This is a genomic window from Citrobacter sp. Cc139, assembly GCF_030334645.1.
GTDB classification, from domain to species: domain Bacteria; phylum Pseudomonadota; class Gammaproteobacteria; order Enterobacterales; family Enterobacteriaceae; genus Citrobacter; species Citrobacter werkmanii.
Genome location: NZ_JAOWDM010000059.1, coordinates 57,672 through 114,711, shown reverse-complemented (window position 1 = coordinate 114,711; position 57,040 = coordinate 57,672). Strand labels below are relative to the sequence as shown.

Here is a 57,040-nt window from a genome sequence, read left to right as displayed (position 1 = left end):
ACGTCTTCGATGAAGCCCATACGCAGCATTTCATCAGCTTCGTCCAGTACCAGACCGCTCAGTTTGGAGAGGTCCAGAGTACCGCGCTTCAGGTGATCCAGCAGACGACCCGGCGTACCGACGACGATCTGTGTTCCCTGACGCAGGGCACGTAATTGCACGTCATAACGCTGGCCGCCGTACAGGGCAACCACGTTCACGCCGCGCATGTGTTTAGAGAAATCCGTCATGGCTTCTGCAACCTGAACCGCCAGTTCGCGGGTCGGTGCCAGCACCAGAATCTGAGGTGCCTTCAGCTCAGGATCAAGATTGTTGAGCAGCGGTAAAGAGAACGCTGCCGTTTTGCCGCTACCGGTCTGGGCCATACCCAGAACATCGCGACCGCCCAGCAGATGCGGAATGCACTCTGCCTGGATTGGAGATGGTTTTTCGTAACCCAGATCGTTAAGGGCTTCAAGGATAGGAGCCTTCAGGCCCAGATCTGCAAAAGTGGTTTCGAATTCAGCCATGTAGTACGTGTGCCTCAAAATTAATGGCGGCCAGTCTACATAACTCATCATGAAATTGATCTGCAATTTTCATTGAAAAGTGTGAACCGGCTCAAAGTAGGTGTATTAACGAACAACAACGCCCTCACCCGTGAAGGTGATGGCAATCAAAAAAGATTACGGGCTGATGTGTACGTCAGCTATTGCTGGTCCGATTCTGCCAGGTCATCTTGGTCCTGGCCCAGGAGCGATAATTCCAACAATGCGTATCGGTGCTCAACAAAGTTATGAACGTTGTTAGCCACCGCCAGTTTGAACAATGCCGTAGCGTTGTCCAAATCCCCCAGACTTAGGTAGTACTTACCTAAATAGAAGTTGGTTTCACTGAGATGCTCAGCGAGCGAGGTGTTATCCGTTGCGTCCGCCTTCAGGCGTTCCATCAGCGTTGCTTCGCTAATGTTGCCCAGGTAGAACTCGACAATGTTCCATCCCCATTGCTCTTTATCCGATTTCTCGAAGCGTTGGTTTAACGCTTCTTTAGCCTGCTTCTCATCGAGCTTCTGCTCGGCAAGATAAAGCCACAGACTGCGGAAAGGATCATTGGGATCGTCTTGATAAAACGCCAGCAGATCATCTTGCGCTAACTTGTCGCGACCGCCGTAATACAATGCGATACCGCGATTTAAGTACGCGTAGTTGTAAGTTGGATCAAGCTCAAGTACAGAATCAAACGCTTCATAGGCAGCATCAAAATTGCCTGCCTGCGTTAAATATATACCTAAGTAATTGAATACTTCAGGCATATCTGGTCGGATTGCCAGCGCTTGTGAAAAATCATTTCGCGCCAGTGCCCTCAGACCGAGACTATCATACAACACTCCGCGCTCATATAAAAGCTGTGCGCGTTCGTCATCGGTTAAAGCCCGACTGGCAAGAATTTGTTCCATACGTGCCAGAATCACTTCCTGCTGCAAAGTCGGTTGCAATGGTACTGCGAGGACTTCACTCTTACGCCAGGCGGAATTACTACATCCAGCCAGCGTGAGTGCTGTCGCAACGAAACACCAGCGCAAAAAAGGCTTCATTTCCCACTCCCGAAGACAACGATTGAATGAACGTCCAGGTTCCCCGGTTGCTAACAAGGCGTCCTGCCGGGTTAAAGGCCCTCCGTTCTCACGGAGGGCAATGGCAACCTTACTCGCCCTGTTGGCTTACCGGAGCTTCCGGTTCGCCTGCAGGCTGAGACTGCTCAGTTGCTTCTTTAATGCTCAGACGTACACGGCCCTGGCGATCAACTTCCAGAACTTTAACCGGTACTTCCTGGCCCATCTGCAGGTAATCGGTCACTTTCTCAACGCGCTTGTCAGCGATCTGAGAAATGTGTACCAGACCTTCTTTACCGCCACCGATGGCAACAAATGCGCCAAAGTCAACGATACGGGTCACTTTACCCGTGTAGATACGACCTACTTCGATCTCTGCGGTGATCTCTTCGATACGACGGATAGCATATTTCGCTTTCTCGCCGTCGGTCGCTGCGATCTTCACAGTACCGTCATCTTCGATTTCGATAGTAGTGCCAGTTTCTTCGGTCAGGGCGCGGATAACAGAACCGCCTTTACCGATAACGTCTTTAATCTTGTCCGGGCTGATCTTGATGGTGTGGATACGTGGCGCGAATTCAGAGATATCGCCACGCGGCGCGTTAATCGCCTGTTCCATCACACCCAGGATGTGCAGACGCGCACCTTTAGCCTGGTTCAGAGCAACCTGCATGATCTCTTTGGTGATACCTTCAATTTTGATATCCATCTGCAGTGCAGAGATACCGTCGCGGGAACCCGCTACTTTGAAGTCCATATCGCCCAGGTGATCTTCGTCACCCAGGATGTCAGACAGAACAACATAGTTGTCGCCTTCTTTCACCAGACCCATCGCGATACCCGCAACGGCCGCTTTGATCGGCACGCCTGCGTCCATCAGCGCCAGGGAAGCGCCACATACGGAAGCCATGGAAGAAGAACCGTTAGATTCGGTGATTTCAGAAACCACACGCACGGTGTACGGGAATTTATCCAGTTCCGGCATCACTGCCAGCACGCCACGCTTCGCCAGGCGACCGTGACCAATTTCACGACGCTTCGGAGAACCGACCATACCGGTTTCACCTACGCAGTACGGAGGGAAGTTGTAGTGGAACAGGAAGTTGTCAGTACGCTCGCCCATCAGTTCGTCGAGGTTCTGCGCATCACGGGTGGTGCCCAGGGTCGCAGTGACCAGCGCCTGAGTTTCGCCACGGGTGAACAGCGCGGAGCCGTGGGTACGAGGCAGAACGCCAGTACGCACGTCCAGACCACGGATCATGTCTTTTTCACGGCCATCGATACGCGGCTCGCCTGCCAGTACGCGGCTACGAACAACGTTTTTCTCAATGGCGTGCAGGATTTCGCCCAGTTCGTTGGCGTCCAGGGTTTCATCTTCTGCCGTAAGCTGAGCGATGGTTTCAGATTTGATCACGTCAACCTGAGCGTAACGCTCTTGTTTGTCGGTGATACGGTAAGCATCGCTCAGGCGAGCTTCTGCCAGTGCGGCAACGCGCGCGTTCAGTGCTTCGTTGACGGCTTCTGGCTGCCAGTCCCAGCGCGGTTTGCCGGCTTCTTTCGCCAGCTCGTTGATCGCCTTAATAACAACCTGCTGCTGTTCGTGACCGAATACTACAGCGCCCAGCATCTGGTCTTCGCTCAGCAGTTCAGCTTCGGATTCAACCATCAGTACGGCACCTTCGGTACCGGCAACGACCAGATCCAGCTTGCTTTCTTTCAGTTCGTCCTGAGTCGGGTTCAGTACGTACTGGTCATTGATATAACCAACACGCGCAGCACCGATCGGGCCGTTGAATGGGATGCCAGACAGCGTCAGCGCAGCGGATGCGCCAATCATTGCCACGATATCCGGGTTAACCTGCGGGTTAACGGAAACAACGGTCGCGATAACCTGAACTTCGTTAACGAACCCTTCCGGGAACAGCGGGCGAACCGGGCGGTCAATCAGACGCGCGATCAGGGTTTCACCTTCGCTCGGACGGCCTTCACGACGGAAGAAGCTACCCGGGATACGGCCAGCAGCGTAGGTACGCTCCTGATAGTTAACGGTCAGTGGGAAAAAGTCCTGGCCTGGTTTCGCTTTTTTCTGGCCGACAACGGTAACGAATACCGCAGTGTCATCCATGCTAACCATAACAGCGGCAGTCGCCTGACGCGCCATCATGCCGGTTTCCAGCGTAACGGTATGCTGACCGTACTGGAATTTACGAACGATCGGATTAAGCAAAATAATATCCTTTCTCTATTTTTTGACGGCACATTTTTGCGCCATCGTTAATACCCGATCTTCTGCGCATCCTCGCGACTAATGACAACCCTAACCCATACGCATGAGTAAAGCCTCTCATTAGCCGCGCGAACCTCTGCAACGGAAGATCATTCATAGCAACAATACATTAGTTTCCAGCGAATTGCTGCCATCTGCTGGAAAAAAGGGGCCATGAAGGCCCCCTCTTTCTGAAACTCGAAAGAATTAGCGACGCAGACCCAGACGCTCGATCAGCGCGGTGTAGCGTGCAACATCTTTACGTTTCAGGTAGTCGAGCAGTTTACGACGCTGAGAAACCATGCGCAGCAGACCACGACGGCTGTGGTGATCTTTTTTGTGCTCTGCAAAGTGGCCCTGCAGGTGGTTAATCTGTGCAGTCAACAGAGCAACCTGAACATCGGTAGAACCGGTGTCGTTTGCATCACGACCAAACTCAGAAACGATTTTAGCGGTAGCTTCAGTACTTAGAGACATTTTAAAACTCCAAAGTGTTAAGAATGAAAGGATGCCGATCTCTAATTCAGCTATCCCAGTGTATACACTTTATCCTTCAAACTGACTCTGCGTTGGCTGCGTCCGCTCACCTCAGTCACTTATCTAAGTAAGCTCCTGAGGATTCTCAGACTTGCCGCCTTGATGCAGCTCGAATGATTTTGTGTATACGCCACGCAGATTGTTAAACAATTCACGCGACGTTAAGCGGCAGTATTCTACTCGCAGCGCCCTTTTATCGCAAGACAGAGAGCGCTATGCAGGATACTCAACCACCAGGCGACGGGGGGCGACACGACCTTCATCGTCGATCTCCCCCATGCCGATAAATTTGCCGTCATCGCCTTCCGTCACACGCACCAGGCCTTCCAGCGGGACACCTGTCGTACGTACCGGGTTACCATTTTTAAAGTAAACCGACGATGTTAAAGGCAAATTAACAACAGGATAGTCCGATGCTGGACTGTCCATTGGCATCAGCAAGGGATCAAGCAACTGAGCGGCCGGAATGTTCTGCTGCTCAGCCTGTTCAACCAGCTCGCGCAAGTGTTCCAGCGTCACCATACGATCCACCGGATACTTGCTGACCGTCAGACGACGCAGGTACGTTACGTGCGCACCACAGCCGAGCTTCTCGCCCAGATCGTCGATAATAGTGCGAATATAGGTGCCTTTGGAGCAGTGAACCTCCAGCTCCAGCTCGTTACCTTCATGGCGAATAAACAGCAGCTCATAGACGGTAATCGGGCGCGCTTCACGCGGCACTTCAATGCCCTGACGCGCATATTCGTACAGCTTTTTACCCTGATACTTCAGCGCCGAATACATTGACGGAATCTGCTCGATATCGCCGCGGAAAGTCTCCAGTGCGCTCGCAAGTTGCTCTGCGCTGAAGGTTACCGGACGTTCCTGCACGATTTGCCCGTCAGCATCGGAGGTGTCAGTACGTTGCCCCAGGCGGGCTACTACGCGATAGCGTTTGTCAGAATCCAGCAAATACTGTGAAAACTTCGTCGCTTCGCCGAGGCAGATAGGCAGCATGCCCGTCGCCAGCGGATCCAGCGCGCCGGTATGACCCGCACGGTTGGCATTGTAGATGCGCTTTACTTTTTGCAGTACGTCATTGCTGGACATGCCCTGCGGCTTATCCAGCAGCAGGACACCGTGAATGTCGCGACCACGACGACGAGGACGACTCATCAGTCCTCCTTGCTGTCGTCCGCTGGGTTCACACGACGTTCATCGTCATGTTTCACCACGCTGGTCACCAGGTTAGACATACGCATCCCTTCAACCAACGAGTTGTCGTAGAAGAAGGTCAGTTCAGGCACGATACGCAGACGCATCGCTTTCCCCAGCAGGGAGCGGATAAAACCAGAGGCTTCCTGCAGGGCCTTAATGCCGTTTTTCACAGCCGCTTCGTCCTGGTCGTTAAGGAAAGTCACGAATACTTTGGCATACGCCAGGTCACGGGACATCTCAACACCAGAAACGGTAGTCATCATGCCTACGCGCGGATCTTTGATTTCGCGTTGCAGGATGAGTGCGATTTCTTTCTGCATCTCCTGCGCCACACGCTGCGGGCGACCAAATTCTTTCGCCATAATAAATTCTCCAGAATAATGACAAAAAAGGGGCCATAAGCCCCTTTTAAATTTCTTGCCGGGTGGCGCTTCGCTTACCCGGCCTACGCCTAATCATCTTCTAAGGATTTTGGATTGCAACAAGGCGGCAAGCTCGTAAACCCCCGGGAGCATAGATAACTATGTGACCGGGGTGAGCGAGCGCAGCCAACGCCGTTGCGGTCCAAAAGACGACGAAGATTATGCGATGGTACGTTTGATCTCGATAATCTCGAACACTTCGATCATATCGCCAACGCGAACGTCGTTGTAGTTCTTAACGCCGATACCACATTCCATACCGTTACGGACTTCGTTAACGTCATCTTTGAAGCGGCGCAGGGATTCCAGCTCGCCTTCATAGATAACCACGTTGTCGCGCAGGACGCGGATTGGGTTGTGACGCTTGATAGTACCTTCGGTAACCATACAGCCCGCGATCGCACCAAATTTCGGTGATTTAAACACATCGCGCACTTCAGCCAGACCGATGATCTGCTGTTTCAGTTCCGGAGACAGCATACCGCTCATCGCCGCTTTCACTTCGTCGATCAGATGATAGATGACGGAGTAGTAACGCAGATCCAGACTTTCAGATTCGATCACTTTACGCGCAGAAGCATCAGCACGGACGTTGAAGCCAACCAGAATCGCGTTGGACGCCGCAGCCAGGGTCGCGTCGGTTTCAGTGATACCACCTACGCCGGAACCGATGATCTTCACTTTCACTTCGTCGGTAGACAGTTTCAGTAAGGAGTCGGAGATCGCTTCTACAGAACCCTGTACGTCAGCTTTCAGTACGACGTTCACTTCGTGAACTTCGCCATCGGTCATGTTGGCGAACATGTTCTCAAGTTTAGATTTCTGCTGACGAGCCAGTTTAACTTCACGGAATTTGCCCTGACGATACAGTGCAACTTCACGGGCTTTCTTCTCGTCACGCACCACGGTCACTTCGTCACCGGCAGCCGGAACACCGGACAGACCGAGGATTTCCACCGGAATGGACGGACCTGCTTCCAGAACTTCCTGACCCAGTTCGTTACGCATCGCACGCACGCGGCCGTATTCGAAGCCACACAGTACGATGTCGCCTTTATGCAGCGTACCTTCACGCACCAGGACGGTAGCAACCGGACCACGACCTTTATCCAGGAAGGATTCGATTACCGCGCCGCTCGCCATACCTTTACGAACAGCTTTCAGCTCCAGAACTTCGGCCTGCAGCAGGATCGCATCCAGCAGTTCGTCGATACCGGTACCGGCTTTCGCAGAAACGTGGACGAACTGGCTCTCGCCGCCCCACTCTTCCGGCATGATGCCGTACTGGGACAGTTCGTTTTTAACGCGATCCGGATCCGCTTCTGGTTTATCGATTTTGTTGACTGCAACCACCACCGGCACACCTGCCGCTTTCGCGTGCTGGATAGCTTCGATGGTCTGCGGCATCACGCCGTCGTCTGCTGCAACAACCAGAACCACGATATCCGTTGCCTGAGCACCACGAGCACGCATGGAGGTAAACGCGGCGTGACCCGGGGTATCCAGGAAGGTGATCATACCGTTGTCTGTTTCAACGTGGTACGCACCGATGTGCTGAGTAATGCCGCCCGCTTCGCCAGAAGCCACTTTCGTAGAACGAATGTAGTCCAGCAGGGAGGTTTTACCGTGGTCAACGTGACCCATGATGGTTACAACCGGTGCGCGCGGTTCAGCCGCAGCGCCGGTGTCACGGTCGCTCATTACTGCTTCTTCCAGCTCGTTTTCACGACGCAGGATAACTTTGTGGCCCATCTCTTCGGCAACCAGTTGTGCGGTTTCCTGGTCGATGACCTGGTTGATGGTCGCCATTGCGCCCAGTTTCATCATCGCTTTGATGACCTGAGAGCCTTTAACCGCCATCTTGTTAGCCAGTTCGCCAACGGTGATGGTTTCGCCGATCACAACGTCACGGTTAACGGCCTGAGCTGGCTTCTGGAAGCCCTGCTGCAGAGCGGAACCTTTACGCTGTTTACCGCCTTTACCACCACGAACTGCGGCGCGCGCTTCTTCACGGTCGGCTTTCGATTCAGCGTGTTTGTTGCCTTTCTTCGCCGGACGCGCGGCTTTCGCGCTGCGAGTACGACCACGGCCGCCTTCAACTTCACGATCGTTTTCGTCTTCTGCCTGGCGAGCGTGCTGAGAAGTCGTGACGTGATAATCGCTGGTATCTTCAACAGGTTCAGCGTTATCCACACCATTTTTCTCGTTTTCTTCCGCCATACGGCGAGCTTCTTCCGCTACGCGGCGAGCTTCTTCTTCAAGCTTGCGACGTGCTTCTTCTTCCGCTTTACGTTTCAGTTCTGCGGCTTCATTTTCACGGCGGGCTTTTTCGGCCTGGGCGGTTTTAGTCATATCGTCGGTCTGTTGATTGCTCACTTTGTCTTTTTCCGCAGCTTCACGTTTCGCTTTATCAGCGGCTTCACGCTTAGCTTGTTCTGCGGCCTCACGTTCGGCTTTTTGTTGCGCCTCGCGTTTGGCAGCTTCTTCTGCCTCACGACGGGCTTGCTCTTCCGCTTCACGCTGCGCCTGCTCTTCCGCGGCCAGGCGTTCAGCCTCTTGCGGATCGCGTTTCACAAAGGTGCGTGTCTTGCGGACTTCGATTTGTACCGATTTGCTTTTCCCACCGGTACCTGGAATATTGAGAGTACTGCGCGTTTTACGCTGCAATGTCAACTTATCCGGCGCTGAGCCGTTCTCACGGTTCAGATGCGCCAGTAAGGTTTGTTTCTCTTGTGCGGACACAGAGTCATCAGCAGACTTCCGGATACCTGCATCAGCAAATTGCTGTACCAGGCGATCCACGGAGGTCTGTATCTCTGCAGCCAGCGTTTTTACGGTTACATCTGTCATACTGTTCCTTCCTGCTACAGTTTATTACGCTTCGTCACCGAACCAGCAAATATTACGGGCAGCCATAATCAGCTCACCGGCTTTTTCGTCGGTCAACCCTTCGATATCAGCCAGATCATCAATGCCCTGTTCGGCGAGATCTTCCAGCGTACAAACACCACGGGCAGCCAGTTTGAAGGCCATATCGCGATCCAATCCTTCCAGATTCAGCAGATCGTCAGCCGGTTTGTTATCACCGAGGCTTTCTTCCTGGGCCAGTGCCAGAGTGGTCAGTGCGTTTTTAGCACGCTCGCGCAGCGCTTCAACGGTCGGTTCATCAAGGCCGTCAATTTCCAGCAGTTCTTTCATTGGCACGTAGGCCAGTTCTTCCAGCGTCGCAAAACCTTCTTCCACCAGAACCGTCGCGAAATCTTCATCGATGTCGAGATATTTGGTGAAGGTATCGATGGCGGCATGCGCTTCAGCCTGATGCTTCGCCTGCAGGTCATCAACGGTCATCACGTTGAGTTCCCAACCGCTCAGTTGTGAAGCCAGGCGGACGTTCTGACCGTTACGTCCAATCGCCTGAGCCAGGTTACCGGCTTCAACCGCGATATCCATGGTGTGTTTGTCTTCATCCACCACGATAGAAGCGACATCTGCTGGCGCCATTGCGTTAATCACGAACTGCGCCGGGTTATCATCCCACAGGACGATATCGATACGCTCGCCGCCCAGTTCGGTAGAGACCGCCTGAACGCGCGCACCGCGCATACCCACACACGCGCCGACCGGATCAATACGCTTATCGTTGGTCTTAACGGCGATTTTCGCACGAGAGCCCGGATCGCGGGCAGCCGCTTTAATTTCAATCACTTCTTCGCCAATTTCTGGCACTTCAATGCGGAACAGTTCCACCAGCATTTCCGGTTTGGAACGGGTGACGAACAGTTGCGCACCGCGCGCTTCCGGGCGCACAGAGTACAGAACGCCACGGATGCGGTCGCCTGGACGGAAGTTTTCACGCGGCAGCATGTCTTCGCGCAGGATCACGGCTTCAGCATTGCTGCCCAGATCCAGGGAAATGTTGTCACGGTTAACTTTTTTCACCACACCCGTAACGATTTCGCCTTCGTGTTCGCGGAATTGATCAACAACCATTGCGCGTTCAGCTTCACGTACTTTCTGTACGATAACCTGTTTCGCAGTCTGGGTGGTGATACGGTCAAAGGTGACAGATTCAATCTGATCTTCAACATAGTCGCCCACGTTCAGGCTTTCGTCTTCGAAGCGTGCCGCTTCCAGCGTAATTTCTTTGGTTGGCTGGGTAACTTCTTCTACGATTACCCAACGACGGAAGGTATCGAAATCACCGCTTTTACGATCAATTTCTACGCGGACGTCGATCTCTTGCTCATATTTTTTCTTTGTTGCTGTAGCCAGCGCACTTTCCAGCGCTTCAAAAATTTTCTCGCGTGGCAGCGCTTTTTCGTTGGATACGGCTTCAACAACAGCCAAAATTTCTTTGTTCATCGCGGGCTTTTCACCTCAATCCAGACTGTTAAAAGTGGGGAACCAGGTTCGCCTTCTGGATATTACTCAGCGCGAACACTTCATCTTTACCTTCGACTGTGACCGTGATCATCTCACCGTCCACCGCTTTGATAACGCCCTGCCATTTACGACGGTTTTGAACCGCCATACGAAGAACCAGCGTGACTTCTTCCCCCAGGAAACGCACGTAGTGTTCAGCAGTGAACAGAGGACGGTCGAGACCCGGCGAGGAAACTTCCAGGTTATAGGCAACGGTGATTGGGTCTTCGACATCCATCACGGCGCTTACCTGATGGCTCACATCAGCACAATCATCAACATTGATGCCATCTTCACTATCAATATAGATGCGCAGTGTGGATGTGCGACCGCGAATAAATTCGATGCCGACCAGTTCGTAGCCCAGGGCTTCAACCGGGGCTGTAATCATCTCTGTTAATTTTTGCTCTAATGTGGACAAGCCCACCCCCAAGACATAAAAAAAGGGCCTAAAGCCCAGTTATTCTGTAGTCAGATAACAAAAAACCCCGATAAATCGGGGCTTTAGATAACTGAACCCTATAACCGCACCTGCGGTTCGGAGAACCTTCCGAAAGAATTTTTTTCAAATCCAGCTACGAAGGCCTAAGTCTTCACAGTATATTTGAAAAAGAACTCTAAGGAAAAGTGGTTGCGGGGGCCGGATTTGAACCGACGACCTTCGGGTTATGAGCCCGACGAGCTACCAGGCTGCTCCACCCCGCGCCTGAAACGTGGCAAATTTTACTCGTTTTGGGTAAAAAATGCAAATACTGCTGGGATTTGGTACCGAGGACGGGACGTAAAATCTGCGCACAGTATATTGATACTCTATGTGTTATGTCAACCTTGTTACCACTATGCAAATCAATGAATGCTGACCAGCGGGTGGTAATCAAGATAAATGTACCGGCCGCGCCGTTATTTAACGAAATTATCACTAAACTCTTCCTGTCATCCAGAAAAGATGATTAAATGAAAACTCATTTATTTTGCATAAAAATGCATTTAGTATAATAAGCCGACCTCTTCACCAGTCTATCAAGCAGGGTTTTATTTTATGACGACGATTCTCAAGCATCTCCCGGTAGGTCAACGTATTGGTATCGCTTTTTCCGGCGGCCTGGACACCAGTGCAGCACTGCTGTGGATGCGACAAAAAGGGGCTGTCCCATATGCATATACTGCGAATTTGGGCCAGCCGGATGAGGATGACTATGACGCCATTCCTCGCCGCGCAATGGAATATGGTGCTGAGAATGCTCGCCTGGTAGATTGCCGCAAGCAGCTGGTTGCCGAAGGGATCGCAGCCATTCAGTGCGGCGCGTTCCACAACACTACCGGTGGCCTGACCTATTTTAATACCACCCCACTGGGCCGTGCAGTCACCGGCACCATGCTGGTTGCCGCCATGAAAGAAGATGGCGTGAATATCTGGGGTGACGGCAGCACCTATAAAGGCAACGATATTGAACGTTTCTATCGTTACGGCCTGCTGACCAACGCGGAACTGCAGATTTACAAACCATGGCTGGATACCGATTTTATCGACGAACTGGGTGGTCGCCATGAGATGTCCGAATTTATGATCGCCTGCGGTTTCGACTACAAAATGTCTGTCGAGAAAGCGTACTCCACTGACTCCAATATGCTCGGCGCAACCCACGAAGCAAAAGACCTGGAATTTCTTAACTCCAGCGTAAAAATCGTCAACCCGATTATGGGCGTAAAGTTCTGGGATGAGAGCGTGAAGATCCCGGCAGAAGAAGTGACCGTACGCTTTGAACAGGGTCATCCGGTAGCGCTAAACGGTAAAACCTTCAGCGACGACGTTGAGATGATGCTGGAAGCCAACCGCATCGGCGGCCGTCACGGTCTCGGCATGAGCGATCAGATTGAAAACCGTATTATTGAAGCGAAAAGCCGTGGTATCTATGAAGCCCCGGGGATGGCGCTGCTGCACATCGCTTACGAGCGCCTGCTGACCGGTATCCATAACGAAGACACCATTGAGCAGTATCACTCTCATGGCCGTCAGTTGGGCAAACTACTGTACCAGGGCCGCTGGTTTGACTCGCAGGCGTTGATGCTGCGTGACGGTCTGCAGCGTTGGGTCGCCAGCCAGATTACCGGCGAAGTGACGCTGGAGCTGCGCCGCGGCAACGACTACTCCATCCTCAATACCGTGTCTGATAATCTGACTTACAAGCCAGAACGTCTGACCATGGAGAAAGGCGAGTCAGTATTCTCACCTGACGATCGTATCGGCCAGCTGACCATGCGTAATCTGGATATCACCGATACCCGCGAGAAGCTGTTCGGCTACGCGAAAGCCGGTCTGTTGACCGCCTCTTCAACGACCGGCCTGCCGCAGGTTGAAAATCTGGAAAACAAAGCGAAGTAAGCATTCATCATTTTAAGGCCGCGAAAGCGGCCTTTTTTATGCGCGGAATATGAGGTGTCTGTAGGCCTGATAAACGTAGCGCCATCAGGCGTTGCAATAATGTCGGATGGCGGCGTAAACGCCTTATCCGACCTACAGACAGCCACGAGTAACAGACAAAAAAAAGACGCTTTGCAGCGTCTTTTTTCTGGAATTTGGTACCGAGGATGGGACTCGAACCCACAAGCCCGTTAGGGCACTACCACCTCAAGGTAGCGTGTCTACCAATTCCACCACCTCGGTACAGAATGCTTAGTGTGGGATATCGCTGGTCGGCTGAGCCGGAGCAGCTGGCTGAGTTTGCTCGGTTTTCGCCGGTGCGCTCAGATTTTCCCACTCACTTCCTTTATTGGTCTTATTGCTGTTCATGTTACCCAGCACCAGACTGATGATGAAGAACAAGGTTCCCAATACAGCTGTCATACGGGTCATGAAGTTACCAGAACCACTTGAACCAAACAGAGTACCAGAAGCGCCTGCGCCAAAAGAGGCTCCCATATCAGCGCCTTTACCTTGTTGCAGCATGATCAAGCCTACCAGGCCAATTGCCACAATAAGGAAAACTACTAAAAGAGCTTCGTGCATAATCAACCTGTTCCTTGCGGAGTTGCCGCGTACAATGCTTCGACCATTAAAGCGGGAATATTTACTGTTTCCCACTGAAGCGGGTGTGAATACTAACCAAAGCGAATCACCTTCGCAAGGGCATTTTTAGTGCATTGTATCAACTGCGGAAAAAAACAGCAAAAGCGCCGCATTCTGCCGGTTACGGCAGAAAAACGGCTATAAAACAGCCGGCTATTCGGGTTTCGCTTCCGGCGACACTTTCACGAGCCTGTATTTTCCATACCGTTTAACAATGCGCCATACGCCATCCGGCGTCTCTACGGGTTCTCTCTGCGCGTAGAAGGTGGTTTTTTTACCGACGCGCACGCCTATCTGCAAATTCTCCCCTTCCCCACTAATCAAAGCGATGGTCGGCGTCATATCCACCGGCTCGATAACCGCCTGTGTATCTGCCGCGTGCGACGCCCGCCTGGCATTGGGGTTTAATGTCGACGCAAAAAGCACCTCCATTGGGTTTACCAACTGGTGATGATGGCTGAGTTCCAGGTGGAGATGAGGACCATTGATGCGCCCGGTCGCCCCTGATAAGGCGATAACATTGCCTCTGAATACCTTATCGCCTTTATGAACCTGCAGCGTATTTAAATGCAAATAGCGGCTGCTCCAGCCATCGGCATGACTGACGGTAATATAGAACCCCGTCACCGGACCATAGCCGGTCGCCGTCACTTCGCCATCGGCAACCGACATTACCGGGCTATTTACCGGTGCGCGCAGATCCACGCCTTCATGCCGCATAAACTGACGGGTGACCGGGTGGTAACGCATGCCATAAGGAGACGTCACAACAATTTCGTGCGTCAGGGGGAAGATAAACGCCCCGGCAGGCAGGGTATCGACCTCAGAAACGGCATGACGATTCGATAAAGACTGCCAGTTTGGCGCTGGGGCGCTGTTCGTGGGGATCGTCAGATTCAGCACCGAAAAAAAGCTGCTCGCCGTATCATTATCAGGAGCCGGATTGGTTACAAAGCGATCGGTAGTTACAACGCCAGCAGGAAAGAAGCTTGCCAGCGCCATAACCTGCACGCAGGAAAGATCATCATTGGCATCGGCGTTCACCGTAACGTCAGAGGGCCACGTCATAAAAGCGCGACGTGACAAGGTAGCAGCGCTGATGCGACAGGAGAGAGGGTCGGTTTCCCGTGGGGTCTCAATAAGGTTCGCATGGTGTTTACCGGCCTGAAGATCATCGAAACAGGGCTGATAGCGCTGCCGTATTAAAGGCGATGTTCTTACTGGCGACTGATTCATCAGCACCGCTGTTGCACAGGTTTTCTGCTGATCCACTGACCGCCATACTGGCAGCGACAGTAAATAAAGCGTACGTGGTATTCGCCCCGTCATGGCTGGCACGGTAGTGTATTGTCGTGGAGCGGGCGGAATGAGCGATACCGTCACGCTGAATTCATCACGCGCAACCTCGTCCCGATACATATCTGGCGCAGCGCGCAGCAAAAGTAACGAAAGCAGAAGAGTGATCACAGGTTAAGCACCGCCGTATACATTAGATAGATCGACATCACAACGATCGCTGGGCCAAATGGAATGTATCCCTGTTTCGCCAGCTCCCCCTGCGGCGCGAATCTGCGGATATAGAAGTAGCGAAACAGAAACAGGCAAAGACCCAACAGGGCTGAGCCCAGCATCAGCACCGCAATATTTTCCACCCCTAACCATGTCGCACACGCGGCGAACAGCTTAACGTCCCCTTTACCGAAACCTTCCCGACCGGTTATCCAGCGGTACCCTTCGGCCATTAGCCAGGTAAAGCCCCATATAAAAACGGCGCCCATTACGCTATCCCGCGGTGAAATTGGAATAAGGTGGCGTACAGAGGCAATAAGTCCTGCCCACAGCAATAAAAACACCAGGCAGTCAGGAAGCAAAAAGGTGCGGATGTCGATAACCGCCAGGGTGTACAACAGGCAGAGAAATAACGCCATGAACGCGAGCTGGAGTAAGCTATATTGCGGATAAAGCCAGTAAACCAGAGTGCAAAACACAACGCCAATGACCGCCTCACTTAACGGATAAATACCCGAAATTGTGCAATGGCAATGGCGACATCTGCCGCGTAACAGCAACCAGCTCACCACGGGAATGTTATCCCAGGGCATAACATTGTGCTGGCAGCATGGGCAGTGAGACGGCGGCCACCATAAATTTACCGCGGGAAGCGCACTTCTTTCTTCATCGTCTGCGGTTTCACGCATCAGCATTATCGGTAATCGATAAATAACGACGTTGAGAAAGCTGCCAATGAATAATCCCAGAAGTAGCGCGAGCCAGGGATACGTGGGAGATAAAAAAGCATCCATGCAGAATTTAACTCTTATTAATAGTCGGTGTTGCATTAGTAACGATCGTCTTTTAATAACCGGCGATCGTTACGCGAGATTATTTGCAGTTATCAGGGATAAGCGCCTTCTGGCTGTCTGACATATCCACCGTGTGCGCATAAGGTAATAACGTCTTCCATGGGTCACCAGTGCTTGATGACAACCAAACCTGTATAGCGGCATATGACGTTAGCCTTATTTTCTCAGGTAGATTAACGCCATTAAAATTAGCCCCGGCGGCAGTGCCACCTACAGCAGTCAGTTGCATTTCGTCTTTATTGCCTGTCGCTCTGTACTCAAAATATAATGGCTCGACATACTGGTTATAAGATTGTGTAAAAACACCCACTGGCCCGGAATAAGGCGTAAAGAATTCGACTCTCAGTAGTTTCAGGTACCGTATAGGCAAAGAATACCACGTAAGATCGCCTTCATAGCTAGGGGCATTGGCTAATACCTTAACGTCATCATCAGGAAATTCGGCGACAAGATCTTTATATGCCGAAATACCCTGCCCTACGCTTCCCTTGCCTTTTGTCACACAATTACCGCTGTTCTGACAAAAGGCTGTGTCAAGTCCACTCATTAAATGCGAAGGCCAGACAAATTGGTTCTTAATATTGTAAAGATCAGTGTAATCATCCACATGCTTACGTTTACCAGCTGAGATATATATGACGTTAAACTTAGGTCTGGCATAAGTAGACACCCAATCAGCTGACGGAACCTGAAACGAAAGCGGAAAAAAGGTATCCCAAAGCTCGCAGTACTGGAGACTGTCGCTAAGACCATATTTTTGCGCTCCTTGCGCCGTTACGCTCGCCAGGAATAAGGCACTCAGTAAGAGTGCACGCTGGCAAATGCTTTGTGGTTTTATATTCATTTCATCAATCATCCTACTGCACTTTTCGACAACGTATCCATTAATGAGAACAGCGCCAGAAATACCCAGATAACGCTCCCGCCCAGGATAACGGTGGCTAAGTTTTTTAACAGTCCGGCAAGTTTTTTAATATACTCCTGTATATGTTCGCGGGAGCGCTCCGATACCGAGAGCAAAACCTCATTAAACGAGGGGAGATCGGCATACAGGCTGATGTTGAGTAACTCTTCCGCGCCCATCAGTCCGGTATCGAGCGCTTTACCATAATTCACGCCGTGCGCCATTTTCTCCAACATGGTGAAAAGATGCCATTTTAGCCAACGGTTAGCATTGAGCTGAATAATTGAAAGCGCATCCGTCAGAGGAATATTGTTACTCAACATTAGCGACAAATTATTCAAAAAAATGGAGGAAGTTAGCTGCCGATAAGTTGAGAACGGCATAATTCTGTCGAGAATCTTATTCCTTATTGTGCCGCTAAAATTGGCCATTGTCAGCCGTGAAAAGATAACCAGAAAGATAAATCCCAGCAGAATTTTTAGCCACAACCCCTCGTAAAGCGCCACGCCAAAATTATAGAGATTCTGTGTCACGGCTGGCCATTTATCAATCGGCACAACGGAGGCAAAGGCGGGGAATACCTTTTGCGAATAGCCGGCAATAACAATTAACGACAAGGTAATCATTATCAGGGGAAATATAAGCGCACCGATGATCTTTTTACGCAGTTCATCGTTGTATTTAATAATCGAAACCAGGGTAAAAAATCCATCAGAAAGGCTGCCGCTCTTCTCCGCCGCGGTGATCACGCTCAGTTCAGAATTCGGCACCATACCTTCGAAAACAGCCGCAACGGATGTTTCCTGCTTCATTTGCGTGATAAGACCCATCAACCGTTTACTAAAGGCTTTCCCCAGTAAAGATTGACCTTCTTTTTGCAGTTTTTGCATCGAATCATACAAAGGCAGACCGGCCTTAATCATGTCTGCGCAAAACTGGTAGATATAGATGCGCTGTTTCTTACTGAATTTTTTCAACGATCATCTCCAGATCTTCTGTTGGCAATACGCCAAATTCCATTGCGTACCAGCGCGCATCCACACGACCAAGCAGCACATGCGCCATGACTTTTTCACGGATCTCAAACCCTTCAGCAAGACCTACCGCTGTCTTTCTTTTTTCCCGCCACAGGGTGTAAACATTAAGCCACTCCTGACGGGAGATAGCCGCCAGTTCGTCATAGGTTGGCAAAAAATACTCCATCGCCAGCTGCCGTCCTTTGATACCGCTCTTCTTACACTTTACACACCCCTTCTCGCTTGCCCGGAACAGAGTAAAAGCGCGGCCGGAAAGGGTAATCTCTTCATGGACTTGCTTACAGGTATCGCAAAGCACCGGCACCAGTTTCTGACACTGCAACCCAGCAACGAAGCCTGGCGTGGAGAGCTTGTCACTGCTGATACCTAATGCGGACATACGCTGCAGGAGTGAAACGATATTGCCCGCATGCACGGTGGTAAAACAGTAATGTCCACTCTCAACGGCGCCCGCCAGGGCGTTAGCTGAAACATTGTCACGAATCTCCCCCACCATCAGTACATCCGGGTCGCGGCGTAACGCAGATTTAATTGCAGCGTGGAAGCCTCCCCCCTCGACGCTGACAACGGAGCTTTGCTTGGCGCCGTATATCTGATATTCCACGGGATCTTCGACCGTCAAAAAGCAGCCGCGATCGTCATAGCGGTTGATTTGTAGCCATTCCATCAGATTTTTCAGCGTGGTGGATTTGCCCGAACCTGTCGTTCCCGCAATGACATACGCGCCATAAGGGTTGCTAAGGATCTTTTTCAAATCGGCAATTTCGGCGGACGAAACGCCTATTTTATCCAGCGAGCCCAGGTTATCTTTTTGCAAACCGGAAGGAATAATACGCAGCACAGCATGGTAACAATCCGCCGTTTCGCCAAAAATGGGAAAATGGGCATAACGGAAACGGTACGGTTTACCGTTAAGACTATAGAGAATATTCGCATTCTGCGGAATTGCCCGGTTCCATGTTGTATCTCTGGTTGTAGCCTCTACGTTGTACAAGACAAATACCAGTTCATCACACTGCTGTGATTTAATCTGCATAAACGGCATCAATACGCCATTTACGCGCGCCTCGAGTAACGCCAACACATCATTCCGCGTAATATGAAGGTCGCTGGCCCCCATATTTACAACGCGCTGTAAGATATTGACCAACTGTTTTTGCGTGTCTGTGATATCAATATCATTATGCGCAGCGTTAAGGGCTTTAAGAGAGATAAATTCCAGTATATGAAAATAATCTTCTTCCGTTACTATCGCCAGGCCAATGACTGGCCGTTTATGCATTGATTTCAGCCGGCTTATCTGGAGCTTGTATTCAAATAACTTATCGATATTGATAGTGTGTACTAATAAATACTCATAACCATCATGAATAGCATTAATGCCTATTCCTTCAAATTCATGATACTCCCAAAGACCGGAAAATATATCTTCAGTCGTTATTCGTTTAAAATCTATATTCACGGGTTAGCTTCCTTAATTTGCAACCCGTTTTTACGATCTTTGGTTAAAATGTATTGTGCGCCGTCCATGGAAAATACATTTCCTGGAGTGACGTATAACAATGTATCACCGCGTTGATTGGCAATAGCAACCCGGGAAAGACCGCCAATGACTGATTCCAGTACTACGTGCGGCTTCGCAATATTATTACCTGTATTTACCACAGGCGCGCTCTTTTCAGTCTTGATCTTCGCTTCGATTACGGGAGTTGGAGTTGCCCTCGCTTTTATTTTATCTTCACCGCGCAGCTTACGAATTTCGCTCAACATTTTTTCTAATTCAACCTGTTGCTGTAGCTTGCGATATTCTGATTGATATAGATAATCCTGCTCAACGAGTGCCTGAATATGATCCTGCATCGTCAGTTCCGCTGACTGCTCATTCAGGGCTTTCTCATCGACATTTTTTACCTCAGGAGACGCAGCTTTCTCGCCATTGCCTACCAGCGCTGGTTTACCGGTCTGGTTTTTGGGTGCAGGCGGCAAGTCAGTAGTCGGAGCGGCCTGTACCAGTCCGGATCCCACCATTAATACTGCAAATATGATGATATTTTTTACGCTTTGCATACTAATCCTCCGGATACTTTTATTCCATCGTTAATTGTTTCAATCTTCCTGATAAGAAAGGCATCCCGATACGCCTGTTTATACAAGGCAACCTGTAATAATATCCCTTCGTTCACTGATGTGGAGTGTGGTTTTGTCAGCGTCATGTTCCACTCTGCTGAAAGCATACCGTAAGCCTTAACGTCCCCCGCTAATGTTTTTTCCAGCGCTGCGACTGTCGATTTAGGCAGGGTCTTAAATACAATCTCGCCATTTTTCTTTTTACCCTTTCCGCCCGTCAACGTTGAGTTATAGCTTTTGATATAAGAGATAACCTCATTACAGGAATATAACGACAAAGGTTTGTTCTTCTTATACGCGCTTAATAAGTCGTTATCTTTGCGGGCAATTTTCATGTCATTGTATTCAAGTGAAACCCCATTCGACCTGTTCTTTCCTTTTTTTACAGGAAATGATGCTGCGTAGGTTTTACCAAAGAAAGTTAACTCTGGTTGCGTCAAAATAGCAGCGGGGTCGATTTCAAAAGTCATGTGGCACGCCTTTAGCGAACAGCCATAGCTTCGTCCTTCAACAGGAAGTTTAATCAATGCGAACGGAATAACGCTGCGATGAATTTCATCAAGCAGGTGAATACCGAAATCAATACTCATTCCCTCTAATGATTTCTCATACCAGTCGTGTACAGAAGCCTTATCGTTAAGCAGTTTCTGCGCAGCCTGCTGTTGCTGAGCAAGCATTTCGTCTTGCGGCATCTTTATAAAATAATACCAATAGCCTGCACCAGCACCACACAACAGTAAAGCAATAACCAGAATAATAATTATAATTCGACTTGTAGTAAATGTTCCGCTCTTACCTTTCCAGAAATAAAGACCTTCCAGCATAAATTACCCCGCCACCAGAAAATGAAGTGCTAAAGCAAGCAGCGCCAAAAATATCAGACCACCAGCCAGAATGGAGCTAATAATGAATCTGCGACGTCGCTTCAGAGAGAGCTGATGCGCCGCGCATTTCTCTATCACCACAGAAAGCTGGACTTCAGTCAGCGACGTCACTTCCAGGTGTTCATATTGTTCCGGGTGCCGCATGAGCTCATCAAACAGGCTGCGCTCTATAAAGCAATCGGTTCCACTGACAATCCGGCCGCCATTAATAATGAGCAGATAAGTGAAATTATCATCACCATGTGAGAAATAGATGCCATCCCCAAATAACTCTTTAATATAAATCGCAAAAGGCTCATAAAGGGTAGAAATTTTCTCACAATAACCCACTGCTAAACGCCCGTCAGAATCTTTATAGATTACCCGACGATTAGCCTTTACCATTCCGCGAAAAGCTGCCTGCGCGCCAGGGTCAAGATGAGACATACTGTCCGGTTCCCAGAGCAGACCGGTAAGGATATTATTATCCTGTAACAGTTTATCCATAACCATTTATTCCTATCGGGAAGTAATAGGCTGACGATAATAATCGACGCCAATTACCATGACGATCGTCGCAGATTCATCTTCATTTTTGTCACCGATACCCAAGACCTGATATTCCAGACCACCATTTTCACCTTTCACATCATACTTGCCTACCATTAGCAGATCGCCCGGCATAATAATTGATGAGTTAAATGATTCCGTGGTGCTTACGTTCGGTAACTGCACATCATCATAAGTTTCAATGCCTTCCAGATAACGTTTTGTGAAACCACTCACTACCTCAATTCGACCATCTGAAAGCACGCGGGGGGTAATGATAAAACTGGTCCCTGTAATAATGGATGATGTTTCGACCGCGACGTTAACCTCACCATTGTCATCGACGGTACGGGTTTTACTGGAGACGTAATTTTGCGACTTCGTCATATTCAGCGGTATCGCCATATTGTTGCGCGTGATAAAGGAACCGCTTTGTAACGTCCGGTCACCCGTTAACTTGTATAACGCATCCAGCCCGCTACTGATATCAACATTGCTGTTTTTCCAGCCTGCCGATATGCCACCCGTCAATGAGTCCAGCAGACTTGAACTGATCTTCATGGTATTCTGCCCGTCATCCAGGGAGAAGTTCATGCCGGCAGAAAGTTCTTTCACTTTCGCTTTATCAAGCGTGAAAATTTTATAGGTAACAATAAACTGACGGCTGTTATCAGCTTTATATTTCTCTAACGCGCGATTAAGCGCCTCATACTCTGAGGGTCTTGAGTTAACCATTAAGACAGAAGAATCTTTAAAAAGATTATAGTTTCCTGAGGAAATATAATTCTTCGCCATATCCTCCACATCATCCCAGAAGGATGATTCGAATTTGGTTTCCGCCTTTCCGGTCAACCCGCCGCTGGAAGTCGCCTCGTTACCCGAAAGATCCAGGTTCGTTTCTGTCTTATTGTTTTCACCATAAAAGTCCAGCTTAATGACATACGTTTCATAAACGTTTATTTTAAGAACGTTATGATTATCAAGTTTTGGGCTGACGTCATAAAGAGAAGCGATATACTGTATAAACTCCTCAAAGGTGCCATCAAATTTTACGCTACGCGCCGTATTCCAGCTACCGCTGTTATTTGACGCACCGGCTTTTGCGCCTATCGCACTCTCGTTGATCCGGTAACTGATTCCCGTTTGTGCAGAGACAGCGTCCATAATGACTGCCAACGTGGCGGGTTCATAGGATGAAATTTTGACATGTTTTCCCATGATTCGCTGCTGCTCAACGCTGTAATCCACCTTTTTCCCTATGTATGCGCGGTCGTACTTGATATACGGCTTCGCTTTTGATTCATCCTGGGTGGTCGCATCTTTAAAATGCTTCTGAATCTGGCTTTCTGAATCATATTTTTCTTCAAAATCGCTAACACAACCCTGCAGAAAAATGGCTAATATTAACAACCCTGTCTTAATCTTCATCCCTGCACCCGTTTTACATTTCATCAATAACAATAACGCGATTTTTCTGATATTTCTTGACTACCAGGCCATAATTCTCAGAAAAAAACAGCTCGCCAAGTTCTTGTAGGATCTCGTCATCCGATTTCCCTGCCAGCGTAATATTGTTATAAACCAGGTAATCTTTCGCACTGTTCCAGAAAAGCTTATAGCCATTAGCCTCCACCCATTTTCTGATTTCCTGGCTTAATAATTTATCTTCCTGAATCACCAGTGGCGGCGCTGAAGGTGCCGCTGCTTGATAAGTATCGCCGGTAAACGGATTTCTGCCAGTATGTTGAACAACCGCATCAGAAGATACTGGAGATGCCACCATATGGATTTCTGATGAACTATTATTACTTGCCATAGCCTGCGGCAAAAGCATTACCGACAATAAAAGCAGGCAGTATTTCCTGATAATCATATTCTCTTCCCTCTGTTTATCAGATTGCTATTATTTATATTCTGTCGTCGTCAATAAATCATATGGCGTACCTGATTGCGGTATCGTACTGCACCATTTGGTAATGACATAAGATATTGTCTGTGGGTTTACTATGCTAAATCCTGCTCCCGTTTCTGAATCATACATGCCCATCGTTGCAGTCACTGCCCATACATATTTGCTGCCCGGGAATTTATATTTTTGCGCTGAGTTATGATCGGGACGAACCCCATTTGAAACGTCCATCTCAGCCAAGTCTACCTGTACGGTAACGCCGCCAAGCAAATCCACGTTCTTGCTATCATCTAATTTTGCGCGAGTCTCATTTTGCTTAGTATAGCTACCATTTATGCCGCCATCATCATAAGCCGAGACAGAAGATATACTGGCAGACAACCGTGGATATAACTTCCTGGTAACCTTTGTTTTTTCCTTATTGCCATCTTCATCCAGGATTGCGTCGCCGTTGGCGTCACGTAAAATAATTTCCTGTTCGATGACAGGGCAAGTCTGCACTGCAAATCGATGTAAGCCAGAGTTTATTGAACTGTCATCATATGCTGCCACATAATCTTTCTTATCTGTAATATCCACAGATAAAAGTTCATAGCCAGAATATTCACTCACTGACGGAGTCACAAGTTCAAATGCATCATATGTACTGGAAGGATAATAATTCGAAATAATATCTCCCCCAGCCATGCTGCTGCCATTCCAGGGACGATAAGAGGTATTATCATCCAGATAAAAATCACCCTCAATTTCTTCGTTATTGTTATTTTTGTATGTAAAGCGCTCAGGGCTACCGTCGGCGGAAAGCATCAAATCACCGCCATAATTACGCTTGAATAAAAAAACTGGCCGTGACGTATTTTCCATCACCAGATTGGCTTTTAGCGTACCCATTTTGGTCTCATCACCATAATTCTCCGGATCGGTCATATCCAGCGAAAGGATCTGATCTTCGCCATGGGCACCTGTGCCTGCCTCCTGGTTGTAACACAGTTCAACTTTACTTGCCTGGGTGTTCCAGCATGCCGTGCCTGAGCCGCCGCCATTACCCCCCTGATCGTTATCATTCATGTCAAAGGTAAAGCGAATACCCAGTTGCTGCCCCTTTCCCAGCGTTTCCAGCCGCTCCAGGTTAGACGCCATATCCGAAAACTCGACTGGTGTACTGCCGTCAGCTTCCGTTATCAGTTGCCAGGCGTCCGCCGTCCTGGCCCGGCGAACAAGCATGATATGCGAAGCAATCAGGCCTGAGTTATTTAACGCATTGTTAAACGCGGAGGCATAATTGGCAAAACTATACTTGTCGTTACTCTCCGTGTAGTTGAACGCAACAATAGCATCCATACGCGCAATCGTGCTCGAGGGGGTTTTAAGATCGTCAGAAGCAAACCCAATCCGTTCAATTTTCGCCGCCGGATTTTTAGCCGCCGTCACAAGTGAGCAGGGTAAATATTCTTGTGTCAGTTCAAATGTCGATTTAAGTGAGACGTTACAGCTTTTGCTGATAAACAAATAACGTTGTTGCTTTTGCTGATTCGCCCCCTCTCCCCACAAAAAATAGTTCGTCCCGGTCCCGGTATCAATGTCCGTAACGTTATTAGTTATCCGGTAACGATATTGGGAATCGGTACTGCTGCCTTGCGTGGCTTCATACAGTGGATTATCTTTTTCACCGTCTGTTGTTTGCAGGGTATCATCACGCAAATAATTCATCACGCCCTTCATCTCCTGGACAAGCGCGTTCGCGATGGTCTGGCGCATTTCTTTCGCTGCTTGTTTACGGGCATAATTGGTATACATAGCTAGCGCGCCACCAATGATTGCCAGTACAACAATAACTTCCAGTAGTGAAAATCCAGCCTGATGGTTTCGGGACCGCATACTAATTCCTGAAGAACATGAATCATTTTTATATAAATAATAAGTGGCTATTCACAGTAAATAGCCACTTGTTTTTATTCTAAAAAAGAACAGATTCTAATTTAGAGCACAGAGTATTATTTACTACCGAAGATAACAGCGTTAATGGAACCCTGGCCGTCACAGACGCCATCAGCAACAATATCAGCAGGCGCAATGTCACCAGAGGTCAGCGTCTTAAGAATCGCGCCACTTTTACTTACACTGAAGTCCCGGCCAGAAATAGACGGTTCAGACCCGGCAGCGGCACCGGAGTTGAGCGCTTCAACATAGTCCCACTGATTACCCATCTGGGAAATCAGGTTACGACACTCTTCTGACGCCAGACCATTGACTACCACAACAAAGCCTTTTTTCTGAGAACTTGAGCTATCCGTTAACGCGTTATCCATCTGGAACGCATCGTTAGAGAAGCCGTTAAACGCTTCATCAGCAGAGATTTTACCCATACGCACCAGCGTGGCGATTGGTGAGTCATTGGATACAGAAGTATCGTTGATATCGGATTTAGACAAACCTTTAATAGAATCGCTTTGCGCCGGATATTGAGCCTGATCTTTATAAGCTTCATTCATTGCAGTACGTACACTGGTCAAATCATCCTGTACAGCAGACAAGTCCTGAGCCGTAAAAGCCCGCTGGGCTAAAATAACCACACCAGCGGCAATAACACCGATAATCCCTAAGACAATAATTATTTCCAACAGCGTAACACCACGCTGTTTCTTCATCTCTTTTAATTTAGAGACCTTTTTGGTCACATTCCCTTTTATGTTTAAAACCATTGTACTCATGTTATACACCCTTATTAATTCCGTTAAATTCAGGCTTAGCCACCTGTTCGAATATTATTAATATGGAAAAATAAGAATGCAACAGAACGAAAAAAAACTAAGAATACATTTATATTCAGCAAACACATTCCATACATTATTTTTATAATATTTATAGGAAAGTATAATTATTATGAATTAGTTAAATCAATAAAACAAAACGTACTTTATAGTTGTACTTTTACATGAAATGCGGAATATTTTCAATAATTAAATGTCAATCTTGATAAATTTCTCTTCTTCCTTATTTATTAAGCCCTTATCGATAAAACAATACCGATAATACTGTCATTCCTGTTACTCTGGCATGAGAATGAAAAAAAATGCCCGGTTAAATTAACCGGGCGTCTGATAACAAATTATAACGTTCTTTAATAGAGGTTAAACTAACCCCTATAGCTATGTATTAAACCGCTTTCACTGCATCTGCAATACGATGGGCGAACTCAGATACCTGCGCCTCGTCTTCACCTTCAACCATCACACGAATTAATGGTTCAGTGCCAGACTTACGCAGCAGGACGCGTCCACGATTACCCAGCGCTGCTTCAACGTCTGCCATCACCGCTTTCACATTGTCATTTTCCAGCGGATCGCCGCTACCTGCGGTGTAACGTACGTTAACCAGCAGCTGCGGGAACATTTTCATGCCGCTGCACAGGTCGTGCAAACTCATATGATTGCGCACCATCGCAGTCAACACTTGCAGACCCGCCACGATACCGTCACCGGTGGTGGTTTTATCCAGCAGGATCACATGGCCTGAGTTTTCCGCGCCGATACTCCAGCCTTTTTCCTGCATTTTTTCCAGGACATAGCGGTCACCGACTTTCGCACGGGCAAACGGAATACCCAGCTGTTTCAACGCCAGCTCAAGGCCCATGTTGCTCATCAGCGTGCCTACCGCGCCACCGCGCAGTTGTCCCTGACGCAGCGCTTCACGGGCGATGATATACATGATTTGGTCACCGTCGACCTTATTGCCTTCGTGGTCGACCATGATCACGCGGTCGCCGTCGCCGTCCAACGCGATACCCAGATCGGCTTTTTCCGCGATCACGCGCGCCTGCAGGGCGCGGACGTCGGTAGCGCCGACTTCTTCATTGATGTTAACGCCGTTTGGCTCACAACCAATGGCAATAACATTTGCGCCGAGCTCACGCAGTACGTTTGGCGCAATGTGATACGTCGCACCGTTAGCGCAATCCACCACAATTTTAAGCTCGCTCAGGCTCAGTTCATTCGGGAAGGTACCTTTGCAAAACTCGATATAGCGACCGGCGGCATCGACAATGCGGGTGGCTTTACCCAGCTCAGCCGAGTCCACACAGGTGATCGCTTTTTCCATCTCGGCTTCTATGGCTTCTTCAACCGCATCCGGCAGTTTGGTGCCGTCGATAGAGAAAAATTTGATCCCGTTGTCATAGTACGGGTTGTGTGAAGCGGAGATAACAATCCCTGCTTCAGCACGGAAAGCACGCGTCAGATAAGCAACGGCAGGTGTTGGCATTGGGCCAGTGAAAGAGGCAGAAAGACCTGCGGCAGCCAGGCCCGCTTCCAGCGCAGACTCCAGCATATAGCCAGAAATACGCGTATCTTTACCGATGATAATTTTTCGTGAACCATGACGTGCCAGCACTTTTCCTGCCGCCCACCCCAGTTTCAGCACAAAGTCAGGGGTAATTGGGGAGTCGCCTACGCGGCCACGGATCCCATCAGTGCCAAAATATTTACGATTACTCATAGCGTTTGTTTTCCTTTGCAGACAATGTGGCTTCCACCACACGCATCGCTTCTACGGTTTCTTTGACGTCATGGACACGAACGATCTGCGCCCCCTGCATTGCGGCAATCACCGCGCACGCAAGACTACCGTTCAGGCGTTCGGATGGCCCCACATTCAGCAGTTGACCAACCATTGATTTTCGTGACATTCCAACCAGCAGCGGCAGCTCAAAATGATGAAACTCAGCCAGGCGTGCCAGTAATGTGTAGTTGTGGGTGAGATTTTTACCGAATCCGAATCCCGGGTCGAGCAACAATTTATCTTTTGTGATTCCGGCTCGTTCACAACGTGCTATTTGCTCAACAAAGTAACGATTTACCTCAGCGAACACATCCTCGTACTTTGGCGCTTCCTGCATAGTTTTCGGTTGCCCCTGCATATGCATCAAACAAATCGGCAGTCCGGTTTCCGCGGCGGCTTCCAGCGCCCCGGGCTCCGAGAGTGAACGAATGTCATTGATGATATGTGCGCCGACCCGCGCGCATTCGCGAATCACTTCGGGTTTCGAGGTATCGACGGAAATCCATACTTCAAAACGTTGAGCAATCGCCTCCACCACAGGGATCACTCGCTGCAGCTCTTCTTCCACGCTCACATCAGCAGCGCCAGGACGCGTGGACTCCCCCCCCACATCAATGATAGTCGCCCCAGCGTTAATCATCAGATTTGCGTGTTTTACCGCCTCAACCAGAGAGTTGTGCGCCCCGCCATCGGAAAAAGAATCTGGCGTAACGTTTAAAATCCCCATGACGTGAGGATGGCTGAGATCCAGTGAAGAACCCTGAGCAAAGAGTTTCATAGTTTTATCCCTGGTAAAAATCTTGAGTATGCAGATAAGAAAAACCCCGGAGCAAGCCCCAGGGTTTTCAATTAAAACACGGTCATCATCAACGATAACTTATTTGTCGCCCAGTTGCTCTGACATGGTGCCAGAGTCCGGCGCACGCGGTTCATCAACCGGACGCGGCGCGCTCGGCTTGCCGGTGCTGCCAGAGTTGTTGTTAGAAGAACCCGGTTCTTCCCAACCCGCTGGCGGGCGCACGTCGCGGCGAGCCATCAGATCATCAATCTGCGGCGCATCGATGGTCTCATATTTCATGAGCGCATCTTTCATCGAGTGCAGAATGTCCATGTTTTCGTTCAACAGACGACGCGCACGGTCATAGTTACGCTCAATCAGCAGCTTAACTTCCTGATCGATAATGCGAGCCGTTTCATCGGACATATGTTTAGCTTTCGCAACAGAACGTCCCAGGAACACTTCGCCTTCTTCTTCAGCGTACAGCAGCGGACCGAGTTTATCGGAGAAGCCCCACTGAGTAACCATGTTACGCGCCAGGTTAGTCGCGACTTTGATGTCGTTCGAGGCACCGGTAGAAACATGTTCAGCACCGTAGATGATCTCTTCCGCCAGACGACCGCCGTACAGCGTGGAGATCTGGCTTTCCAGCTTCTGACGGCTGGCGCTAATTGCGTCGCCTTCAGGCAGGAAGAAGGTCACACCCAGCGCACGACCGCGCGGGATAATCGTTACTTTGTGTACTGGATCGTGTTCCGGTACCAGGCGACCGATAATCGCGTGGCCAGCTTCGTGATACGCGGTAGATTCTTTCTGCGCTTCCGTCATCACCATGGAGCGACGTTCCGCACCCATCATGATTTTGTCTTTCGCTTTCTCGAACTCAACCATCGACACGACGCGCTTGTTGCCGCGAGCAGCAAACAGCGCCGCTTCGTTCACCAGGTTCGCGAGGTCAGCACCGGAGAAGCCCGGCGTACCACGTGCAATGATTGCCGCATCGATATCCGGAGACAGCGGTACGCGACGCATATGCACTTTCAGGATCTGTTCACGACCACGAACGTCCGGCAGACCAACCACAACCTGACGGTCGAAACGGCCTGGACGCAGCAGCGCAGGGTCAAGAACGTCCGGACGGTTAGTTGCCGCGATAACAATAATACCTTCGTTACCTTCGAAGCCGTCCATCTCAACCAGCATCTGGTTCAGGGTCTGCTCACGTTCATCGTGACCACCGCCCAGACCAGCGCCACGCTGACGGCCTACTGCGTCGATTTCATCGATGAAGATGATGCACGGTGCCGCTTTTTTGGCCTGTTCGAACATGTCACGCACACGAGATGCACCCACACCCACGAACATTTCCACGAAATCAGAACCGGAAATTGTAAAGAATGGAACCTTCGCTTCACCGGCGATAGCTTTCGCCAGCAGGGTTTTACCGGTACCCGGAGGACCGACCATCAGGACGCCTTTCGGGATTTTACCGCCCAGCTTCTGGAAACGGCTCGGTTCGCGCAGGTATTCAACCAGCTCAGCAACCTCTTCCTTCGCTTCGTCACAACCCGCAACGTCAGCAAACGTGGTTTTGATCTGATCTTCCGTCAGCATGCGCGCTTTGCTCTTACCGAACGACATGGCGCCTTTGCCACCACCGCCCTGCATTTGACGCATGAAGAAGATCCAGACACCAATCAGCAGCAGCATTGGGAACCAGGAAATGAAGATAGAAGCCAGCAGGCTAGGCTCTTCAGGCGGTTCGCCGACAACCTTGACGTTTTTGGTCAGCAGGTTATCAAGCAGCTTCGGATCGTTAACCGGAATGTAGGTCGTGTAACGGTTACTATCTTTCTTGGTAACGTTAATCTCACGTCCGTTGATCTTCGCTTCACGAACCTGGTCCTGATTGACCTCTTGCAGGAAGGTAGAGTAATCAACCTTACGGCCATTAGACTCGCTGGGCCCAAAGCTCTGGAATACTGACATCAGCACAACGGCAATGACCAGCCAGAGAATTAGGTTTTTCGCCATGTCACTCAAGGGATTAACCTCATATTACAACTGTGTTAAAAACAGCGTCAGGATACTCTATATCCAGTTTCTTTCAAACTTTCGTTTGAAATCTACCGGTTATGGTTTACGCCCGGTCGCTACAATATACACTTCACGCGAACGGGCGCGAGAAGAGTCCGGCTTACGAACTTTGACCTTCGTAAACAGGGAGCGAATCTCTCTTAGATACTCATCGAAGCCTTCGCCCTGGAACACCTTCACTACAAAACTACCACCTGGCGCTAAAACATCTCGAGCCATTCCAAGCGCCAGCTCTACCAGATACATGGCCCGGGGAATATCCACCGCCGGTGTTCCACACATATTTGGTGCCATATCAGACATGACAACTTGTACTTTACTGTCACCTACGCGTTCAAGTAACGCTTGCAGGACTAATTCATCACGAAAGTCGCCCTGAAGGAAGTCCACACCAACGATTGGATCCATAGGTAAAAGATCGCAAGCGATAATGCGGCCGCTGTTGCCGATCTGCGTAACCGCATATTGCGACCAGCCACCCGGTGCAGCGCCGAGATCAACAATCGTCATCCCCGGTTTAAAAATTTTGTCACTTTGCTGTATTTCATCAAGTTTAAACCAGGCACGGGAACGTAACCCCTTTTTCTGCGCCTGTTGAACATATTTATCGCTAAAGTGTTCCTGAAGCCAGCGACTCGAGCTGGCAGAACGCTTTTTACCTGTCATTTCACATTCCCAAAGGGCAGTTCATCGTAACCAATGGTGTAAATTTCTACACAGCTATTTGGTGATATATGGGAGATGGCGGTAGAATGACCCGTTTTCAATCCCAACGTAAGCAAAAATATACGATGAATCTGAGTACTAAACAAAAACAGCACCTGAAAGGTCTGGCACATCCGCTCAAGCCGGTAGTTATGCTTGGCAATAATGGTTTGACCGAAGGGGTACTGGCCGAGATTGAACAAGCGTTAGAGCACCATGAACTTATCAAGGTGAAAATCGCCTCGGAAGACCGCGATACCAAAACCTTGATCGTGGAAGCTATCGTACGCGAAACCGGCGCCTGCAATGTACAGGTCATCGGCAAAACGCTGGTACTGTATCGCCCGACTAAAGAACGTAAAATCTCGCTGCCACGCTAAGAATATCCCAAAGTCGCACACGAAGTTTGTGTAAAACGCGGGGTTTTCCGCTAGCAGGAGAGCAAAATGCCACGCTCTCTTCGTTGATAAAAGGCCGCTATGCGGCCTTTTTCCTTTCTTTACAATGTATCAACATCTTAACCAAGATGCGAATTACAGGTATTCGACCTTCGTTACTTCATATTCAACTTCACCGCCCGGCGTTTTGATAACGACGACGTCATCCTGCTCTTTGCCAATCAGGCCACGAGCAATAGGCGAGTTCACTGAAATCAGATTCTGTTTAAAATCAGCTTCATCATCGCCGACAATACGCCAGGTCTGCTCTTCGTCATTATCGAGATTCAGAACGGTAACCGTCGCGCCGAAAACAACACGACCATTGTTCGGCATTTTAGTGACGTCAATCACCTGCGCATTGGACAGTTTAGCTTCGATATCTTTAATGCGTCCTTCGCAGAATCCTTGCTGTTCGCGAGCCGCGTGATACTCCGCGTTCTCTTTCAGGTCACCGTGCTCACGCGCTTCCGCGATAGCGGCGATAATTTCAGGACGGCGCACAGATTTCAGAAAATCCAGCTCTTCGCGCAGTTTTTCAGCACCACGTAAGGTCATCGGGATAGCTTGCATTTGTTATACCTCTTGAACATTCCTGTAGGGGCCGATGGTTCTCACCCCGGCTGCTAAGCCCACCCTGGCATACGCCATGCCAGGGTCAGAAGCAAAAAAATACCGACCCGGGGCTCAAGGTCCCAGGTCAGCTACAATTCTCTATTTGATGATCATTTTACCCTGGAGTTCCCTATGGGTCATCGTTTACTTTTTGGGGCGTTGCGCCGTAGTATGACGGCCTGTTTCCAGGTTGTTAGCGCGAGATTATGCGATTTCCCAGATTTACCATTGGATTGACTGCCAGTATAGCGTTCAGCGTTCAGGCTGCGAATGTCGACGAATACATCAACCAGCTTCCTGCCGGGGCCAACCTCGCCCTTATGGTACAGAAGGTTGGCGCATCTGCACCCGCTATTGATTTTCATAGCCAGCAGATGGCGCTCCCCGCCAGTACCCAGAAAGTGATCACCGCGCTGGCGGCGTTGATTCAGCTCGGGCCTGATTTCCGTTTTACCACCACGCTTGAGACGAAAGGCAACGTGGAAGGCGGCGTTTTGAAAGGTGACTTAGTGGCGCGATTTGGCGCCGATCCGACGCTAAAACGCCAGGATATTCGCAATATGGTAGCGACCCTGAAAAAATCTGGTGTGACGCAAATTGCCGGAAATGTTCTGATCGACACCTCTATTTTCGCCAGTCATGATAAAGCCCCCGGTTGGCCCTGGAACGACATGACGCAATGTTTTAGCGCCCCGCCTGCCGCAGCCATTGTCGATCGCAACTGTTTCTCGATTTCGCTCTACAGCGCGCAAAAACCGAACGATCTGGCATTTATTCGCGTAGCATCCTACTACCCGGTCACCATGTTCAGCCAGGTGCGAACCCTCGCGCGTGGCTCTGCCGAAGCGCAATATTGTGAACTGGACGTGGTTCCAGGCGATCTCAACCGCTTCACGCTGACCGGATGCCTACCTCAACGCGCCGACCCGCTGCCGCTGGCGTTCGCCATTCAGGATGGCGCCAGCTATGCCGGGGCGATTATCAAAGATGAGCTAAAACAAGCGGGTATCACTTACAGCGGCACGCTGCTGCGCCAGACGCAGGTCAACGAGCCGGGGACCGTGGTTGCCAGCAAGCAGTCAGCGCCGCTGCATGACCTGCTTAAGATTATGCTGAAAAAATCGGACAACATGATTGCCGATACCGTTTTCCGCATGATTGGCCATGCACGATTTAACGTCCCGGGCACCTGGCGGGCAGGTTCCGATGCCGTACGCCAAATTTTGCGTCAGCAGGCGGGCATCGATATTGGCAACACCATTATTGCCGACGGTTCTGGTCTCTCCCGCCATAACCTGATTTCCCCGGCGACCATGATGCAGGTGCTGCAATATATCGCTCAGCACGATAACGAGCTGAACTTTATAACTATGCTACCGCTGGCGGGCCATGACGGCTCCCTGCAATACCGTGCGGGCCTGCATCAGGCTGGCGTGGATGGCAAAGTATCGGCGAAGACAGGCTCACTACAGGGCGTCTACAACCTCGCAGGCTTCATCACCACGGCAAGCGGTCAGCGCATGGCGTTTGTGCAGTATCTGTCGGGTTATGCGGTAGAGCCGGCTGACCAACGTAATCGGCGTATTCCGCTGGTACGCTTCGAGAGTCGGTTGTACAAGGATATTTATCAGTCTAACTAAGCGGATGCAGGGAGCGGTAACGCTCCCTCGTCGTTTCTAATCGTTTGCCGGGATTATCCGCAACTCGGTTAACCCAATCCCCAGCTTCCTTGGCGGAGCGGATTTAGGAAAACCGATATAATTTCCCTCGTTACTCAACTCCGGATAAGGGGGGACAATCGTTAGCGTATCGAGTCTGTCAGGATTCGTCATATGTAATATCACCGTTTCCGCCTCTGCGTGCAGGGTGAGATAGTGGGTACAGGAACCGATGGAAACGGGAATCGGTGCACCAATATTTTTGCCAAAGGCTTTTGCCTTGATCTCAACGTCAAATTTCGCGGGCAGTGGTTGGTTATAGGTGATAGCCACCGCGGGTGACAGGTTCGCATCTGACCACCGTCCCCAGTATTCTGGATGCCCCACTCCTGTTATTGATTTCACAAATGCAGGCAGTCCTTCCGCCGCAAACAGTATGCGATCGGACTGATAGCGGACATCCTTTGCGGAAAGTAATAACCGCGCCTGGATACGCTGAAAGCGTTCATGATTCGTTTTGCCCGGAAATTCACTCATCCCGCCTGAATAATCTTCAGCCGTTATTTTCTCGATGTGAGTCTCGCTACCGGCTTTCCCAGAGGCAACACACCACCCAGTCGTGACGGCAGAATCCGGTTGCCATACGGGGCCAATGCTCAGGCATTGATCTATCCAGATAAATTTATGGCCTTCAGGCAGAAATCCCAGGGTATTCCTTAAAGACATTCCCACGTCATTCCCGTCATCGACAACCGGCCAGACTCGTCCCGGTGATACTTCCAGTAAGGCGGGAATAGGGTATTCAAAACTATCAAAACGCAGCAACTTTCTTCTGGTATCAACGGTAAAATTTTTAATGGACTCGGGAATTCCCCAACGGGAGCGGATAGCAGGCCCCCAGGCTAACAACTTATTTTTAAAGTCGTCAAAAACCGCTGCCAGGGAAGGCTGACTTAATGAACTTCTCCCTAAGCCTATTGCATTACCACCCCCCATCAGCTCAAGCACCGTTGCCCCATTATCTAACGTGCTTCGCTTATCGGCGATAACTTTCGGCGTCACGCCATTTCTGAAAACCACAAATAAATTGCGGCGAGGCATTTTATTTAAATAATCCACAGCAGCCGTCATATTTTGCATTACCAGATGATCGGATGAGAGAACAATAATCGTATTACTGGCCCAGGGCGAAGCCTGTATCCGTCTAATGAATTTAGCGATTTCCCTCTGGCTACAAAGCACAGAGGTTAACGCATCGACTTCGCTACCATTTTTTTTATAGCTGACAGGACAGCTCGTGGGGATATAACCTTCAGGGGGATGGGTGTCCAGCGTCAACGTGAATAACGCAAAAGGCGTTTTTTGCCGGGACAAATGCTCAAACTTGCGCCAGACCTTTTCCAGCAGCATATCATCATATAGCCCCCAGGCATTCTGGGCGGAAAAATCCTTCTCCAGGCCAGACTCCGCCAGTCCCCAGGCATGTTCAATGCCGTGCGTTTTAAAAAACACATCCTTATCGGCGAAACGTAAATCAGCGCCCTGCATAAACCAGGTTTCATAACCTGAATTTTTCAAAATATCCCCAAGGCAGACTGAAGAGGAAAAGAAGCCCAGACTTGCTTTCTTGCCACTTAAATCGGTCGGTGCAAACAGCGGAAGACCACACTGCGATGCCACGATCCCTGCTATGGTAAAATCCGTCGCCGGATACTGTTCTGTACCGCTAAAATCCAGGCCATCTTGTTTCAGCGCCGTTAAATCAGGCAGCAACTGAGGAAATGTGTCTTTATCAAAGTAGGTTCTTTCCAGGCTTTCTGCATAAATATATACCAGATTATATTTTGGATTATTTATCCTGGTATCTGGCGTAATATAGTAGCGCGAAAAATCGGAGCCATCTACTTCTGCTGGCGGCTTGCTATAATTAGTGAATTGTAATAATGCCGGAGAGATGCCAACAGCAAAAAATGTCAGTAATACGGCGGTTATCGAAGCGTAATGTTTTCTCTCTTTTTGAACATTTTTACCTTGCATGAATCGCCAGTTCAGAAAGAGTAGCAGTCCAATCAGCAAGACAGCAACGACAAAAGGCGCGACGTAATCTTTAAAATCCGCGCCATAAAGCGAGCGGGTCAAAGTATAAATAACAGCGTCATTAACCCCTTCGCCCGTAAAGTAATAACAGCCTAACCAAAACAGGCTTAAAAATAAAGAAATGCACTGAGCAAGTAAAATAAGAGAGGCGTAATAGATTGCCCTATAGCCTTTACTTTTATAAATCAGGGCGGCCAAAACCATTGAGGCCAGTGATATAATAATTGCTACAAATGAGTATTGCATTACCTCGTCTCATACATGCACGCTAAATGAGGAGGAATTATAATTGGTCGTTTAATGCGGGAACATCATTAATATTTTTTTCAGAATATATAAATAAAAGGGCTGGTAAACCAGCCCTCAAAATCAACGCTTATAGATGAACTCAACGCCTTCTTCGTCGTCTTCGTCCCAGTCGTCATCCCAGTCATCTTCCGCTTCGTCTTCGACTTCAGCGAGCTGCTGGCGGTGATAATCATCCCACATGAACTCAACTTTCTCTGGCTGTTTCGCTTCTTCAGCCTGAACAATCGGGTTCTCAATGATAAAGGTCATCACATCCCAGCACAGATCCTTCACGCCCAACTGGCTGGCGGCGGAGATCAGGTAATATTTACCTTCCCAGCCCAGCGCTTCGGCGATCGCTTTCGCTTTCTCTTCCGCTTCGGCCTTGTCCAGCAAATCAATTTTGTTGAACACTAACCAGCGCGGTTTAGACGCCAGGTCCTGACTGTATTTTTCCAGTTCGCCAATAATGATACGGGCGTTCTCTACCGGATCGGAGCCATCAATTGGATCGATATCGATGAGGTGCAGCAGCACGCGGCAACGTTCCAGGTGTTTCAGGAAGCGAATCCCCAGACCCGCGCCTTCAGCCGCGCCTTCAATCAGCCCCGGAATGTCGGCCACTACGAAGCTCTTTTCGTTGTCCATACGCACCACGCCCAGGCTTGGTACCAGGGTGGTGAACGGATAATCGGCAACTTTCGGCTTCGCCGCAGATACCGCACGGATAAACGTCGATTTACCGGCATTTGGCATACCCAACATACCCACGTCCGCCAGCAGCATCAGCTCCAGCAACAGATCGCGCTTATCGCCCGGTGTCCCCATCGTTTTCTGACGCGGAGTACGGTTGACCGAGGATTTGAAACGGGTGTTACCCAGGCCGTGCCAGCCGCCTTTAGCGACCATCAGACGCTGACCATGCTTGGTCATGTCGCCCATGGTTTCGCCGGTGCCCTGATCGATAACGCGCGTACCGACAGGCACTTTAATCGTAACGTCTTTACCGCGTTTACCTGTGCAATCGCGGCTCGCGCCATTCTGACCACGTTCCGCACGGAAAGATTTTTCAAAACGGTAATCGATCAGCGTGTTCAGGTTTTCGTCGGCTTCCATCCATACGTCGCCGCCATCACCGCCATCACCGCCGTCCGGGCCGCCTTTTGGAATATATTTTTCACGGCGGAAGCTCACGCAACCATTACCGCCATCACCTGCAACGACCAGAATCGATGCTTCATCAACAAACTTCATTTTACTCTCCGTAAATCATTCGCCTGAGCGGGGTTGCGAAACCACCGTTTCATGCTTACGTAAACCGCCCCAAATTCGATGACCAATGGCGGAATACATCGCGCCCGCAACCACGATAAACGCACCGAGATAACCTAAAAGGTTTAGCATCGGTCTGGCGAAGAAATCGGGCCAGGCCAGTGATAATAAATCTGAAAATAATAACGTAAACAGCGGCGTAAGCGTAATAATGGCGCTTACCTGCGCCGCCTGCCAGCGCGCCATCGCTTCCGCGAGAGCGCCGTATCCTACCAGCGTATTCAGGCCGCAGAATACCAGGCAGGCCAGCTGCCAGTCGCTGAGCTGCGTGATGACACCGGGTTTAGCCAGCGGCAACAACGCGATCGTACATAAAGTGTACAGTAAAAACAGGATCTGCGGTGACGCCAGACGGCGCAATAACACCTTTTGCGCGACCCCATAGCTCACCCAGACCATCGCCGCACCGACACCAAAGATAACGCCCCAGGTGTAATCGGTGAGTCGGGTAAAAATTTCGATCAGACTGGTATTAAAAAACAGAACCAGGCCGCTCAGAAGCATAATGGCGCCAATCACCTGCGTGCCGCGCATCTTTTCTTTCAGGATAAAGACGCTGGCGATCATCATGCCAACGGGTGACAGCTGACCGATAACCTGCGAGGCCGTTGGGCTCAAGTATTGCAAAGATGAACTAAACAGTATGAAGTTACCGAACAGCCCACCGGTGGCTATTGCCAACAGCACCAACCAACGCGCTTTGCGAAAAATGCGCAATGGGGGGAGCTTTTTTTTAACCGCAAGGATAGCGCCAAGGCCAATACTTGCCATTAAAAAACGGTAGAACACCACGGTAGGAGGCTCCATCACCTCCAGCACTTGCTTCATTGCTATTGGCAAAGCGCCCCAACATATTGCAGTCGTGAGTGCTAACAGAATACCAATGCCTGCCTGCTGCTTCATGCCGTATTCCCTGCAAGGGCTCGTTTCCGGTTTATCACGGCGCGACGAGCATATTTACCGGCCGTCGAATGTAAAAAGCCCCGCAACGTGTTGCGGGGCTTTTATCCGTTACCGGGACGCGAAAAACTTATTCAGCAACGATGCTGATGAATTTACGGTTTTTCGGGCCTTTCACTTCAAATTTCACTTTACCGTCTGCTTTAGCAAACAGAGTGTGGTCTTTGCCGCAACCAACGTTGGAGCCAGCGTGGAATTTAGTACCACGTTGACGAACGATGATGCTACCAGCCAGAACTGTTTCACCGCCGAAGCGTTTTACGCCCAGACGTTTAGCTTCTGAATCGCGACCGTTACGAGTCGAGCCGCCAGCCTTTTTATGTGCCATTTAATCTGCTCCCCTTAACTTAAGCGCTGATGCCAGTGATTTTCACATCAGTGAACCACTGACGATGGCCCTGCTGCTTACGGTAGTGTTTACGACGACGAAACTTAACGATTTTAACTTTCTCGCCACGACCATGAGCAACAACTTCAGCTTTGATAACGCCGCCATCAACGAAAGGAACGCCGATTTTGACTTCTTCACCGTTTGCGATCATCAGAACTTCAGCGAATTCAACAGATTCGCCAGTTGCGATGTCCAGCTTTTCCAGGCGAACGGTCTGACCTTCGCTTACTCGGTGTTGTTTACCACCACTTTGGAAAACCGCGTACATAAAAAACTCCGCTTCCGCGCACACCTTTTTGATGATTCAGAGTGCGCTATAAATATTCACAATAGGGCGCGAATATTACGCAAAACGCGAGCCTTTGACAAGTGCTACCGTCAATACATGAAGAAAAAAAACACAACACGTACGGTAACGTTTATCTACGGCGTTTTTTCAGTACAATCAGCATATATTTATAAACCTGAACCCGACGTTACCTTGCCATACGGTGAGGTAATCGGGGCGAGAAGCCCGGCTTTTGCGATGAATTTAGAAAAAATCAATGAGTTAACCGCGCAAGATATGGCGGGGGTCAATGCGACAATCCTTGAACAGCTCAATTCCGACGTCCAGTTGATCAATCAGTTAGGGTACTACATCGTGAGCGGCGGCGGAAAACGCATTCGCCCAATGATCGCCGTACTTGCAGCACGTGCCGTTGGTTACCAGGAAAATGCGCACGTTACGATTGCAGCCCTCATCGAGTTTATCCACACTGCGACCCTCCTGCATGACGATGTTGTGGATGAGTCCGACATGCGCCGCGGGAAAGCCACAGCAAATGCGGCGTTTGGTAATGCGGCCAGCGTGCTGGTCGGCGATTTTATCTATACCCGCGCATTTCAGATGATGACCAGCCTCGGCTCGCTGAAAGTACTGGATGTCATGTCGAAAGCGGTTAACGTCATCGCAGAAGGTGAAGTTCTGCAGTTGATGAACGTCAACGACCCGGACATCACCGAAGAAAACTATATGCGCGTCATCTACAGCAAGACGGCGCGTTTGTTCGAAGCCGCAGCCCAATGCTCGGGTATTCTGGCTGGCTGCAGCGAAGAACAAGAGAAAGGGTTGCAGGATTATGGCCGTTATCTTGGGACTGCGTTCCAGTTAATTGACGATTTACTGGATTACAGCGCAGATGGCGAGCAGTTGGGTAAAAACGTCGGTGATGACCTGAACGAAGGTAAGCCGACGCTACCGCTGCTGCATGCCATGCGCCACGGCACCCCGGAGCAGGCGCAGATGATCCGCCAGGCCATTGAACAAGGTAACGGTCGTCACCTTCTGGAGCCGGTTCTGGAAGCGATGAACACCTGTGGCTCTCTGGAGTGGACCCGACAACGTGCGGAAGAAGAGGCCGATAAAGCCATCGCCGCGTTGCAGGTGCTGCCTGATACGCCATGGCGAGAAGCGCTGATTGGTCTGGCGCATATCGCCGTACAGCGCGACCGCTAATTACCTTCCCCCCAGCCACTCATCATCCCGTGCCTCGCACGGGATGCTCTTATAAATTCCAATAAATCCTTTCAGCTTTCCGGATGATTACGCCAGATATTGGCATAATCTGAATATACTCACACCTTACACGAACATTTTAGAACATTTGTTCTCGGAGCGTTATAGTGTCGCCACAACCGAACGTGAAACCGTAAGTCATTAACCAAAGGAGGGATGAATTTATGGAAAGCAAGCTGATTGACTGGCATACGGCCGACATCATCGCCGGACTGCGCAAAAAAGGCACCTCAATGGCCGCTGAGTCACGTAAAAATGGCTTGAGTTCATCAACGCTGGCGAACGCGTTAACGCGGCCATGGCCGAAAGGAGAGTTGATTATTGCCCGGGCGCTGGGAACCGACCCTTGGGTGATCTGGCCGTCGCGCTACCACGATGCCAAAACGCATGAATTCATCGACAGAACACGAATGATGAGGGGACCGAGAGGGAAAAAGAATCCTGAATGAACATTAAGCAGTAACCCCCGGCCCAAAGACCAGGGGGTTACCAGAGGCGTTGACGATTACTCGCCTTTCACGCGCTCAATGTTTGCGCCCAGCGCACGCAGTTTATCTTCGATGCGCTCATAGCCGCGATCGATGTGATAAATACGGTCGACCACCGTCGTACCTTCAGCAATACAACCCGCCAACACCAGGCTTGCTGACGCACGCAGATCGGTCGCCATCACTTGCGCGCCGGAGAGCGTTTCCACACCGTGGCAAATCACAGTGTTGCTTTCGATTTCCGCGTGAGCGCCCATACGGCTCAGCTCAGGCACGTGCATGAAGCGGTTCTCAAACACGGTTTCCGTGATGAAGCCTGTCCCTTCTGCCACCAGGTTCAGCAGCGTGAACTGGGCCTGCATATCAGTCGGGAACGCCGGGTGCGGCGCAGTACGTACATTGACCGCCTTCGGACGCTTGCCGTGCATGTCGAGGCTTATCCAGTCCTCGCCGACTTCGATATCCGCCCCCGCATCACGCAGCTTCGCCAGGACGGCATCCAGCGTGTCAGGTTGCGCATTGCGGCAGATAATTTTGCCGCGAGAAATCGCTGCTGCAACCAGGAAAGTGCCGGTTTCAATACGGTCTGGCAGAACGCGATAAACACCACCGCCGAGACGTTCAACACCTTCGATGGTAATGCGATCGGTACCCTGACCGCTGATCTTCGCACCCAGCGCAATCAGGAAATTAGCGGTATCGACGATCTCCGGCTCGCGCGCGGCGTTTTCAATGATGGTGGTGCCTTCAGCAAGTGTTGCCGCACACATAATAGTGACCGTCGCGCCGACGCTCACTTTATCCATGACGATATGCGCGCCTTTCAGACGGCCATCAACGGACGCCTTCACATAGCCTTCTTCCAGCTTGATCGTCGCGCCTAACTGCTCCAGACCGGTAATGTGCAGGTCAACCGGACGCGCGCCGATGGTGCAACCGCCCGGCAGTGAAACCTGCCCCTGGCCAAAGCGAGCAACCAACGGTCCGAGCGCCCAGATAGACGCACGCATGGTTTTCACCAGATCATACGGTGCACAGAAGACGTTAACGTCACGCGCATCAATGTGCACGGAACCATTACGCTCAACTTTCGCACCCAACTGGCTCAGTAGCTTCATGGAAGTGTCAACGTCCTTCAGTTTCGGGACGTTTTGGATCTCTACAGGTTCTTCCGCCAGCAGCGCCGCAAACAGGATCGGCAGTGCGGCGTTTTTAGCGCCTGAAATTGTGACTTCGCCCTGGAGCTTCGTTGGCCCCTGAACACGAAATTTATCCATTATTCTGTTCTCTGTTAAGAATTTATCTTCGCTACCGGCACATCACCCGTAGCTCAAAAACCATTAAGTTTGCGATCGCGCGCCCATTCCGCTGGGGTAAACGCTTTAATCGACAAAGCATGAATGCGGTTGTCCGCAATGTACTCCATCAACGGGCCATAGACTGATTGCTGCTTCTTGACCCGGCTCATGCCTTCAAACATCTCACCCACGGCAATAACCTGAAAGTGACTGCCGTCGCCAGAAACGTGGACTTCCTGGAGGGAGAGCGCATTCATCAGCACGCTCTGAATTTCATTATTTTCCATGGGCTCTTCATTCGTCAGATAGTGAAAACAGCCCAACATCTTAGAGCAAAGTGGCGCTGTCATAAATAAGCAAAAAGCCTCGCTGATAAATCAGACAAGGCTTTGATGGCAGATCCCTTATGATGGGGATGCTGGATGAAGGCACAAGGCCTTATCCAGCCTGAAAAAATTAACGCGGAAGGACATCGTCAGGCAGATTGTAAAGCTGCGCCAGCGTGTAAACTTTATCGTTAACACCAGCGAGCGAAACGCTGTTCCCCTGCTGCTTGCCCTGATCAATCAAGTGCAGCAGTAACGCCAGACCACCGGTATCCACCCGGGAAACCTGGTTCAGGTCGATGCAGGTTACCCCTTGCATCGCCTCAACTCGCGCATCCCATAATGGATTTAACACGTCTTGATCCAGCTCTCCCGCCAGCACCAGCTTGTCACCTTCACGCTTCCAGGTGAGTGACTGGGTCATTATTTTTTCTCTTCCAGGGTAATTTTCTGCTGAGAAATAGATTTCAGTTGTGCTGTCAGGCCATCGATACCTTTGGTACGCAGCAGGTCGCTCCACTCATTCTGTTTGGTGGTGATCATGCTGACGCCTTCGGCGATCATGTCATACGCCTGCCAGTTACCGGTTTGCGAGTTTTTACGCCACTGGAAATCCAGACGAACCGGAGGACGGCCATTCGGATCGATAATGGTCACGCGGATAGGCACGATGGTCGCATCACCCAGCGGTTGCTCAGGGGCAATCTTATAGGTCTGACCGTGGTACATTGCCAGCGCCTGACCGTAAGCCTGCTTCAGATATTCACGAAAGGCGGCGAAATAGGCGTCACGTTGTGCCGGGGTCGCTTCTTTGTAGTAGCGGCCCAGGACCAGCGCACCAGCATATTTAACCTGTACGTATGGCAACAATTCCTGATCGACAACATCGCGCAGGTAATCCGGGTTGGCGCGAATTTTAGGTTGCTCGTTCTTCAGGCGGTCAAAGGTCTTCTGCGCCGCCTCATTCATCAACTTGTACGGGTTAGTCTGATCCGCCGCGGTTGCCGCGCTAAGGGGGGCAATGATCAGCATAGCCACCATCATCAATCGTTTAAACATACGTCGATTCTCCTGAGATTATTTCGTTGCGCCCGCAGGCGTAGTGGCTTCATTATTGCCTTCAGTTGCGGCTGGCGCATCGCCAGAATTCTTATTGTCATCACCTTTACTGTTGCTGTTGTAAAGGAACTGACCAATCATGTCTTCCAGCACCATCGCGGATTTCGTGTCCTGAATCGTACCGCCATCTTTGAGGATAGACGTTCCCAGCTCAGGATCTTCAAAACCGACGTTCAATGCCAGATACTGCTCTCCCAGCAGGCCGGAAGTACGGATGCTCAGGGAGCTGGTGTCAGGAATATGGTTAAAACGCGATTCGATTTCCAGGGTCACGCGCGGTAGGTACGTTTTCGGATCCAGCGAGATATCCGATACGCGTCCAACCACCACCCCGCCAATCCGCACCGGAGAGCGTTCTTTCAGGCCGCCAATATTATCAAAGGTCGCATAAATCGTGTAAGTCGGCTCAGTACGCATTGAGGTAACATTCGCTGCCTTCAGGCAGACAAACAGCGCAGCCAGCAGCGCAATCAGCAGAAATAACCCGACCCAAATTTCATTTTTTTTCGTTTGCATGAACTCAATTCCCAAACATCAGTGCGGTGAGCACAAAATCCAGCCCCAGAACGGCGAGAGAGGCGTGCACAACGGTGCGTGTCGTTGCCCGGCTAATGCCGGCTGAGGTCGGGATCGCATCATAACCATTGAACAATGCAATCCAGGTGACCGTTATGGCGAACACCACGCTCTTAATCAGACAGTTGACCAGGTCCAGACGCCAGTCGACGGCATTTTGCATCGCCGACCAGAAAAAGCCTGCATCAATACCTTTCCAGCTTACGCCAACCAGCGAACCGCCCCAGATCCCCACCGCGACAAAAATAATCGTCAACAGCGGCAATGAAATGACACCGGCCCAAAAACGCGGAGAGATCACCCGACGCAGCGGATCGACGGCCATCATTTCCAGACTGGAGAGTTGCTCGGTCGCCCGCATCAGGCCAATCTCTGCGGTTAAGGCCGATCCGGCGCGCCCGGCAAACAGTAGCGCCGCAACAACCGGCCCCAGCTCACGTAACAATGACAGCGCCACCAGCATGCCAAGGCTGGTTTCCGCACTGTAGGTCGTCAGAACCAGGTATCCCTGCAACCCCAGCACCATACCGATGAACACACCAGAAACAATAATGATCAGCATCGATAAGACACCGACATTATAGAGCTGGCGTATCAGCAGCGGCGCATGTTTGCGAAACTCCGGCTTGCCGACAACCGCATTGAACAACATTAATCCGGCTCGCCCGAACGTCCTGAGGGTTTTAATCCCTCGATGTCCGAGTGATGCCAGCGCATTTAACAACATGGGTGGCTTAACTCCCTGTTTTGAGTAAATCGATGTGGTAGTCGCCCGCCGGATAACGGAACGGAACCGGCCCATCAGCAATACCGTCAAGGAACTGACGTACGCGCGGGTCGGCGTTTTCTTGCAGAGCCTGAGCACTACCGTAGGCCACTATTTTTTTGTCCGCCATAATATAGGCGTAATCTGCAATACTCAGCACCTCAGGCACATCATGGGACACCACCACGCAGGTGACGCCCAGCGCACTGTTCAGTTCCGAAATCAGTTTTACCAGCACCCCCATGGTAATGGGATCCTGGCCGACGAACGGTTCGTCAAACATAATGAGGTCAGGCTCCAGCGCGATGGCGCGTGCTAACGCAGCACGCCGTGCCATCCCACCGGATAATTCAGAAGGCATTAACTTTGCCGCGCCCCGCAGACCAACGGCTTCAAGCTTCATCATCACCGTGCTTTTCAGCAACGCTGCAGGCAACGTCGTATGCTCGCGTAGCGGATACGCGACGTTGTCAAACACGTTCATGTCGGTAAACAGCGCGCCGGACTGAAACAACATACTCATGCGTTTACGCACGGTAAATAAACGCGAACGGGACATGGCCGGAACGTTCTCGCCGTCGAACAGGATCTCGCCCTTATCTGGGGGTATCTGTCCGCCAATCAGACGCAATAGCGTCGTTTTGCCGATGCCTGATGGCCCCATGATCGCCGTCACCTTACCACGCGGCACCGTCAGGGAAATATTATCAAAGATGCAGCGATCGCCTCGGGAAAAGCTGACATCGCGCATATCGACTAGATTCGCCACAGACTGACCCATTGATTCATCCTTTACTATTGCCTCGTTGATCGAAGAGTTTGGCGCTCAATTTAGCCCTGAACCCAACATATTTACAGATTATTGCCTGTCCTGGTTAGCGAAAGCTGGCATTTGTTTTACTTTTTAGCCGCATAAAGTCAAAATTAAGACTTCGTTACGGCTTCCAGAAGATCCTTCAAGTGGACCGGCGAGTATACCTGAAGAAAGGACTTTAGATGCTTTTAGCGACGGCGCTGTTAATAATTGGTTTACTTCTGGTGGTCTACGGTGCCGACCGTCTGGTATTTGCCGCATCCATTTTATGTCGAAATTTCGGTATCCCCCCCATTATTATTGGGATGACCGTTGTCAGCGTAGGGACGTCGTTACCCGAGATCATTGTCTCTGTGGCGGCATCAATAAATGGGCAACTCGATCTGGCCGTGGGTACCGCTATCGGATCTAACATTACCAACATTCTGCTTATTTTAGGTCTGTCGGCGCTGATTCATCCTTTTACCGTGCATTCTGATGTTCTGCGTCGTGAATTACCGCTAATGTTGCTGGTGAGTATTTTAGCCGCATCCGTGTTGTATGACGGCCAGTTGAGTCGTAGTGACGGTTTCTTTCTCCTGCTTCTGGCCGTGCTATGGCTGCTATTCATTGTTAAAATCGCCCGTCTGGCTGAGCGACAAGGCAATGACACGCTGACCCGGGAGCAGATAGCGGAACTTCCACGCGAAGGCGGATTGCCAGTCGCATTTTTGTGGTTGGGCATTGCGTTGATTATTATGCCAATGGCAACACGGATGGTGGTGGATAACGCCACCGTACTGGCGAACTATTTCGCCATGAGCGAACTCACTATCGGGCTGACGGTAGTCGCTATTGGTACCAGTTTGCCAGAGCTGGCAACGGCCATTGCGGGTCTGCGTAAAGGCGAAAACGATATTGCCGTTGGCAACATCATCGGCGCGAACATTTTTAATATTGTTATCGTCCTCGGGCTACCGGCGCTAATTACGCCGGGTGAAGTCAATCCGATGGCCTTCACCCGTGACTATAGCGTCATGCTGCTGGTGAGCGTGATTTTTGCACTACTCTGCTGGCGACGTCCGCGCCAGATTGGTCGCGGCGCGGGGGCGCTGCTGACCGGCGGTTTTATCATATGGCTGGCGATGCTGTATTGGTTATCGCCACTTCTCGTTGGATAACTGGAAACGCATTATGTCGCACTTAGAGTTGCAACCGGGTTTTGACTTTCAGCAAGCAGGCAAGGAAGTCCTGGCAATTGAACGTGAAGGCCTGGCGGAGCTTGATCAGTATATTAATCAAAACTTTACCCTCGCCTGTGAAAAAATATTCAGTTGCCCGGGCAAAGTCGTGGTGATGGGGATGGGGAAATCCGGACATATTGGGCGGAAGATGGCGGCCACTTTTGCCAGCACCGGCACCCCCTCATTTTTCGTGCATCCGGGCGAAGCCGCGCATGGCGATTTAGGCATGGTATCGCCGCAGGATGTGGTGATCGCCATCTCTAACTCCGGCGAATCCAATGAGATAGCGGCGTTAATCCCGGTATTAAAACGTCTTTATGTCCCGCTTATCTGCATGACCGGCCGTCCGGAAAGCAGCATGGCGCGTGCGGCAGATGTGCATCTGTGTGTTAAAGTGCCCAAGGAAGCTTGCCCGTTAGGCCTGGCGCCGACCAGCAGCACCACCGCAACGCTGGTGATGGGCGATGCCCTTGCCGTGGCGTTATTAAAAGCACGCGGCTTCACCGCGGAAGATTTTGCGTTATCGCACCCGGGTGGCGCACTGGGCCGTAAGCTTTTGCTGCGTGTTAACGATATTATGCATACGGGTGATGAGATTCCGCATGTTAATAAAAGCGCCAGCCTGCGTGACGCCTTACTTGAGATCACACGTAAAAATCTCGGCATGACCGTCATTTGCGATGATGCAATGAAGATTGACGGTATTTTCACGGATGGCGATTTACGTCGCGTCTTTGATATGGGCGTAGATGTACGCCAGTTAGGCATTGCCGATGTGATGACCCCTGGAGGCATTCGCGTGCGTCCGGGCATTCTTGCCGTTGATGCCCTGAACTTAATGCAGTCCCGCCATATCACTTCGGTAATGGTTGCTGATGGCGACCAGTTACTCGGTGTGTTACATATGCATGATCTGCTGCGTGCAGGTGTAGTGTAAGAAACTCAAGGATAAAGAAAATGAGTAAAGCAGGTGCGTCGCTTGCGACCTGTTATGGACCCGTCAACGCTGACGTTATCACCCGGGCTGAGAACATCCGTTTGCTGATCCTGGATGTGGATGGCGTATTGTCTGATGGTCTGATTTATATGGGCAACAACGGTGAAGAGCTGAAGGCTTTTAACGTCCGCGATGGCTACGGAATTCGCTGTGCGCTCACTTCCGGTATTGAGGTTGCTATTATTACCGGACGAAAGGCTAAACTTGTAGAAGATCGCTGTGCCACATTGGGGATCACGCATCTGTATCAGGGGCAGTCAGACAAACTGATCGCCTTTGACGATCTGCTTGGAAAACTGGCGATCGCGCCGGAAAATGTGGCCTATGTTGGCGATGACCTGATCGACTGGCCAGTGATGGCAAAAGTGGGATTAAGCGTAGCGGTGGCGGATGCCCATCCATTGCTGATTCCACGCGCCGACTACGTCACCCGTATCGATGGGGGACGCGGCGCTGTACGTGAAGTCTGCGATTTATTACTCCTGGCGCAGGGCAAACTGGACGAGGCCAAAGGGCAATCGATATGAGCAAAACCAGACGTTGGGTTATCATTCTACTGTCGCTGGCTGTCCTTGTGATGATTGGTATTAACCTGGCAGACAAAGACGAGGCCACTCAGGTCGCCGTCAATAACAACGAGCCAACCTATAAAAGCGAACATACCGATACCGTCGTGTATAGTCCGGAAGGCGCGCTGAGCTATCACTTGATCGCCCAACACGTTGAATATTATTCGGAGCAAGCGGTTTCGTGGTTTACTCAACCGGTATTAACCACGTTTGATAAAGATAAAGTACCGACCTGGTCAATCAAAGCCGATAAAGCCAAATTGACCAACGATCGAATGCTGTATCTGTACGGCCATGTTGAAGTTAACGCCCTGGTGCCTGACTCTCAACTACGCAGAATTACGACCGATAACGCACAGATTAACCTGGTGACTCAAGACGTCACTTCTGATGATCTTGTCACGTTATATGGCACAACATTTAACTCCAGCGGACTGAAGATGCGCGGCAACTTACGCAACAAGAACGCCGAGCTGATTGAAAAGGTTAGAACCTCATATGAAATCCAAAATAAACAAACTCAGCCTTAATCTTGTGCTTGCCAGTTCACTTCTGGCCGCCAGCATTCCGGCATTTGCCGTCACCGGCGATACCGAGCAGCCGATTCACATCGAGTCAGACCAGCAGTCCCTGGATATGCAGGGCAACGTGGTGACGTTTACTGGTAACGTGATTGTGACTCAGGGCACCATCAAAATTAATGCCGATAAAGTCGTTGTGACCCGCCCGGGCGGTGAAGACGGTAAAGAAGTGATTGATGGTTACGGTGAGCCCGCCACCTTTTACCAGATGCAGGACAACGGTAAGCCAGTGAAAGGCCGCGCCTCACATATGCACTATGAACTGGCGAAAGACTTCGTCGTGCTCACCGGTAAGGCTTACCTGGAACAGCTCGATAGCAACATCACGGGTGATAAGATCACCTATCTGGTGAAAGAGCAGAAAATGCAGGCCTTCAGCGATAAAGGCAAACGCGTCACCACCGTTCTGGTTCCGTCGCAGTTGCAGGACAAAAACAAGGCTCCGGCAGAGAAAAAAGGTAACTGATTCGTTATGGCAACATTAACTGCAAAGAACCTTGCAAAGGCCTATAAGGGCCGCCGTGTGGTGGAAGATGTCAGTCTGACCGTCAACTCCGGGGAAATCGTCGGTCTGCTTGGTCCTAACGGTGCGGGCAAGACAACGACATTTTACATGGTGGTCGGCATTGTCCCGCGCGATGCGGGCAACATTATCATTGATGACGAAGATATCAGTCTGCTGCCACTGCATGCGCGCGCGCGTCGCGGCATCGGCTACCTACCGCAGGAAGCGTCTATTTTCCGTCGCCTGAGCGTGTTTGATAACCTGATGGCGGTACTGCAAATTCGTGACGATCTCACCAGTGAGCAGCGGGAAGATCGCGCCAATGAGCTAATGGAAGAATTCCATATCGAACATCTGCGTGACAGCATGGGCCAATCGCTCTCCGGTGGTGAACGACGCCGTGTGGAAATCGCCCGCGCGCTGGCCGCGAATCCGAAATTTATCCTGCTTGATGAACCGTTTGCCGGTGTTGACCCGATTTCCGTTATCGATATCAAACGGATCATCGAACACCTGCGCGACAGCGGGCTTGGGGTGTTGATTACCGACCATAACGTCCGCGAAACGCTGGCAGTTTGTGAGCGCGCCTATATCGTGAGCCAGGGACACCTGATCGCCCATGGCACGCCGACAGAAATACTGCAGGATGAGCACGTTAAGCGCGTATACCTTGGGGAAGACTTCAGACTCTGATAGGGTAGAAGACTTCACGTCACCGCAGGAGAAAACAACTCTGAACATGAAGCAAGGTTTGCAACTCAGGCTTAGCCAACAACTGGCGATGACGCCTCAGCTACAACAGGCGATCCGTCTGTTGCAGTTGTCCACGCTGGAACTTCAGCAAGAACTTCAGCAAGCGCTGGAAAGTAACCCACTGCTCGAGCAAACCGATCTTCACGACGAAATTGATACCCAGGAAAAACAGGACAGCGAATCCCTCGATACCGCAGATGCACTCGAACAAAAAGAGATGCCAGAGGAATTGCCGCTTGACGCCAGTTGGGATGAAATCTACACCGCCGGTACGCCTTCAGGCACCAGCGGAGATTACATTGACGACGAACTGCCTGTTTATCAGGGGGAGACCACGCAATCGCTGCAGGATTACCTGATGTGGCAAGTGGAGCTGACCCCGTTCTCGGATACCGATCGCGCCATTGCGACATCAATTGTTGATGCGGTTGACGAAACCGGTTATCTCACCGTGACCCTGGACGATATTCTCGAAAGCATGGGCGATGACGACGTCGGTATGGATGAAATCGAAGCCGTGCTTAAACGCGTTCAGCGCTTTGATCCCGTTGGCGTGGCAGCCAAAGATCTGCGTGACTGCTTACTGATCCAACTCTCGCAATTTGATAAGTCCACGCCATGGCTGGAAGAAGCGCGTCTGATCATCAGCGATCACCTCGATCTGTTAGCCAACCATGACTTTCGCTCGCTGATGCGCGTAACCCGACTGAAAGAAGACGTGCTGAAAGAAGCCGTCAACCTCATCCAGTCGCTCGATCCCCGCCCAGGACAGTCGATCCAAACCGGCGAGCCGGAATACGTCATCCCGGATGTGCTGGTGCGTAAGCATAACGATCGTTGGGTGGTCGAACTCAACGGCGACAGCATTCCACGCTTGCAGATTAACCAGCACTACGCCGCGATGTGCAATAGCGCGCGCAACGATGCCGACAGCCAGTTTATTCGTAGCAATTTGCAGGATGCGAAGTGGCTGATTAAAAGTCTGGAAAGCCGCAATGATACGCTGCTGCGCGTCAGTCGCTGTATCGTTGAACAGCAGCAGGCCTTCTTTGAGCAAGGCGAAGAATTTATGAAACCGATGGTGCTGGCGGATATCGCCCAGGCCGTCGAGATGCACGAATCGACCATTTCCCGAGTGACCACGCAAAAGTATTTGCACAGTCCGCGCGGCATATTTGAACTGAAGTATTTCTTTTCCAGTCACGTTAACACTGAAGGCGGGGGCGAAGCCTCATCCACAGCTATCCGCGCACTGGTGAAGAAATTAATTGCTGCGGAGAACCCCACGAAACCGCTGAGTGACAGCAAGTTAACCTCTATGCTGTCGGATCAGGGTATCATGGTGGCGCGCCGCACCGTTGCGAAGTACCGAGAGTCTTTATCCATTCCGCCGTCTAACCAGCGCAAACAACTGGTGTGACCAAACCGATAAGGAAGACACTATGCAGCTCAACATCACTGGAAACAACGTCGAAATCACGGAAGCTCTGCGCGAGTTTGTTAATACCAAATTCGCCAAGCTTGAACAATATTTCGACCGGATTAATCAGGTCTATATTGTGTTGAAAGTGGAGAAGGTTACACATATCTCGGATGCAACACTGCATGTAAACGGTGGTGAAATTCATGCCAGCGCGGAAGGTCAGGATATGTACGCCGCCATTGACGGTTTAATTGATAAACTGGCTCGGCAGTTAACAAAACATAAAGATAAACTGAAACAGCACTAACTTTCCGGGCAGTTAGCGGGTGCAGGACGGCCTGTTGTGCAGCACAACGGGCCATTTGTACAGTTAGCGCTTAGGTGAAATTATGACAAATAACGATACGACTCTACAACTGAGCAATGTTCTTAACCAGGAATGTACGCGCGCGGCCGTTCACTGCCAAAGCAAGAAACGCGCACTGGAAATCATCAGTGAACTGGCGGCAAAACAGCTCAGCTTGCCCTCTCAGGTGGTATTTGAAGCCATTCTGACGCGTGAAAAAATGGGCAGTACCGGCATCGGTAATGGTATTGCCATCCCGCACGGCAAGCTGGAAGAAGACACGATGCGCGCGGTTGGCGTGTTTGTGCAACTCGAAACGCCCATCGCCTTCGACGCCATTGATAATCAACCCGTCGATCTGCTTTTCGCCCTGCTGGTCCCGGCAGACCAAACCAAGACGCATTTGCATACATTATCGCTGGTCGCCAAACGTCTGGCAGATAAAGCCATCTGCCGTCGCCTGCGCGCCGCACAGAGTGACCAGGAGTTGTATCAAATCATCACGGACACCGAAGGTGGACAGGATGAAGCATAACAACCCAATGGCATCCTTTTTTGTCGTTGTGAGGAGAAACAGTACATGGTACTGATGATCGTCAGCGGTCGTTCAGGGTCAGGCAAATCCGTTGCCCTGCGTGCGCTGGAAGATATGGGTTTTTACTGCGTGGATAACCTTCCCGTAGTGCTATTGCCCGATCTGGCTCGTACACTGGCCGATCGCCAGATTTCTGCGGCCGTCAGCATTGATGTGCGTAACATGCCGGAATCCCCGGAGATTTTCGAGCAGGCAATGAACAATCTGCCTGAAGGCTTCTCACCGCAGTTGCTGTTCCTTGATGCTGACCGTAACACGCTGATTCGCCGCTACAGCGACACGCGTCGTTTACACCCCCTCTCCAGCAAAAACTTGTCGCTGGAAAGCGCTATCGATAAAGAAAGCGATTTGCTGGAGCCGCTGCGTTCCCGCGCAGACCTGATTGTTGATACCTCCGAAATGTCCGTACACGAACTGGCGGAAATGCTGCGTACCCGACTGCTGGGCAAACGTGAACGTGAATTGACGATGGTATTCGAATCCTTTGGTTTCAAACACGGTATCCCGATTGACGCGGACTACGTCTTTGACGTGCGCTTCCTGCCCAACCCACACTGGGATCCGAAGCTGCGCCCGATGACCGGTCTTGACCGCCCTGTCGCCGCCTTCCTCGACAGGCACACAGAAGTACACAATTTTATCTACCAGACCCGCAGCTATCTTGAGCTATGGTTACCCATGCTGGAGACCAACAACCGCAGCTACCTCACTGTAGCCATCGGCTGTACCGGCGGGAAACACCGTTCGGTGTATATTGCAGAGCAGCTGGCAGACTACTTCCGCTCACGCGGTAAAAACGTGCAGTCACGCCATCGTACGCTGGAAAAACGTAAATCATGACCGTGAAGCAAACCGTTGAAATCACTAATAAGCTGGGCATGCATGCGCGGCCAGCAATGAAACTTTTTGAATTGATGCAGGGTTTCGAAGCAGAAGTTTTGCTGCGTAATGATGAAGGAACGGAAGCCGAGGCAAACAGCGTTATCGCGCTGCTGATGCTGGATTCTGCGAAGGGGCGGCAGATAGAAGTTGAAGCCACAGGCCCGCAGGAAGTTGAAGCTCTGGCCGCGGTGGTTGCCCTGTTTAATTCAGGGTTTGACGAAGACTAATCGAGTACACAGAACGTAGCCAGTAGGCCGGATAAGGCGTTTACGCCGCATCCGGCAATAACTCCGCTAATACAGCTTATTTTCCCGCATAAACGACTCACCGCCTAACTGGCGCATTTGGCGCATAATCCACGCCTGACGGCTACGCACATAACCCGAAGGCGCATTCGCTTTAAAACGTAAAGGATTAGGTAGGACCGCCGCCAGCAAGGCCGCTTCAGACATACTTAAGCGACTGGCAGGCTTATTAAAATACCGCTGCGCCGCCGCCTCCACGCCAAAAATTCCGTCGCCAAACTCCGCAACGTTCAGATAGACGGTCAGAATACGTTTCTTGCTCCAGACCGTTTCCATCCCCAGCGTGAGCCCGGCTTCAAGGCCCTTACGCACCCAGCTACGTCCATCCCACAGAAAGAGGTTTTTTGCCGTCTGTTGCGATAACGTTGACGCCCCGCGAATACGGTTTTCATTACGTTCATTATGCGCCAGCGCTTTCTCGATGGCAGAGACATCGAATCCCCAATGGTCAGGGAACTTCTGGTCCTCGGCGGCAATCACCGCCAGCCCCATCCACGGTGAGATCTCATCCATACTCACCCAGTCCGAGTGCGCCACATACCCGAAATCACCGGATAACCATGCGCCCAGTTGCCGTTCGACCATCACCGCCGAGAAGGGCACCGGCATCACGCTGAAAAGGGCGATGCCCCCGCCCCAGAATACGGCGAGGACGATAACCGCCCGTAGAAAGATACGCCGCAGAAAAGCGGTAACGCCTGTTCTCATTCAACCAACACCAGAACACGCGAGACCAGTTTATCGATGCCACTCGCGGCCTGAGCGATATCCTGCGCCAGCATATAGGCGGGCGTGGTAACGATTTTGTTGTCTTCATCAACGACAATGTCATCAACCGGACAAGGCACATGTTCAGCGCCCATCTCCTCCAGTACCTCTGCCGTATCGATATCCGTGCCAATGGTCAGACGCAGCGGAAAATCAAAAATTTTGGGTAACATGGCGGGCGCAATACACATAAATCCCAACGGTTTCCCCATCTGATGCATGGCAACTGCCAGCGCGGCTAAATCACTGTCAACCCGGCATTCGCTGCCCTGGCTGGCAAAATTACTCAGATTTTTGGCGGCGCCAAACCCACCCGGCACGATCAACGCATCCAGTTCCGTTGAAACCGCCTGAGCAAGCGGGCGAATCTCGCCGCGTGTGAGGCGAGCGGCTTCAATCAGGACATTGCGTGTTTCCGGCATCGGCTCGCCGGTCAGATGATTAATCACATCAGCTTGTTGTTTATCCGGGGCGAAGCAGACGGCCTGCGCGCCGTTGCGGGCAATGGCCAGCAGCGTGAGTACGGTTTCATGGATCTCTGCACCGTCATACACACCGCATCCGCTGAGCACGACTCCCACTTTTTTCATCGTGATACTCCTTTCTCAACTGGCTGAAACATATTAGTTATTATGATTTAAATGCTACGCTTCACACATTTAACTGATTCATGTAACAAATTATTTAAGATTTGCTATCTTAACTGCGTGCGGCCTGAAAAATAGGGCTGTGCCTTTGTACACAATGACAATAAGTTACGGCGCAGCCACGATTTCCCTGGTGTTGGCGCAGTATTCGCGCACCCCGGTCAAGCCGGGGTCATTTTTTTTCCACACTCGCCACCCAGGCTTTTAGTACCGCCACGTCGTGCTGCCACTCCTGCTTCATCTCTTCAATCCATTCAGCAACGTTATCTTCCCAGGCTGGAAGATCTGGCGACTGGATTTGCTGACCCAACTGTTGCAGATGGCGCAGCCCCACCGAACCTGCCGCACCTTTAATTTTATGACCTTCCTCAACCACGCCTTTTTTATCACGTGCAGTCAGATTGGATTCCAGCACGCTCAAATATCCCGGCATCATCTTCTCAAACACCGCCAGCCCGTCGGTAATTAACTTCGGTCCCACCAGCTCGAGGTATTGTTCCAACATAGGAATATCTAACAGCGCTTGCGATTTACTGCTCTCTTCAGATGTCACAGTGCTCTCCTCTTTGTTTCGGGTATCCCAGTATTTTTTGATCATGGCGGTTAAAGCCGGGACTGACAGCGGCTTACTCAGCACGTCGTCCATTCCCGCATCCAGATACTCTTTTTTATCTTTCAGAACGTTGGCGGTAAGGGCCACCAGCGGCGGCAGGTCTTCACGCGCGTATTTTTGCGTCAGCTCGCGGGAGATATCCAGCCCGGTCATATCCGGTAGCTGAATATCCAGCAATACTAGGTCATATTCACCCGGCGTGAACATCTCCAGCGCGGCTTTCCCGGTCATGGCGACATCCACGCTATTACCCAGTTTTTCCAGCACTGAGCGCGCGACAATGACGTTCAGTTCAATGTCTTCCACCAGCAGGACATTCAGGGCGGGCAGCGGCATGTCATCGTCTTCAAAAGCGTCTTCAATCTCTTCCGCTACCGCAGGCGCATGCACGGTCAGCGTAAAGACAGAGCCTTTACCAGCCTGGCTGGAGACCGTAATATCGCCGCCCATATTTTTCGCCAGACGCTTTGATACGGCCAGGCCAATCCCGGTTCCTGTTGCCGGTTTGCCGCCGTTACTGTCCTTCACCTGATAATACATGGCGAAGATTTTATCCTGTTCATCCTGCGGAATGCCGATCCCGGAATCTTCTACCTCGAAATGCAGCATATTCCCCTGGTCATAGCGCGCCCGCACGGTCACCTGCCCCTGCTGGGTGAACTTCACGGCGTTGCTGATCAGATTCCACAGGATCTGGCGCAAACGCGTGCCGTCGG

59 protein-coding genes and 2 tRNA genes (2 of these 61 only partly in view) are annotated in these 57,040 nt (G+C 50.7%); 16 read left to right on the top strand and 45 right to left on the bottom strand.

Annotation, left to right across the window (positions count from 1 at the left end):
- From deaD to OGV69_RS03165, 11 genes are all read right to left on the bottom strand, one after another.
- On the bottom strand, positions 1 to 509 hold the beginning of the coding sequence (gene deaD / locus OGV69_RS03215) for an ATP-dependent RNA helicase DeaD (RefSeq protein WP_069324386.1). Its footprint begins 1,417 nt before the window's first position; the window shows 509 of its 1,926 coding nt (coding positions 1-509); it begins with the start codon at positions 507 to 509; the stop codon falls past the left edge of the window.
- Entirely contained in the window at positions 502 to 582 is an 81-nt protein-coding gene (yrbN, locus tag OGV69_RS03210; RefSeq protein WP_010723222.1) for a protein YrbN, read from the bottom strand. Before yrbN ends, deaD begins: the two co-directional genes overlap by 8 nt.
- A 106-nt stretch (positions 583 to 688) precedes the next feature.
- Complete coding sequence (gene nlpI, locus OGV69_RS03205; protein WP_038634184.1) at positions 689 to 1,573, bottom strand: lipoprotein NlpI; 885 nt, start codon at positions 1,571 to 1,573, stop codon at positions 689 to 691.
- Between the two features lie 109 nt (positions 1,574 to 1,682).
- A complete protein-coding gene (pnp, locus tag OGV69_RS03200; RefSeq protein ID WP_069324388.1) occupies positions 1,683 to 3,818 on the bottom strand; it encodes a polyribonucleotide nucleotidyltransferase in 2,136 nt (711 codons plus the stop codon).
- 246 nt (positions 3,819 to 4,064) lie between these two features.
- Positions 4,065 to 4,334, bottom strand: a complete 270-nt coding sequence (gene rpsO, locus OGV69_RS03195; RefSeq protein ID WP_000059465.1) for a 30S ribosomal protein S15 — start codon at positions 4,332 to 4,334, stop codon at positions 4,065 to 4,067.
- A gap of 273 nt (positions 4,335 to 4,607) precedes the next feature.
- On the bottom strand, positions 4,608 to 5,552 hold the full coding sequence (gene truB / locus OGV69_RS03190) for a tRNA pseudouridine(55) synthase TruB (protein WP_042311264.1): 945 nt from the start codon (positions 5,550 to 5,552) through the stop codon (positions 4,608 to 4,610).
- Positions 5,552 to 5,956 (bottom strand): 30S ribosome-binding factor RbfA, encoded by a 405-nt coding sequence (gene rbfA, locus OGV69_RS03185; RefSeq protein ID WP_003024988.1) that lies wholly within the window; start codon positions 5,954 to 5,956, stop codon positions 5,552 to 5,554. The genes truB and rbfA overlap by 1 nt, the downstream gene beginning before the upstream one ends.
- A gap of 219 nt (positions 5,957 to 6,175) precedes the next feature.
- On the bottom strand, positions 6,176 to 8,866 hold the full coding sequence (gene infB, locus OGV69_RS03180; RefSeq protein WP_038634196.1) for a translation initiation factor IF-2: 2,691 nt from the start codon (positions 8,864 to 8,866) through the stop codon (positions 6,176 to 6,178).
- A gap of 24 nt (positions 8,867 to 8,890) precedes the next feature.
- The gene (gene nusA / locus OGV69_RS03175; protein ID WP_038634199.1) at positions 8,891 to 10,378 is read right to left on the bottom strand and encodes a transcription termination factor NusA; all 1,488 of its coding nucleotides are present in this window, start codon (positions 10,376 to 10,378) and stop codon (positions 8,891 to 8,893) included.
- A 28-nt stretch (positions 10,379 to 10,406) separates the two neighbouring features.
- The gene (rimP, locus tag OGV69_RS03170; protein WP_003024996.1) at positions 10,407 to 10,859 is read right to left on the bottom strand and encodes a ribosome maturation factor RimP; all 453 of its coding nucleotides are present in this window, start codon (positions 10,857 to 10,859) and stop codon (positions 10,407 to 10,409) included.
- 207 nt (positions 10,860 to 11,066) lie between these two features.
- Positions 11,067 to 11,143 (bottom strand) — tRNA-Met (locus tag OGV69_RS03165).
- A gap of 334 nt (positions 11,144 to 11,477) precedes the next feature.
- On the opposite strand from OGV69_RS03165, the gene argG reads away from it, so the two are divergent.
- Positions 11,478 to 12,821, top strand: a complete 1,344-nt coding sequence (argG, locus tag OGV69_RS03160; RefSeq protein ID WP_006687887.1) for an argininosuccinate synthase — start codon at positions 11,478 to 11,480, stop codon at positions 12,819 to 12,821.
- Positions 12,822 to 13,016: 195 nt separating this feature from the next.
- Here argG and OGV69_RS03155 read toward each other — a convergent pair.
- The 18 genes from OGV69_RS03155 to rlmE form a co-directional block, all read right to left on the bottom strand.
- Positions 13,017 to 13,103: transfer RNA gene (locus OGV69_RS03155), tRNA-Leu, on the bottom strand.
- A gap of 9 nt (positions 13,104 to 13,112) precedes the next feature.
- Positions 13,113 to 13,445: a preprotein translocase subunit SecG gene (gene secG / locus OGV69_RS03150; RefSeq protein WP_006687886.1), complete on the bottom strand. Its 333-nt coding sequence runs from the start codon at positions 13,443 to 13,445 to the stop codon at positions 13,113 to 13,115.
- Positions 13,446 to 13,658: 213 nt separating this feature from the next.
- A complete protein-coding gene (locus tag OGV69_RS03145) occupies positions 13,659 to 14,972 on the bottom strand; it encodes a M23 family metallopeptidase (protein ID WP_069324389.1) in 1,314 nt (437 codons plus the stop codon).
- Entirely contained in the window at positions 14,969 to 15,808 is an 840-nt protein-coding gene (locus tag OGV69_RS03140; RefSeq protein WP_069324390.1) for a prepilin peptidase, read from the bottom strand. Before OGV69_RS03140 ends, OGV69_RS03145 begins: the two co-directional genes overlap by 4 nt.
- Positions 15,809 to 15,887: 79 nt before the next feature.
- On the bottom strand, positions 15,888 to 16,724 hold the full coding sequence (locus OGV69_RS03135; RefSeq protein WP_038634208.1) for a hypothetical protein: 837 nt from the start codon (positions 16,722 to 16,724) through the stop codon (positions 15,888 to 15,890).
- Complete coding sequence (locus OGV69_RS03130; RefSeq protein WP_069324391.1) at positions 16,721 to 17,749, bottom strand: type II secretion system F family protein; 1,029 nt, start codon at positions 17,747 to 17,749, stop codon at positions 16,721 to 16,723. The genes OGV69_RS03135 and OGV69_RS03130 overlap by 4 nt, the downstream gene beginning before the upstream one ends.
- Entirely contained in the window at positions 17,733 to 19,091 is a 1,359-nt protein-coding gene (locus OGV69_RS03125) for an ATPase, T2SS/T4P/T4SS family (RefSeq protein WP_173781855.1), read from the bottom strand. The genes OGV69_RS03130 and OGV69_RS03125 overlap by 17 nt, the downstream gene beginning before the upstream one ends.
- A gap of 176 nt (positions 19,092 to 19,267) precedes the next feature.
- The gene (locus OGV69_RS03120; protein ID WP_069324392.1) at positions 19,268 to 19,876 is read right to left on the bottom strand and encodes a hypothetical protein; all 609 of its coding nucleotides are present in this window, start codon (positions 19,874 to 19,876) and stop codon (positions 19,268 to 19,270) included.
- Complete coding sequence (locus OGV69_RS03115) at positions 19,864 to 20,760, bottom strand: hypothetical protein (protein WP_038634217.1); 897 nt, start codon at positions 20,758 to 20,760, stop codon at positions 19,864 to 19,866. Before OGV69_RS03115 ends, OGV69_RS03120 begins: the two co-directional genes overlap by 13 nt.
- 3 nt (positions 20,761 to 20,763) lie before the next feature.
- Complete coding sequence (locus OGV69_RS03110) at positions 20,764 to 21,306, bottom strand: hypothetical protein (RefSeq protein WP_038634220.1); 543 nt, start codon at positions 21,304 to 21,306, stop codon at positions 20,764 to 20,766.
- Between the two features lie 12 nt (positions 21,307 to 21,318).
- On the bottom strand, positions 21,319 to 22,776 hold the full coding sequence (locus OGV69_RS03105) for a type II and III secretion system protein (RefSeq protein WP_038642889.1): 1,458 nt from the start codon (positions 22,774 to 22,776) through the stop codon (positions 21,319 to 21,321).
- Between the two features lie 13 nt (positions 22,777 to 22,789).
- Positions 22,790 to 23,221 (bottom strand): TcpQ domain-containing protein, encoded by a 432-nt coding sequence (locus OGV69_RS03100; RefSeq protein ID WP_069324395.1) that lies wholly within the window; start codon positions 23,219 to 23,221, stop codon positions 22,790 to 22,792.
- 30 nt (positions 23,222 to 23,251) lie between these two features.
- Entirely contained in the window at positions 23,252 to 25,135 is a 1,884-nt protein-coding gene (locus tag OGV69_RS03095; protein WP_069324396.1) for a type II secretion system protein, read from the bottom strand.
- Positions 25,136 to 25,251: 116 nt separating this feature from the next.
- Entirely contained in the window at positions 25,252 to 25,968 is a 717-nt protein-coding gene (locus OGV69_RS03090) for a type IV pilus major pilin (RefSeq protein WP_077223913.1), read from the bottom strand.
- A gap of 445 nt (positions 25,969 to 26,413) precedes the next feature.
- Complete coding sequence (glmM, locus tag OGV69_RS03085; RefSeq protein WP_038634228.1) at positions 26,414 to 27,751, bottom strand: phosphoglucosamine mutase; 1,338 nt, start codon at positions 27,749 to 27,751, stop codon at positions 26,414 to 26,416.
- Complete coding sequence (folP, locus tag OGV69_RS03080; RefSeq protein ID WP_069324397.1) at positions 27,744 to 28,592, bottom strand: dihydropteroate synthase; 849 nt, start codon at positions 28,590 to 28,592, stop codon at positions 27,744 to 27,746. Before folP ends, glmM begins: the two co-directional genes overlap by 8 nt.
- Before the next feature lie 99 nt (positions 28,593 to 28,691).
- Positions 28,692 to 30,626, bottom strand: coding sequence for an ATP-dependent zinc metalloprotease FtsH (ftsH, locus tag OGV69_RS03075; protein ID WP_003025013.1), 1,935 nt, complete (start codon positions 30,624 to 30,626; stop codon positions 28,692 to 28,694).
- A gap of 99 nt (positions 30,627 to 30,725) precedes the next feature.
- Positions 30,726 to 31,355, bottom strand: coding sequence for a 23S rRNA (uridine(2552)-2'-O)-methyltransferase RlmE (gene rlmE, locus OGV69_RS03070; protein ID WP_006687879.1), 630 nt, complete (start codon positions 31,353 to 31,355; stop codon positions 30,726 to 30,728).
- A 125-nt stretch (positions 31,356 to 31,480) separates the two neighbouring features.
- Here rlmE and yhbY point away from each other — a divergent pair, with 125 nt between their 5' ends.
- Positions 31,481 to 31,774, top strand: coding sequence for a ribosome assembly RNA-binding protein YhbY (gene yhbY / locus OGV69_RS03065; RefSeq protein ID WP_003025016.1), 294 nt, complete (start codon positions 31,481 to 31,483; stop codon positions 31,772 to 31,774).
- A gap of 153 nt (positions 31,775 to 31,927) precedes the next feature.
- On the opposite strand, the gene greA is transcribed toward yhbY, so the two are convergent.
- Complete coding sequence (gene greA, locus OGV69_RS03060; RefSeq protein ID WP_003025019.1) at positions 31,928 to 32,404, bottom strand: transcription elongation factor GreA; 477 nt, start codon at positions 32,402 to 32,404, stop codon at positions 31,928 to 31,930.
- Positions 32,405 to 32,652: 248 nt separating this feature from the next.
- Here greA and dacB point away from each other — a divergent pair, with 248 nt between their 5' ends.
- The gene (dacB, locus tag OGV69_RS03055) at positions 32,653 to 34,086 is read left to right on the top strand and encodes a serine-type D-Ala-D-Ala carboxypeptidase (RefSeq protein ID WP_038634235.1); all 1,434 of its coding nucleotides are present in this window, start codon (positions 32,653 to 32,655) and stop codon (positions 34,084 to 34,086) included.
- A gap of 36 nt (positions 34,087 to 34,122) precedes the next feature.
- Here the strand turns inward: dacB and opgB are convergent, their stop codons facing one another.
- From opgB to rplU, 5 genes are all read right to left on the bottom strand, one after another.
- Positions 34,123 to 36,447, bottom strand: coding sequence for a phosphatidylglycerol--membrane-oligosaccharide glycerophosphotransferase (gene opgB / locus OGV69_RS03050; RefSeq protein ID WP_069324398.1), 2,325 nt, complete (start codon positions 36,445 to 36,447; stop codon positions 34,123 to 34,125).
- Positions 36,448 to 36,570: 123 nt separating this feature from the next.
- Positions 36,571 to 37,743 (bottom strand): Obg family GTPase CgtA, encoded by a 1,173-nt coding sequence (cgtA, locus tag OGV69_RS03045; protein WP_038634240.1) that lies wholly within the window; start codon positions 37,741 to 37,743, stop codon positions 36,571 to 36,573.
- Positions 37,744 to 37,758: 15 nt separating this feature from the next.
- Complete coding sequence (locus tag OGV69_RS03040; RefSeq protein ID WP_006687874.1) at positions 37,759 to 38,724, bottom strand: DMT family transporter; 966 nt, start codon at positions 38,722 to 38,724, stop codon at positions 37,759 to 37,761.
- Positions 38,725 to 38,851: 127 nt separating this feature from the next.
- The gene (gene rpmA / locus OGV69_RS03035; protein ID WP_003025030.1) at positions 38,852 to 39,109 is read right to left on the bottom strand and encodes a 50S ribosomal protein L27; all 258 of its coding nucleotides are present in this window, start codon (positions 39,107 to 39,109) and stop codon (positions 38,852 to 38,854) included.
- A gap of 19 nt (positions 39,110 to 39,128) precedes the next feature.
- Positions 39,129 to 39,440 (bottom strand): 50S ribosomal protein L21, encoded by a 312-nt coding sequence (gene rplU, locus OGV69_RS03030; protein ID WP_003025032.1) that lies wholly within the window; start codon positions 39,438 to 39,440, stop codon positions 39,129 to 39,131.
- A gap of 258 nt (positions 39,441 to 39,698) precedes the next feature.
- Between rplU and ispB the strand changes: the two genes are divergently transcribed.
- Positions 39,699 to 40,670 carry an octaprenyl diphosphate synthase gene (gene ispB / locus OGV69_RS03025; protein ID WP_069324427.1) on the top strand — a complete coding sequence of 324 codons (972 nt, stop codon included), beginning with the start codon at positions 39,699 to 39,701 and terminating at the stop codon, positions 40,668 to 40,670.
- Between the two features lie 224 nt (positions 40,671 to 40,894).
- Entirely contained in the window at positions 40,895 to 41,179 is a 285-nt protein-coding gene (gene sfsB, locus OGV69_RS03020; protein ID WP_038634246.1) for a DNA-binding transcriptional regulator SfsB, read from the top strand.
- Between the two features lie 56 nt (positions 41,180 to 41,235).
- Here the strand turns inward: sfsB and murA are convergent, their stop codons facing one another.
- From murA to mlaF, 7 genes are all read right to left on the bottom strand, one after another.
- Entirely contained in the window at positions 41,236 to 42,495 is a 1,260-nt protein-coding gene (murA, locus tag OGV69_RS03015) for a UDP-N-acetylglucosamine 1-carboxyvinyltransferase (RefSeq protein WP_038634248.1), read from the bottom strand.
- A 53-nt stretch (positions 42,496 to 42,548) separates the two neighbouring features.
- The gene (gene ibaG, locus OGV69_RS03010) at positions 42,549 to 42,803 is read right to left on the bottom strand and encodes a BolA family iron metabolism protein IbaG (RefSeq protein WP_032940719.1); all 255 of its coding nucleotides are present in this window, start codon (positions 42,801 to 42,803) and stop codon (positions 42,549 to 42,551) included.
- Between the two features lie 169 nt (positions 42,804 to 42,972).
- On the bottom strand, positions 42,973 to 43,266 hold the full coding sequence (gene mlaB / locus OGV69_RS03005; protein ID WP_038634251.1) for a lipid asymmetry maintenance protein MlaB: 294 nt from the start codon (positions 43,264 to 43,266) through the stop codon (positions 42,973 to 42,975).
- Entirely contained in the window at positions 43,266 to 43,901 is a 636-nt protein-coding gene (gene mlaC / locus OGV69_RS03000) for a phospholipid-binding protein MlaC (RefSeq protein WP_069324399.1), read from the bottom strand. The genes mlaB and mlaC overlap by 1 nt, the downstream gene beginning before the upstream one ends.
- An 18-nt stretch (positions 43,902 to 43,919) precedes the next feature.
- Positions 43,920 to 44,477, bottom strand: coding sequence for an outer membrane lipid asymmetry maintenance protein MlaD (gene mlaD, locus OGV69_RS02995; RefSeq protein WP_038642894.1), 558 nt, complete (start codon positions 44,475 to 44,477; stop codon positions 43,920 to 43,922).
- 4 nt (positions 44,478 to 44,481) lie between these two features.
- Positions 44,482 to 45,264, bottom strand: a complete 783-nt coding sequence (gene mlaE, locus OGV69_RS02990) for a lipid asymmetry maintenance ABC transporter permease subunit MlaE (protein ID WP_003025053.1) — start codon at positions 45,262 to 45,264, stop codon at positions 44,482 to 44,484.
- Positions 45,265 to 45,271: 7 nt separating this feature from the next.
- Positions 45,272 to 46,084, bottom strand: coding sequence for a phospholipid ABC transporter ATP-binding protein MlaF (gene mlaF, locus OGV69_RS02985; protein WP_038634255.1), 813 nt, complete (start codon positions 46,082 to 46,084; stop codon positions 45,272 to 45,274).
- A 215-nt stretch (positions 46,085 to 46,299) separates the two neighbouring features.
- Between mlaF and OGV69_RS02980 the strand changes: the two genes are divergently transcribed.
- The 11 genes from OGV69_RS02980 (at position 46,300) to npr (ending at position 54,218) form a co-directional block, all read left to right on the top strand.
- Positions 46,300 to 47,277 carry a calcium/sodium antiporter gene (locus tag OGV69_RS02980; protein ID WP_038634258.1) on the top strand — a complete coding sequence of 326 codons (978 nt, stop codon included), beginning with the start codon at positions 46,300 to 46,302 and terminating at the stop codon, positions 47,275 to 47,277.
- A gap of 13 nt (positions 47,278 to 47,290) precedes the next feature.
- Complete coding sequence (gene kdsD / locus OGV69_RS02975) at positions 47,291 to 48,277, top strand: arabinose-5-phosphate isomerase KdsD (protein WP_069324400.1); 987 nt, start codon at positions 47,291 to 47,293, stop codon at positions 48,275 to 48,277.
- Positions 48,278 to 48,297: 20 nt separating this feature from the next.
- A complete protein-coding gene (gene kdsC / locus OGV69_RS02970) occupies positions 48,298 to 48,864 on the top strand; it encodes a 3-deoxy-manno-octulosonate-8-phosphatase KdsC (protein WP_069324401.1) in 567 nt (188 codons plus the stop codon).
- Complete coding sequence (lptC, locus tag OGV69_RS02965) at positions 48,861 to 49,436, top strand: LPS export ABC transporter periplasmic protein LptC (RefSeq protein WP_038634267.1); 576 nt, start codon at positions 48,861 to 48,863, stop codon at positions 49,434 to 49,436. Before kdsC ends, lptC begins: the two co-directional genes overlap by 4 nt.
- Positions 49,405 to 49,953, top strand: a complete 549-nt coding sequence (gene lptA, locus OGV69_RS02960; protein ID WP_038634270.1) for a lipopolysaccharide ABC transporter substrate-binding protein LptA — start codon at positions 49,405 to 49,407, stop codon at positions 49,951 to 49,953. Before lptC ends, lptA begins: the two co-directional genes overlap by 32 nt.
- Before the next feature lie 6 nt (positions 49,954 to 49,959).
- The gene (gene lptB / locus OGV69_RS02955; protein WP_003025073.1) at positions 49,960 to 50,685 is read left to right on the top strand and encodes an LPS export ABC transporter ATP-binding protein; all 726 of its coding nucleotides are present in this window, start codon (positions 49,960 to 49,962) and stop codon (positions 50,683 to 50,685) included.
- A gap of 46 nt (positions 50,686 to 50,731) precedes the next feature.
- Positions 50,732 to 52,165 carry an RNA polymerase factor sigma-54 gene (rpoN, locus tag OGV69_RS02950; RefSeq protein WP_069324402.1) on the top strand — a complete coding sequence of 478 codons (1,434 nt, stop codon included), beginning with the start codon at positions 50,732 to 50,734 and terminating at the stop codon, positions 52,163 to 52,165.
- Positions 52,166 to 52,187: 22 nt separating this feature from the next.
- Entirely contained in the window at positions 52,188 to 52,475 is a 288-nt protein-coding gene (gene hpf, locus OGV69_RS02945) for a ribosome hibernation promoting factor (RefSeq protein ID WP_038634275.1), read from the top strand.
- 82 nt (positions 52,476 to 52,557) lie between these two features.
- On the top strand, positions 52,558 to 53,049 hold the full coding sequence (gene ptsN, locus OGV69_RS02940; RefSeq protein WP_038634278.1) for a PTS IIA-like nitrogen regulatory protein PtsN: 492 nt from the start codon (positions 52,558 to 52,560) through the stop codon (positions 53,047 to 53,049).
- Between the two features lie 45 nt (positions 53,050 to 53,094).
- A complete protein-coding gene (gene rapZ, locus OGV69_RS02935) occupies positions 53,095 to 53,949 on the top strand; it encodes an RNase adapter RapZ (protein WP_003025085.1) in 855 nt (284 codons plus the stop codon).
- Positions 53,946 to 54,218 carry a PTS phosphocarrier protein NPr gene (gene npr / locus OGV69_RS02930; protein ID WP_003025086.1) on the top strand — a complete coding sequence of 91 codons (273 nt, stop codon included), beginning with the start codon at positions 53,946 to 53,948 and terminating at the stop codon, positions 54,216 to 54,218. The genes rapZ and npr overlap by 4 nt, the downstream gene beginning before the upstream one ends.
- Positions 54,219 to 54,284: 66 nt before the next feature.
- Here the strand turns inward: npr and mtgA are convergent, their stop codons facing one another.
- The 3 genes from mtgA to arcB form a co-directional block, all read right to left on the bottom strand.
- Positions 54,285 to 55,004 carry a monofunctional biosynthetic peptidoglycan transglycosylase gene (gene mtgA, locus OGV69_RS02925; protein WP_069324403.1) on the bottom strand — a complete coding sequence of 240 codons (720 nt, stop codon included), beginning with the start codon at positions 55,002 to 55,004 and terminating at the stop codon, positions 54,285 to 54,287.
- Positions 55,001 to 55,654, bottom strand: a complete 654-nt coding sequence (gene elbB / locus OGV69_RS02920) for an isoprenoid biosynthesis glyoxalase ElbB (RefSeq protein ID WP_038634284.1) — start codon at positions 55,652 to 55,654, stop codon at positions 55,001 to 55,003. The genes mtgA and elbB overlap by 4 nt, the downstream gene beginning before the upstream one ends.
- A gap of 229 nt (positions 55,655 to 55,883) precedes the next feature.
- A protein-coding gene (arcB, locus tag OGV69_RS02915; RefSeq protein ID WP_069324404.1) for an aerobic respiration two-component sensor histidine kinase ArcB crosses the window boundary here: on the bottom strand, positions 55,884 to 57,040 show its 3' end. It continues 1,180 nt past the right edge of the window; 1,157 of the gene's 2,337 nt are visible here — the last part of the coding sequence; the start codon falls outside the window, past its right edge; its stop codon occupies positions 55,884 to 55,886.

Excerpts from the sequence above, each read along its gene's own strand:
- mtgA (WP_069324403.1), bottom strand. The coding sequence starts at position 55,004 with ATGAGAACAGGCGTTACCGCTTTTCTGCGGCGTATCTTTCTACGGGCG.
- murA (WP_038634248.1), bottom strand. The coding sequence starts at position 42,495 with ATGGATAAATTTCGTGTTCAGGGGCCAACGAAGCTCCAGGGCGAAGTC.
- kdsC (WP_069324401.1), top strand. The coding sequence starts at position 48,298 with ATGAGTAAAGCAGGTGCGTCGCTTGCGACCTGTTATGGACCCGTCAAC.
- npr (WP_003025086.1), top strand. The coding sequence starts at position 53,946 with ATGACCGTGAAGCAAACCGTTGAAATCACTAATAAGCTGGGCATGCAT.
- opgB (WP_069324398.1), bottom strand. The coding sequence starts at position 36,447 with ATGCAATACTCATTTGTAGCAATTATTATATCACTGGCCTCAATGGTT.
- hpf (WP_038634275.1), top strand. The coding sequence starts at position 52,188 with ATGCAGCTCAACATCACTGGAAACAACGTCGAAATCACGGAAGCTCTG.
- mlaE (WP_003025053.1), bottom strand. The coding sequence starts at position 45,264 with ATGTTGTTAAATGCGCTGGCATCACTCGGACATCGAGGGATTAAAACC.
- infB (WP_038634196.1), bottom strand. The coding sequence starts at position 8,866 with ATGACAGATGTAACCGTAAAAACGCTGGCTGCAGAGATACAGACCTCC.
- OGV69_RS03040 (WP_006687874.1), bottom strand. The coding sequence starts at position 38,724 with ATGAAGCAGCAGGCAGGCATTGGTATTCTGTTAGCACTCACGACTGCA.
- rlmE (WP_006687879.1), bottom strand. The coding sequence starts at position 31,355 with ATGACAGGTAAAAAGCGTTCTGCCAGCTCGAGTCGCTGGCTTCAGGAA.
- OGV69_RS03125 (WP_173781855.1), bottom strand. The coding sequence starts at position 19,091 with ATGCATAAACGGCCAGTCATTGGCCTGGCGATAGTAACGGAAGAAGAT.
- secG (WP_006687886.1), bottom strand. The coding sequence starts at position 13,445 with ATGCACGAAGCTCTTTTAGTAGTTTTCCTTATTGTGGCAATTGGCCTG.
- mlaF (WP_038634255.1), bottom strand. The coding sequence starts at position 46,084 with ATGGGTCAGTCTGTGGCGAATCTAGTCGATATGCGCGATGTCAGCTTT.
- OGV69_RS03105 (WP_038642889.1), bottom strand. The coding sequence starts at position 22,776 with ATGAAGATTAAGACAGGGTTGTTAATATTAGCCATTTTTCTGCAGGGT.
- sfsB (WP_038634246.1), top strand. The coding sequence starts at position 40,895 with ATGGAAAGCAAGCTGATTGACTGGCATACGGCCGACATCATCGCCGGA.
- OGV69_RS03100 (WP_069324395.1), bottom strand. The coding sequence starts at position 23,221 with ATGATTATCAGGAAATACTGCCTGCTTTTATTGTCGGTAATGCTTTTG.
- rapZ (WP_003025085.1), top strand. The coding sequence starts at position 53,095 with ATGGTACTGATGATCGTCAGCGGTCGTTCAGGGTCAGGCAAATCCGTT.
- ibaG (WP_032940719.1), bottom strand. The coding sequence starts at position 42,803 with ATGGAAAATAATGAAATTCAGAGCGTGCTGATGAATGCGCTCTCCCTC.
- nusA (WP_038634199.1), bottom strand. The coding sequence starts at position 10,378 with ATGAACAAAGAAATTTTGGCTGTTGTTGAAGCCGTATCCAACGAAAAA.
- OGV69_RS03135 (WP_038634208.1), bottom strand. The coding sequence starts at position 16,724 with ATGATTGATGAAATGAATATAAAACCACAAAGCATTTGCCAGCGTGCA.
- greA (WP_003025019.1), bottom strand. The coding sequence starts at position 32,404 with ATGCAAGCTATCCCGATGACCTTACGTGGTGCTGAAAAACTGCGCGAA.
- OGV69_RS03110 (WP_038634220.1), bottom strand. The coding sequence starts at position 21,306 with ATGGATAAACTGTTACAGGATAATAATATCCTTACCGGTCTGCTCTGG.
- elbB (WP_038634284.1), bottom strand. The coding sequence starts at position 55,654 with ATGAAAAAAGTGGGAGTCGTGCTCAGCGGATGCGGTGTGTATGACGGT.
- lptA (WP_038634270.1), top strand. The coding sequence starts at position 49,405 with ATGAAATCCAAAATAAACAAACTCAGCCTTAATCTTGTGCTTGCCAGT.
- rpmA (WP_003025030.1), bottom strand. The coding sequence starts at position 39,109 with ATGGCACATAAAAAGGCTGGCGGCTCGACTCGTAACGGTCGCGATTCA.
- cgtA (WP_038634240.1), bottom strand. The coding sequence starts at position 37,743 with ATGAAGTTTGTTGATGAAGCATCGATTCTGGTCGTTGCAGGTGATGGC.
- glmM (WP_038634228.1), bottom strand. The coding sequence starts at position 27,751 with ATGAGTAATCGTAAATATTTTGGCACTGATGGGATCCGTGGCCGCGTA.
- rpsO (WP_000059465.1), bottom strand. The coding sequence starts at position 4,334 with ATGTCTCTAAGTACTGAAGCTACCGCTAAAATCGTTTCTGAGTTTGGT.
- OGV69_RS03090 (WP_077223913.1), bottom strand. The coding sequence starts at position 25,968 with ATGAGTACAATGGTTTTAAACATAAAAGGGAATGTGACCAAAAAGGTC.
- rpoN (WP_069324402.1), top strand. The coding sequence starts at position 50,732 with ATGAAGCAAGGTTTGCAACTCAGGCTTAGCCAACAACTGGCGATGACG.
- rplU (WP_003025032.1), bottom strand. The coding sequence starts at position 39,440 with ATGTACGCGGTTTTCCAAAGTGGTGGTAAACAACACCGAGTAAGCGAA.
- OGV69_RS03120 (WP_069324392.1), bottom strand. The coding sequence starts at position 19,876 with ATGCAAAGCGTAAAAAATATCATCATATTTGCAGTATTAATGGTGGGA.
- mlaC (WP_069324399.1), bottom strand. The coding sequence starts at position 43,901 with ATGTTTAAACGATTGATGATGGTGGCTATGCTGATCATTGCCCCCCTT.
- folP (WP_069324397.1), bottom strand. The coding sequence starts at position 28,592 with ATGAAACTCTTTGCTCAGGGTTCTTCACTGGATCTCAGCCATCCTCAC.
- mlaB (WP_038634251.1), bottom strand. The coding sequence starts at position 43,266 with ATGACCCAGTCACTCACCTGGAAGCGTGAAGGTGACAAGCTGGTGCTG.
- dacB (WP_038634235.1), top strand. The coding sequence starts at position 32,653 with ATGCGATTTCCCAGATTTACCATTGGATTGACTGCCAGTATAGCGTTC.
- argG (WP_006687887.1), top strand. The coding sequence starts at position 11,478 with ATGACGACGATTCTCAAGCATCTCCCGGTAGGTCAACGTATTGGTATC.
- yhbY (WP_003025016.1), top strand. The coding sequence starts at position 31,481 with ATGAATCTGAGTACTAAACAAAAACAGCACCTGAAAGGTCTGGCACAT.
- truB (WP_042311264.1), bottom strand. The coding sequence starts at position 5,552 with ATGAGTCGTCCTCGTCGTCGTGGTCGCGACATTCACGGTGTCCTGCTG.
- ptsN (WP_038634278.1), top strand. The coding sequence starts at position 52,558 with ATGACAAATAACGATACGACTCTACAACTGAGCAATGTTCTTAACCAG.
- kdsD (WP_069324400.1), top strand. The coding sequence starts at position 47,291 with ATGTCGCACTTAGAGTTGCAACCGGGTTTTGACTTTCAGCAAGCAGGC.
- OGV69_RS03095 (WP_069324396.1), bottom strand. The coding sequence starts at position 25,135 with ATGCGGTCCCGAAACCATCAGGCTGGATTTTCACTACTGGAAGTTATT.
- lptC (WP_038634267.1), top strand. The coding sequence starts at position 48,861 with ATGAGCAAAACCAGACGTTGGGTTATCATTCTACTGTCGCTGGCTGTC.
- rbfA (WP_003024988.1), bottom strand. The coding sequence starts at position 5,956 with ATGGCGAAAGAATTTGGTCGCCCGCAGCGTGTGGCGCAGGAGATGCAG.
- ispB (WP_069324427.1), top strand. The coding sequence starts at position 39,699 with ATGAATTTAGAAAAAATCAATGAGTTAACCGCGCAAGATATGGCGGGG.
- yrbN (WP_010723222.1), bottom strand. The coding sequence starts at position 582 with ATGAAAATTGCAGATCAATTTCATGATGAGTTATGTAGACTGGCCGCC.
- OGV69_RS03115 (WP_038634217.1), bottom strand. The coding sequence starts at position 20,760 with ATGCTGGAAGGTCTTTATTTCTGGAAAGGTAAGAGCGGAACATTTACT.
- nlpI (WP_038634184.1), bottom strand. The coding sequence starts at position 1,573 with ATGAAGCCTTTTTTGCGCTGGTGTTTCGTTGCGACAGCACTCACGCTG.
- ftsH (WP_003025013.1), bottom strand. The coding sequence starts at position 30,626 with ATGGCGAAAAACCTAATTCTCTGGCTGGTCATTGCCGTTGTGCTGATG.
- OGV69_RS03140 (WP_069324390.1), bottom strand. The coding sequence starts at position 15,808 with ATGGATGCTTTTTTATCTCCCACGTATCCCTGGCTCGCGCTACTTCTG.
- mlaD (WP_038642894.1), bottom strand. The coding sequence starts at position 44,477 with ATGCAAACGAAAAAAAATGAAATTTGGGTCGGGTTATTTCTGCTGATT.
- OGV69_RS02980 (WP_038634258.1), top strand. The coding sequence starts at position 46,300 with ATGCTTTTAGCGACGGCGCTGTTAATAATTGGTTTACTTCTGGTGGTC.
- lptB (WP_003025073.1), top strand. The coding sequence starts at position 49,960 with ATGGCAACATTAACTGCAAAGAACCTTGCAAAGGCCTATAAGGGCCGC.